The organism is Candidatus Enterococcus myersii, assembly GCF_017316025.1.
In the GTDB taxonomy this organism is placed as follows: Bacteria; Bacillota; Bacilli; order Lactobacillales; family Enterococcaceae; genus Enterococcus_C; species Enterococcus_C montenegrensis.
Map to the genome: position 1 here is coordinate 1 of NZ_JAFLVT010000006.1, position 57671 is coordinate 57671.

Consider the following 57671-nt stretch of genomic DNA (forward strand, 5'->3'; position numbering starts at 1 on the left):
TTGCAGTTGGTTGCTTTTTTGAAATGTTTCAGCAACTCTTATATCTTATCAACTGACTTAATTTCTGTCAACTGTTTTTTTCAAAAAGTTTTAAAAACTTTTTGAAATGATATTTCAGAAGTTCGCCGCTCATCAAGCAACTTCGTTAGTTTAACAGTCGTTGTAGCAACTGTCAACAACTTTTTTTAACTTTTTTCAAAGTTTGTTTTCTTAAGAATCTCGAAGAATCTCGTTCTCAAGGACAAGTAATAATATACCAACTTTGAAAGTTTAAGTCAACGAAAACTTATTGATTTAACAACATTTTTCACAACTCTAAACTATAGATTTGAAACGACGGAAAATCGTTCGTGATTTTTCTGAAATAGAACTTTTTAAAACTAGGTTAAATGAAATTTCGTTCGTTAATTTTTTGAAGCTGATTTTTAAGGAATCGTTAAAAAGGGGCTCTGAGTGTTTTCTTTAGCACTTTTTTGATACTATAGCTGTAGAAAGTACGGTAAATTTTTCTACTTAAATTTGTTTTACAAATCTTTTCTTCTATAGAAAGAACAAATTATTTTTAATACAGGAGGATTTTTTATGATGAAAATTTTAGTTGCTGATGATGACAAAGAGATTGTCGAGTTATTGAGCATTTATATTCACAATGAAGGTTACGAAGCGGTCAAAGCTTATGATGGTAAAGAAGCCCTGTCAAAAATCCGCACAAATCCCGATATTGAGTTAATGATTTTAGATATCATGATGCCCGAAAAAGACGGGATGCAAGTTGTCAAAGAGCTACGCAAGGAATCACAAATTCCGATTATTATGTTAACGGCTAAGACAACCGACATGGATAAAATTAAAGGATTAGTTGCAGGCGCTGACGATTACGTAACAAAACCATTCAATCCATTGGAAGTTATGGCCCGAGTAAAATCTCTTTTACGCCGAACAAAAATGCAAGTTACGCCAGATCAACCTGATATTCTAGAAGTAAATTCTTTAATCATTAATAAAGATTCCCATGAAGTGAAAACAATGGATGGTAAAGAGATACAACTAACAGCGTTGGAATTTGGTATTTTATATCTATTGGCTTCTCATCCAAATCGCGTCTTTAGTGCTGATGAAATCTTTGAACGCGTTTGGAAACAAGAAAGTGTTGTTTCAGCTAAAACCGTAATGGTCCACGTGAGTCACTTGCGAGATAAAATCGAAGAAGCCACTGGCGGCGAAAAAGTGATCCAAACAGTTTGGGGTGTTGGCTATAAGATCGATGCAAAATAAAAGCAGACAACGCAAAGTCGAAAAGAAAAAACGCATAACTTTGACATCAAAAGAAATCAGCGAACTTTTGGCTGAGGGAATTGTTACGATTATCTTACTACTATTAGTAAACGTAGCTGTTTTAGTAGTCTTAGCTTCGATTATTAAAAACTCCCCTTCTCTGGAAAACGCCATTTGGGATTCTAAAAATATTTTTGCCCACCGGCTTGATTCTGACTTTTTCTGGAATGGTCGAAATTTTATTTTGCCGCTATTTTTATTACTTGATGCTGGTGTCTTGTATTGGCGGCTGATTCGCCGTTATCGTCAGATGCAATTGCGGCATATTATCAGTGAACTTCACTATATCGCCAACGGAAATTACGATCATCGCATTCCCTTTGAATTAAGCGGCGATTTAAGTCGTGTCGTTTCCAGCATTAACGGTTTAGTCGATAGTACCGTTGCGGCTATTGAAGATGAGCGCAAAATTGAAAAGTCCAAAGACGAACTCATTACAAATGTCAGTCACGACATTCGCACGCCTTTAACTTCTATTATTGGGTATTTGGGGCTAATCGAAGATGGCCAATATCAATCAGAAGCTGATTTGCTAAAATACACCCACACAGCTTTTGTGAAAGCCAAACAGATGAAGTCTCTCGTAGATGATTTATTTGAGTACACAAAAGTACGTCAGCCTAGTGTGCCGATCAACGTTACTTCTTTTGATATGATTCAGCTGGTAGAACAATTGGCCGCAGATTTTGAATTGGAAGCCAAGAAAAAAAATATTACAATTGAAGTTTCTTCACCAAAAGAACAGCTGATTATGGATGGAGACACCGAAAAAATTGTGCGCGTTTTTAACAACTTGTTCACAAATGCTTTTAAATATGGCAAAGGTGCTACTAAAATCGTGATTGAAGTCGATCAAATTGGAACAGAAGCAGTTATTATTGTTAAAAATAATGGCGCGATGATTCCAAAACAAGCGTTAGACTCCTTGTTCGACCGTTTTTATCGTGTAGAAGAATCTCGTAATCAAGCTACTGGCGGAACTGGCTTGGGCCTTGCCATTACGCAAAGCATCGTTGCGCTACACGGCGGCTATATTTACGCTAAGAGTAATCCTAACTGGACTTCTTTTATTATTCACTTGCCGGTGAAAAGCAATGTCTCGCCAAAAGCGCGGAAATCTGATCACTATTTGTATCCAAAAGAGTAAGTTTATGCTGTTTTAACGTTTGACGGGTTAAACTTTTCTACGAAGATGCCAGTTGACGAAAATTCAAAAGTTGAGTATGCTAAAGCTAACTTGATAGAAAAACGAGAAAACCTAGTAAATGGTGTAACTTTAAAGAGAGCTGATGGTGGTGTGAATCAGCAGGCCAAACCGTTGAATCCAGTTTTTGTTTACGTACGCTTATGACAAATAAGCGCGGCTGACTGACGATACCAGTCAACAAGGGCAGCGTAAGCTGAACTTGGGTGGTACCGCGAACAAACTATTTCGTCCCAAGCAATTTGGGATGGAATAGTTTTTTTTATTTCTCCTGACGTGATAAAGTTCGCAGCTGTTATACGTTTAAAAAGTCTTATCGAAAAAAAATAAAGTGAGGGAAAATAATGTTAGATATCAAAATGATTCGCCAAAACATGACGATGGTAAAAGAAAAATTAGCAACAAGAGGTGTGCCCGCAGATGTCTTAGATGAATTTGTTAAATTAGATGAAGAACGCCGCACGCTTTTAGTCCAATCAGAAGAATTGAAAAAACAACGCAATGACGTTTCAGCAGAAATTGCCCAATTGAAACGCAATAAAGAAAATGCCGAAGAAAAAATCGCGGCCATGAAAACTGTCGGCGCAAAAATTAAAGAATACGATACTAAAATCGCGGCAATTGACGACGAATTAAAAACAATCGCGACAACCTTACCAAACTTGCCTAACGACTCTGTGCCAATCGGTAAAGATGAAGAAGATAACGTCGAAGTCCGTCGTTTTGGTACGCCACGAAACTTCGCTTTTGAACCAAAAGCCCACTGGGAAGTAGCCGAAGACTTAGAAATTTTAGATTTTGAACGGGGCGCAAAAGTTTCCGGTAGCCGTTTTGTTTACTATCGCGGTCTAGGCGCACGCTTAGAGCGGGCCTTGTATAACTTTATGCTGGATTTACACGTCTATGAACACGGCTATACTGAAATGATCCCACCTTACATCGTGAACAGCAATTCTATGTTTGGTACCGGTCAATTTCCGAAATTCAAAGAAGATGTCTTCCAGTTAGCGGACACTGACCTAACCTTGATTCCAACGGCTGAAGTGCCTTTAACAAACTATTATAATGGCGAAATTTTAGATGGTGCAGACTTGCCAATTTATTTCACTGCATTAAGCCCATCTTTTCGTTCTGAAGCTGGTAGTGCTGGTCGCGATACCCGCGGCTTAATCCGCCTGCACCAATTTAACAAAGTTGAAATGGTAAAATTCTCTGATGCCGAGCATTCTTATGAAGAATTGGAAAAAATGACCAATAACGCCGAAGAAATTTTACAAAAATTGGGCTTACCTTATCGCGTGGTGGCTTTATCTACGGGCGACATGGGCTTTTCTGCTGCTAAAACGTATGACTTAGAAGTCTGGATTCCAGCGCAAAATACGTATCGCGAAATCAGCTCATGTTCAAACTGTGAAGATTTCCAAGCTCGTCGCGCTATGATCCGCTATCGTGATGCAGAAGGCAAATTGCACTACGCCCACACTTTAAACGGATCTGGTTTAGCAGTTGGCCGCACTGTCGCTGCTATTTTGGAAAACTATCAAAATTCTGATGGCACCGTTACTATTCCCGAAGTTTTAGTCCCTTACATGGGTGGTTTACAAAAAATCGCCAAAGACTAATCCACTATTTAAAAGCACAGTTGGAAATTTTTCTTACCGAAAATTTTCAACTGTGCTTTTTTACTATCAGGAAAATATGAAATTTTTACATAAATAATTGCTTTGCAAACTAGCTTTAACACCCCTAGGTAAAAATGTTTTTGATTTGAGCAATAATTTCGAAATATTCTGGTCCCATTGCCCAAAAATTAAGGCAGACGGGCAGTTTTTTTACTTAAAATGCCAGGAGCGGTTTTTCTTTAAGAAATTTGAAAATGACGATAATGTAAGGCTTGCGCCAACCTTTTTGTGTTGAATGGATAGGCCAATAATGGTACAGTGAAAATAATCACGGACAATTAGGGAGTTACGCGTAAAATGGAAGAAAACAACAGTACCCGCAGCAGTCGGCACTCGCAAAAACCAAGTAACAACTTGGGTAAGAATATTTTTACCTTGCTTAGCATTTTATTAGTCGTCTTATTCGGCTTTTTCGCCTATACCTTTTATCAAATGAAACAAGCAGAGGCCAAAGCGCAAAAAGTTTTTGAAGAAAAAACGACTGCGCTCTTACAAGAAGTACAAGAAGAACGGAATCAAAGTGGGATTCCTAGCGAAAAAACAGAAAAAAAAGCGACTGATTTGGTGACGGTGACTTATCTACCTAAAGAAGACAAAGTTTTTTCTGCAGCAGATAGTAACAAAGAATTAACCGCCCTAACCATTAAAGCCAAAGAAAGTCTAAAAGATAAAAAAGGCCTGATTGTCGCAAAATTGGAAGTTAATCCTGTTAGCGATCAGTTAGATACTTACGAATTAGTCGCTGAGCCTTATGTGTGGCACAAGGATAAACAAAGTTTCACCAAAGGTAAACCAGTCAGCAACAAGCCCGCCTATATTGCCCATAAAACAGGCAAAGCTGTAACGGTTAAAGAGCTGATTCCAGAAGAAGGCGACCTACTTGGCATTCAACAAGTGATTCAACAAAAGATTTTCAATGAAGCAAAAGATAAAAAAGCGGTTATCGATAGTATTTTGGATTTACCCCGCGTTAATTATCAAAATAAAATTGAATTCACACCAGATGAATTAACCATCGACTTGGCAAAAAATAAAACCGGCGTTGATCAGGTTACGTTGGATTACAAAGATATTGCCGCCTATGTGAATACAGATTTTGTCAATCCAGAAAAAATCAAGGATGCCTTCCCGCAACTTGATCCAAAGAAAAAATACGTGGCCTTAACCTTTGACGATGGTCCTAATCCAGCCACAACGCCTAAAATATTAGATATTTTAAAAAATAAAAAAGCTAGCGCAACTTTCTTCATGCTGGGTAAAAATGTTAGTGACAACCAAGATATCGTCAAACGTGTTGTAGCCGATGGCCATGAAGTTGCCAGCCATTCTTACACCCATCCGGTCTTACCTAGTTTGTCAGATGCGGCTTTGAAAAAGGAAATTCGCGATACAGATAAAGCTATTTTTGAAGCTTGCGGTATCTTACCACGAAACCTGCGTCCGCCTTATGGTGCTGCAGATGAACGCGTGGCCCGCGTGGCTGGAAAACCCATCATCAACTGGGATGTTGACTCAGAAGATTGGAAATCCAAAAATGCCGGCATGATTCAAGGCCGCATCAAAGCCACTTTAACTGAAAATGCTATCGTCTTGATGCATGATATTCAACCCGCCACCGTTGAAGCATTACCTGGTGTAATCGACAACATGCGCCAACAAGGATTCGAGTTTGTGTCCGTTGATACACTCTTGAAAAAACAACAAAAACCAATGTACGTCTACTTCGGCGCCGAAGACTACCGCTTAGCTAAAGACCTATAGAAAAGTGGAACGAACGCGTCTAACTCTCAAGCAATAAGATGAAATTGTGATAAATTGTTTTTCAAATTTCTCACGATTTTAGCTTATTGCTGCCGAGAGTTCGTTCGTGAAACTAGACATGAAGAAAAGCTTTATGAACGCGCCCAGCTTCCAAGTATTAAGTCGGAAGTTTAATAAATTGCCATTACCAAAGAGCCAATTACTTCTCTCACCTTGCACTCTTCTTTCCATTAGGAAATGCCGAGTACTGCAAGGTGAGTTTTTTTGTATACATTGCGTGAACCAAATTATTAAGAAATTCTAAAGGGAGCAAAAAGAACTTACGAAGAAATTTTTCTCTTGATACGATAGCTAACGTTGCAATTGAAAAATAGCGTATTTACAGAAAATTTCTGTCATGCGCAAACTGAAAGGAAGTTTTGTATGCCCCAAACAAAAAAAGAAAGTTGGCTTTTCACCTGTAGTATGTGTCTATTCATGGTATTTGGCATGACGATTTATAATGTTGCTTTACATGGCGCATTATCTTTTGGTGCCGTTTTTGGCGGTTTCCCCTTTGCCTTTGTGATTGCTCTTATTTTAGATGTCTTTGTTGTAGCGAAACCGGCTAAAAAAATCGCCTTAAAATTACCTACTAATAAAGAAAAAATGTGGCAAGTCGGCATTTCCATTAGTGTCTGCATGATTTTAGGTATGGTTAGTTTTATGTCGTTATTTGGCATTGTCGTAGAATCTGGTTGGCACCAGCTAAGTTTGGCAACGTATCTGCATACCTGGTTATTTAATTTTGTGATGGCATTACCGTTACAACTATTAATTGTGCGTCCACTCGCTTTGACTATCTTAAGTGCCAGTCGCAAAATGACAGCCTCAGCTTAAGTCCTACCATTAATTTAAGTTATTATGAGCCACCCGTCTAAAAAATTTAGTCCCCAACAAGGCGACTAAAAATCAACTTTTTATCGCGATAAACGCTATTTTTTATCACGACAAAAAATACCCGAACCTGTTTTCTAGTTCGTCAAAAAGGTGACGACAAAAAACAGGTCCGGGTATTTTTAATATTTAATTTTAAAAGAAATTAGGATTCAACGGAGTAGTTTGGTGCTTCTTTTGTAATTTGAACATCATGTGGGTGAGATTCTTTCAAACCATTGCCACTCATTTGGACAAATTGTGCATCGTCACGGAGTTGTTTCAAATCAGCTGCGCCTACATACCCCATCCCTGATTTCAACCCACCAATCATTTGGAAGATGATATCAGACACGCTGCCTTTATAGGCCACACGACCTTCAATACCTTCTGGCACCAGTTTGTTGGCTTCATTGACACCGCTTTGGAAGTAGCGATCGCTAGAACCTTTTTCCATTGCGCCAAGCGAACCCATCCCACGATAAGTTTTGAAGCGACGACCTTGATAAATTTCAAATTCACCAGGAGATTCGTCCGTACCAGCTAACATGGAGCCGAGCATAACTGCATGACCGCCTGCGGCCAATGCTTTCACGATATCACCAGAATATTTGATCCCACCATCGGCAATAATTGCTTTGCCATATTGACGGGCAACAGAAGCAGCATCATAAATGGCTGTTAATTGGGGCACGCCAACACCGGCAACAACTCGTGTTGTACAAATTGAGCCTGGGCCAATCCCGACTTTTACAACATCGACGCCAGCATCATACAATGCTTTTGTTCCTTCAGCAGTTGCAACGTTACCGGCAATCAAAGTGGCTTGTGGAAATTTTGCCCGAATTTCAGCAATTTTACGTAGAACGCCGGCACTGTGGCCATGCGCTGTGTCGATTACAATGGCATCTGCTCCAGCGTCAAGTAACGCTTGCGCCCGTTCAAAAGTGTCGCTCGTTACGCCCACAGCAGCCGCAACTAACAGGCGACCGTGTTCGTCTTTTGCTGCATGAGGAAACTCGATTACTTTTTCAATGTCTTTGATGGTAATCAAGCCGCTTAAACGACCGTCTTCATCCACGATCGGTAATTTTTCAATTTTATGTTTTTGGAGGATATTTTCAGCATCTGCTAATTTGGTACCAACTGGGGCGGTAACAAGATTTTCTTTGGTCATCACATCGTCAATCTTAATGCTGTAATCTGTCACAAAACGCATATCGCGGTTGGTGATAATCCCAACTAATTTGCGATTTTCCATTGTTTCGACAATCGGCACACCACTAATGCGATATTTTGACATCAAATGTTCAGCATCTTGCACTAAATGATCAGGAGTTAAGAAAAATGGATCGATAATAACGCCAGATTCCGAACGTTTCACTTTGCGCACTTCATCAGCTTGCATCGCGATACTCATATTTTTATGAACAACACCTAAACCGCCTTGACGTGCCATGGCAATTGCCATTTTACTGTCGGTTACAGTATCCATGCTGGCAGAGATGATTGGAATATTTAAACGGATATTTTTCGCTAATTGAACATGCATATCCACTTCATTTGGTAGGACGTGACTTTCACCCGGAATTAATAAGACATCATCGAAAGTTAGACCTTTTTTAGCGAATTTCGTTTCCCAGTTAGACATTGTTAGTACCACTCCTCAGTTTTATTTTTATCTATGAAACTAACAGAAAATAAGCGACAAGTCAACAGCTGCAATTGTTTACGTAATATTCTGAAAATTCATCGTAACACCTTTAGGCAATGTTCGGAAATTACTTAAACAAAAAAACTGACCGGAATAATTTTTCCAGTCAGTTTTAGCGACGAATTAATTTTTGGGAATTGTAAGGGAACCTTCGATATTGTATTTTTTCTTCAAGTACCAGCGTAATGCAAAGACAGCGGCACCTAAAACCAATTGGATAAATGGATCCAACACAATATTGTATGGCAACATTGCGCTAACCGTAAAGACTAAAATCCATAAGAAGAATACAGGAACTAAAATTAACATTGTTTTCCATAATTTCGGCCGTTTGCTCTTATCTGCCCCTGGGCGTTCGTATTGGTAAATGTATTTATACATTAAGTAAAATGCATAACCCCCAAATAATGAGGCAATAATCAATGTCAATAAGCCGTAAGTTTGTTGTCCGCTATTTTTCGTGAACAGGCGCATTAAGCCTAACATTACCGCAAACAAACCAAAGATGAACATCGCATTATCTGCCCACATTAAAAGTGGTTTGGTTTCTTTTTTAGGTTCTGGCTTGGCCAAAATAGCTTCTGTCCGTTCTGAAACCGTCCCAAATAATTGGCGCGCGGTTTTCCCGCCTTTTTGTTCTTTGACTAAAACCGGCAGAATTTCATTTAAAGCTGTTGCCATTTCTGCTTCGGATAAATTCGCTGCTTCTAAAGATTTCTTCAAATCAAAAATATATTGTTGGTTACGTTTGGTCAATTGCGGTTCTAATTCGCGATTTTGTGCAACCATTGCGCGTAGTGCTTCTGCATCCATGAATGACTTCCTCCTGAACTTCTTTTACAAAGGGCATTTTAACATATTGCAGCCAAGATGACACCGTTTTTTTAAACGTTAAAACGGAATAACATGACATCGCCATCTTGTACGACGTAATCTTTGCCCTCCAAACGAACCCGACCAGCTTCTTTAGCCGCGTGCATATTGCCGTATTTATCCAAATCTTCAAACGAAACTGTTTCCGCCCGAATAAAGCCCCGTTCAAAATCGGTGTGGATAATTCCCGCTGCTTGTGGCGCTTTAATTCCTTTGCGGAAGGTCCACGCCCGCACTTCTTGTTCACCGGCAGTAAAGTAAGTTGCTAAACCTAATAAATCATACGCTGCACGAATCAATTGATCCAAACCAGATTCTTCAATTCCAAGCGCTTCTAAAAATTCAGCTTTATCTTCATCGTCCAATTCAGCAATTTCTTCTTCTGCACGGGCACAGACAACGATTACTTCTGCATTTTCTGTTGCCGCAAAATTCCGGACTTCTTGTACATAGTGGTTATCATCGGCATTGGCTACATCGTCTTCTGAAACATTGGCCACATATAAAACAGGTTTTGTTGTTAATAAGAATAAACTTTTCACGATTTTTTGTTCATCATCGGAAAATTCAATGCTACGAGCAGATTGGCCTTCTTCTAAAACTGGTTTGATTTTATCCAACACCGCTAATTCCGCTACGGCATCTTTGTCTTTTGTCTTCGCGATTTTAGCAATGCGAGTGTATCGTTTATTAATCGATTCTAAGTCGGCTAAAACAAGCTCTAAATTAATCGTGTCGATATCTTCTAATGGATCAACCCGACCTTCAACGTGGGTGATATTGTCATCGTCAAAACAACGCACAACGTGACAAATCGCATCTACTTGGCGAATGTGGCTTAAAAATTGATTCCCTAAACCTTCCCCTTTGCTGGCGCCTTTTACAATACCGGCAATATCAGTAAATTCAAAAGTTGTCGGCACCGTTTTTTTCGGATGCACAAGTTCTGTCAACCGTTGTAAGCGCCAATCTGGCACTTCAACCATTCCCACATTTGGATCAATTGTTGCAAAAGGATAGTTTGCAGCCTCTGCACCTGCTTTTGTGATTGCATTAAATAAAGTTGATTTCCCAACGTTGGGTAACCCAACGATTCCGGCAGTTAAAGCCATTTTCTTCACTCTTTCTTTTTTTAATTATAAAGTTGAATGAGCTTGTTTGAAAAAGGAGTAATAAGACAGAAAACGAAAAAGCTGTTCTCTAGCTTTGTAGTTTTCTTGCCTTGGTAAGCCTTGGAAACGAACTCGCTACGACAATAAGTTGAAATTTTGAGAAATTTGAAAAGCAATTTATCAAAATTCCACCTTATTGCTTGAGAGTTAAACACGTTTACAAAGCTCTCATGTCTTATTACCGACTTTTCTAGCTCATGAAACTGGATTATTTTTCGGGCGCTTTTTCCAGTATTTTTTTCATTTTCTTCTCAAAATCGCGGCGGGTCATCATGACGATGTGGCCACAATTGGTACACTTAATTTTAATGTCAGCACCCATCCGAATAATTTCCCAGCGGTTGGCTTGGCAAGCATGGGGCTTTTTCATTTCCACGATGTCACCTAAATCGTACATTTGAATCCTCCTCGTTTTAATAAAAATTTGGTTTTAACGATAGCTTAGGCCTCGTCAAAGCGAATATCTAAAATATCCAAAATACGGGTCAAATCTTTTTGCGATAAATATTCAATCTCGATTTTTCCTTTGCCGTCTTTTTCTAAAATTTCCACATTCGTACCGAATTTATCCATTAAACGGTCTTCGCCTTCTCGCAAGTAGTAAGGTTTTTCTTTGACCACGCGGGGCGGTGTTTTTTTCTCAACTTTTTTCTCGTTTAACGTATTTACCAACTGTTCTAACTGACGGACGGTCAAGTTTTCCTTCACACAGCGATTGGCTAATTTTAAAATTTGGCTTTTATCTTTTAGCCCCAATAACGTCCGCGCTTGCCCCATTGAGAGGCGGTCATCTTGTACCATTTCTTTAACCAGTTTCGGTAATGTCAACAATCGCAGATAATTGGCGATATACGGACGGCTTTTACCTAAACGTTCCGCTACTTCCGCTTGCGTTAATTTCAAGTTTTTCATTAGCATCTCATAGGCTTCCGCTTCTTCCAGCGGATTTAAATCTTCCCGTTGCAAGTTTTCCAAAACGGCCACTTGCATCATGGATTCTTCGTCAAAATCTCGAATAATTGCGGGAATTGTTTCTCTTTGCGCTAATTTTGAAGCGCGAAAACGACGCTCACCGGCAATAATTTCATAGCCTTTTACTGCCGATTTGCGGACAATAATCGGTTGGAACACACCGGAACGTTCGATAGACGCGGCTAATTCTTGTAAAGAAGACTCATCAAATGTTTTGCGCGGTTGGTAAGGATTTGGGCGCAATTCACTTAAAGGAATATCGACAACTTCCTCGGTTTTTACATCTACTTCTTCTAAATCTTGCAAGTCCTGAAACAAAGCGTCAATGCCCCGACCTAAACCTTTTCCTTTATTTTTCACGGGTCAACACTTCCTTTGCTAGTGCTTGATAAACTTCGGCACCTTTTGAACTTGGATCGTAGTCAATAATCGATAAACCATGACTTGGTGCTTCTGAAAGCCGCACATTGCGGGGGATAATTGTGTCATAAACTTTTTCTTGGAAATAGCGGCGCACTTCTTCCACTACCTCAGCTCCAAGATTGGTTCTGGCGTCATACATCGTTAATAAGACCCCTTCGATTTCCAAACCAGGATTGAAATGTTTTTGCACCAAACGCACGGTGTTTAGTAATTGGCTCAAGCCTTCTAAAGCGTAATATTCGCACTGCACCGGAATCAAAATCGAATCACTCGCCGTAAAGGCGTTGATCGTCAAATGTCCCAATGACGGCGGACAATCGATGAAAATAAAATCGTAATCATCTTTGATTTCTTCTAGTGCTGATTTTAGCCGTGATTCACGGGCCATCATGGAAGTTAATTCAATTTCAGCACCTGCCAACTGAATCGTTGCTGGCACAATGTCCATATTTTCCCGTGAACTTGGTAAAATTGCTTCTTTAATCGGTTCTTCATTCACTAAAACATCGTAAATATCTTTGGCTACATCTGGCTTGCGAATGCCCATACCGCTGGTGGCATTACCTTGGGCATCAATATCGACTAACAATACTTTTTTACCAATAAAAGCCAAACAAGCTCCTAAATTGACGGTTGTGGTCGTCTTGCCGACGCCACCTTTTTGATTTGCCACAGAAATAATTCGTGCCATTCTCTTGTCTCCTTTAATAAAAGTTGAAACGGCTTGTTAAAAAAAGAAGGAATAAGTCGGAAAAATTAGAAAGTCGCTTTCTGACTTTTTCATTTTTTTGCTTATTACCGGCTTTTTTGGCCGTTGAAACTAGATACAATAAATGTTGAATGAGCTTGATCGGAAAATGAGGGACAAGAACAAAATAGACGGCTGACGTTTTTTGTCAGTTGGTTATTTTTGCTTGTCTCCGATTTTTCCAGCTCATGAAACTAGATACCATAAATGTTGAAACGGCTTGTTAAAAAAGAAGGAATAAGTCGGAAAAATTAGAAAGTCGCTTTCTGACTTTTTCATTTTTTTGCTTATTACCTGATTTTTTAGCCGTTGAAACTAGATACAATAAAAGTTGAATGAGCTTGATCGGAAAATGAGGGACAAGAACAAAATAGACGGCTGACGCTTTTTGTCAGTTGGTTATTTTTGCTTGTCTCCGATTTTTCCAGCTCATGAAACTAGATACAATAAAAGTTGAAACGGCTTGTTAAAAAAGAAGGAATAAGTCGGAAAAATTGGAAAGTCGCTTTCTGACTTTTTCATTTTTTTGCTTATTACCGGCTTTTTTAGCCGTTTAAAGATAAAAAGCTATCCAAAATAAAACAATTTTGTTATCGTTTTACCGCTATTTTAACGGCTGCTTATTGGGCGTGCCGGGTTTGCGGGGGTATTTTTTGGGCGTTTCTTTTTTCTTTTGGATCACCAAAATGTGTCGCGTATCACCATTGGGCAAAGCAAGCTCTTTATCTTCAATGAACTTGCCACCAAGTGTCGCAATCGCGTTTTTAGCTTCTGCTAATTCTTCCTCTGATTTTGCCGCTTTTAAAGCAAAGAAAAAGCCGTCTTTTTTCACCAAAGGCAGACACAATTCCGCTAAAACATTCAGACGTGCCACTGCTCGAGCCGTGACATAATCAAATTGGGCACGAAATTGTGGGTTTTGCGCGAAAGTTTCGGCGCGATCGTGATAAAAATCAACCCCCGTCAAATTCAAACTTTGTGCTAAATGATTTAAAAAGGTAATTCGTTTATTGAGAGAATCGACGATAGCGACTTTTAACCCAGGAAAAGCAATCTTCAGCGGAATGCTGGGAAATCCCGCTCCTGCGCCAACATCACAAATAGCAGCCTCTGCTTTTAAATCCACTGCCACACCAAGTAAAATCGAATCGTAAAAATGCTTCAAGTAAACTTCTTTTTTTTCAGTAATCGCCGTTAAATTCATTTTTTCATTCCACTCGACTAACAGCTCGTAATATTTTTCAAACTGTTGCATTTGAGTAGAACTTAATTCAATGCCTTTTTGGGCCAACTGCTGCTGAAATTCTTCTGGTAACATGGCCTTTTCCTTTCTTTTTTGTGAAACAAATTTTTGTTTCACGCTTTCTCTACTTTAACGCAAATGGAGGTTTTTCGCAATGGGAGGAATTGAATTTTAAAGGCTTGTTTAAGGTAAAAAAAGAACCTAGGGTAAAAAGTCGCAATCACTTTTGCCCTAGGTTCTTTGCTTCATAGATTCAGGATGAAAAAACATTTGCAGCTACAAATGCAATTTTCATTCTTTATTCCCCACTAATAAATTTATTGCATTTATTACACGGAACTTTCTATTCACTTTTTTACATTTCCAGCTTTTTTGCGCTCAATAGTTTCTTTAAACCAATAAAATGAATCTTTTTTATATCTGTCCATCTTTCCATTGCCAGCATCATCCAAATCAACATAGATAAACCCGTAACGTTTACTCATTTCACCCGTTGAAGCACTTACTAGATCAATTGGTCCCCAGACTAAGTAACCAAAACATTCTACGTTGTCTTCTTTCATTGCCTTTTCAACAGCATCTATATGTTTAGTGAGGTAATCCATTCTATATTGATCATGAATTGTCTTATCTTCACCAAGCGTATCAATAGCCCCAAGTCCATTTTCAGTGATAATGAGCGGGAGTGAATACTTACGGTATAGATAGTTCATGGTATAGCGAATACCGACTGAATCAATTCCCCAGCCCCATTTTGACTGCGCAAGATATGGATTTGGCATGCCACCAAAAATTGATTTTCCTTCACCAGCTTCTAATTTTGGAGCCGAAACACTAGACATATAGTAATTTAAGCCGATAAAGTCAATTCTACCCATTTTAAAATCTTGTTTATCTTCTTCTGAGATAAATATTTCTATTCCTTTTTTCTTATATTCTTGGAGTTTATATCTTGGAAATGCTCCATTACACATTGCATCAATTTGATAGTAGTCCTCTTCATTTTCTAAATATGCTTTCAACACATTTTCGGGATCACAATTCACAGGATAGATAGGGTTTAATCCAAAAACGCAGCCAACAACATTATCCACGTTTATTTCATGTGCTAGTCTAACTGCCTTTACACTTGCTAAACACATGTGATAGCCGATCATTGCAAGTTCTTCATCAGGATTTTGCATTTCACTGTACTTCAAACCTGCCACAAGATACGTAAAAATATCCGCCTCTTGTGTTTCTGGCACAAGGTGGTTTGTTTCATTAAAGGTTACCCAATATTTTACCTTTCCATCAAAATGTCGCATAACTGTTTCACAATAATGTAAGTAGAACTCCACTAGTTGACGATTCGCCCAAGATCCATAAGCGTGAACTAAATGAATCGGCATCTCAAAATGATACAACGTTACAATGGGTTCGATTTTATTTTCAATAAGCGTATCAATTACCCGCTCATAATAGTCTAAACCAGTTTGATTAGGTAACGTTTCGTCTCCTTTTGGAAAAATACGAGACCAATCAATTGAAATCCGTAACGCAGTAAATCCCATTTCTTTAAACAAAGCAATATCTTCTTGATAGCGGTTATAAAAATCAATCCCTTTATGAGATGGATATTCTTTATCACTCAGAATAGTTGAAGTAATTTCTCGGGCGCTTTGTTTTGAACCTTTCGTAACAAAATCCATAATTGCAGGCCCTTTGTCGCCTGCTTGCCATGATCCTTCACATTGATGGGCGGCAATACTACCTCCCCACAAAAAATTAGTCGCCATTTTTTCCCCTCTTTACATAATAATATTTAATAAAACGCCATCTTCAAATTGACTTGATTTAGAGGCGGGGATAACATCTAGATAATCATGTGAATTAGTAATCACGACAATAACTGTTGGATCAAAACCGGCAGCTACTATTTTATCTACATCAAAACTGCCTAACAGTTGCCCTTTTTTAACCGAGTCGCCTTGTGCTACATTACTTTCAAAATATTTACCATCTAAATTGACAGTATCAATACCGATATGAATTAATATTTCCATTCCATCTTTTCCTTTGATACCATAAGCATGTTTTGTTGGAAATAAAACTGTAATCTCTCCGTCGACTGGTGAAAACACATCAACTTTTCCGCTTGCTGGTTCAATTCCAATACCTTTACCTAAAGCCCCAGAAGCAAATGCTTGATCATTTACTTCATTCAATGGAATAACTGTTCCCTCTGCAATCCGGGAAATAGACATCTGTTTAAGCGATGCTGGATTACTCACTGCAACTTCATTATTTTCAATATTTTTTTCCGTTAATTCTGATTCTTGAGGAATTCCAACACCATAAGCAACCGCAGTAGCTACACCAAAGGACACAATAACGCTAATCATCATCCAGACAAAATTGTGCATGCCACCAGCAAGATAAGTTGGTAATGAAGTCAGTCCCCAAACCATTCCCATCGTTTTTACACCCGCTAATCCTGCAATCGTCCCTCCAATGCCACCACCAATAACTACGGCTAAAAATGGTCGACGATATTTCATAAATACACCAAAAACAGCTGGTTCGGTTACACCCATCAAAGCACTAAAGCCAACTGTGCCAAAAGTTTGTTTTTCTTTACTTCCTTTTACTGCTCTTAAAAAGTACCCTACCATAGCCCCACAAACAGCAATATCTGAAATGGTTGAAGCAACACTGAAAATTGGATCATAACCTAATTGCGCTAAGAAATTTAAAACAACTGGATAAACAAAATTTGCGGCGCCTAACACAATCAAAAACGGTTGTGCTGCAGAATAAAGTGCTACAACACTCCAATTGCCAATTGTATTCATTAAAAGATTAAAGAATGCGTTCAATCCATCTCCAATCCATGTTCCAATCGGACCGAATACTACTAAAACAACCGGTAGTGTAATTACTAAAGAAAGTGCAGGTACAAGAAAATATTGCAAACTTTTAGGAATAAGTTTTCCCAAATACTTAATTACCAGGCCTAAAAACCACACACCTAACATGATTGGAATAAACGTATTTGCATAACCAATAGCTGGTAAATTGTAACCAAAAATCGCCAAATTTTCTGCGCCATCAATATTTGATGATAATAATGTTACAGCTAAAACAATGGCCAAATAAGGATTGATTTTCGCTCGTTTAGCTGCTGAAGCCGCGATTAGTACCGGTAAAAAATGAAAGACCGATCCTCTTAATGTATCAAATATCATGTAAGTCGGACTTTCAGCAGAAACTACACCTGTCAATGATAAAATTGCCATAAACCCAGCAATAATACCAGCAGCCATTAGGACCTCCAAAATTGATGTCATTGTTTCAGAAATTGCTGCTAAAATTGACTGCACAAATCCCTTAAGATTTTTAGGATGAGCTGAAGCTACCATCGTTGTTTTATCTTCACCTATCATTTCCATCAATTCGTTATAAACTTCGGTTACGTGGGTCCCAATAATAATTTGATAAGCGACTTCGTTAGATACAACATCTACGACTCCGTCAATATTTTTAATTTCCTCTGTTTTCGCAATATCGCGATTATTTAAGTTAAAACGCAAACGCGTCATACAGTGCGCTACAGATTTAATATTCTCCTTACCACCTATTAATTCTAAAATTTGTGTATTTAGATCTTGATAACTCATTTTTCTTCCTCCAATCGTTCCGTTACTCGCCTTATATGCAAAATTAAATACGTTTCCTCATCGATGCTTATCTGAGAATCAAACTGGGACTGAATGTATACTTTTATCTTTTGAACTGCTTTAAAAGCTGCTGGATACAATTGACTTACTTGTTGATAAAGTCCAAGCGTATCTTTTCCTTCGTTATGCAATTCTCCTTTCATCACACGTTGGATAAAATATTGTAAATGATTTGTGAACCTCAAAAAGTTTGTTGAATTTTCGTCTAATTTAACGTGGAAATTTTTCTCAATAATCGAAATAATATCGCCCAAAATTTGCATTTCACTAACTTTGTCTTGTTTTGCAATTTTACTTTCTTCCATGTTTACAAAATGTAAACTGATCGATACCGCTTCGTCATCGGGTAACTGAATCCCTTTTTGTTCTTCAATCATGCGTAACGCCCTAATTCCTACTTGAAAATGTTTGGGGTAAAATCTTTTTACATCCCAAATTAATGGGCTTTTGATATATTGTTTCTTTTCTACACGCTTAATTAAAAATTCCAAATGATCCAAAAGAGTTAGGCTAAGATAATCACTCGCCTGAAATTGTAATTCTTTTTCTGCATAGGAAATAATGTTATTGATCAAAATAATGTCGTTAGGATCTGAGTGTGATAATAAATAGCTAAAATGATCTAACATATCAAAGGAATCAAGAATATACATTTTCTCAACTTCTTCATCACGCACTAGCTGTCCTTTTTGCTTTTTAAATCCGATGCCTTTAGAAACTACAAAAATTTCATGTCCCCCTCTTTTAACTAAAGCAACATTGTTGTTTAAAATTTGTTTGATTCTCATTTTTTCCTCCTTTCCAGAAAAAAGAACCCAAGAATTACAAAATACATAAAGTATCTCGTAATTCTTGAGTTCTGCCTGATTATATTCAGTAACATACTCATAACTATAACTACAGCGCTATAGTTTGATTCTCTTTTCTATTTCTACAATAACAATATACTTTATCAAAAAGCACTTGTCAACGTTTTCATCAGTATTTCAATACAGTTTACTCTTTAAAATCTCTTTTATAAAAAAACAAACAATACATATATTATAGTTATTTTATATAGTTTGTGCCAGTTTTTCATCCACTGCTAAAATAATTTTCCCCTTGGCGCGCCCAGAAGCTAAATTATCGACGGCTTTTTGAATTTCGGCTAGGGAAATAACGCTGTCGATGATTGGTTGTAATTGTTTTGCTTCAATTAGTTTGGTTAATGCAGCTAGTTGGTTGCCGTCTGGCCGCATAAATAAAAAGTCATAGGACACATCAGTTTTTTTGGCTAATTTGGTAATGGGATAACTGGCAATCCCTAAAGCCATTTGCTTCCATAAGGGGAGATTATAATTTTTAGCAAAAGCATAATTAGGCGTACCCGACAAGGTCACGACTTTACCGCCAGGCTTCACGATTTTAAAAGCATCCTTTAAAATATCGCCCCCCATGGTATCGAAAACAAAATCGTAGTCTTTTAATTTTTCGGCAAAGTTTTCACTACGATAATCAATTACCTCATCTGCACCAAGACTTTTTACGAGAGTTCGATTTTTTTCACTCGTTGTTGTAGCAACGTATGCGCCGGCAAGCTTTGCCAATTGAATGGCAAGTGTTCCAATCCCGCCAGAACCTGCTTGAATTAAAATTTTGTCTTGCGGTTTAATTTTCATCACTTCATGTAGGGCTTGATAGCTGGTTAAAGCAACTAAAGGAATACTGCTGGCTTTGGCAAATGTCAGATTTTTGGGTTTTAAGGCGACATCTTTCACATCTACAGCTATATACTCCGCAAAAGTTCCGATGCGATTTTTTTGCACCCGACCATAAACAGCATCGCCAACCTGAAATTTTTTTACTTGTTCCCCTCGCGCCACCACAATACCAGCAAAGTCGCTGCCTAAAGTTAACGGCATTTTATAATGAAGGAGCAACTTCATTTTGCCGTCTTTTGTTTTTAAATCAATCGGATTAATACTAGCGGCAATGACTTTTACAAGTAAGTCCTTCTTGCCAATTCTAGGTACTGGCTGCTTTTTTAAACCAATTTTTTCACCGTAATTTTCAATTTGTGCTGCAATCATTGTATCTTTCATCATTTATCCTCACACGTCGTTTATTAGTTTAAACTTTTAAACCATTTAAAACTGACAATAGCCTAACGCAGAAATTTTTTATCGTCAAGAATTTGAAACGCACCTAAAATTCACCGAGCAGTTTTTGGCAGATACCCCTTAATCTGCGTTATTTTCTCCCTTTTCCTAAGTTAAAAAAATTGACTTTTTTTTAAGCCTTTGGTTTAATGGTTTAAAAATATCGACCAAAGGAGTTTGCTCATGTCCCCTGATTTAACAAATTTGAAACAAGAATTTACCGAAGTCAGCGATTTTTTAATCGCATTGGGCGATGAAAAACGCCAAGCAATTATTATTGCTTTGCTGCAAGATAAAGCTTGTGAGGGATTGCGGGTGAATGATTTGACTACGGCCACTAATTTATCACGACCGGCAGTCTCCCATCACTTAAAAATTTTAAAGCAAGCTAACTTAATTGATTATCGCCAAGAAGGAACCAAAAATTACTATTACTTATCCCACGACACAACGGAAATTGATAAATTACAAGCATTGCTAAGTCACGTCAGTCAAATTATTGAAAAGGCGGGAAGAAAATGAAAGTATTGATTGTATTAACGAACACAACCCATTATGGTGACACAGAAGATGCCACTGGCTTATGGTTAGGTGAGGCCACTGAATTTGCAGCCGAATTGCAAAAACACGGCATTTCTTATGATTACGTCAGTCCCAATGGCGGATATGTCCCCATTGATCCCCGCAGCATGAAATATACGAATGAAGAAATCATGGACTTTTATAATACAACCGACTTTAAACAGCGGGCGCTAGCAAATTCCCTGCCACTGGAAGTTGTCGACCCCAAAAATTATGATGCGATTTATTTCACCGGTGGTCATGGTGTGATGTGGGATTTTCCTAACAATGATACCCTGCACAAACTTGCCTTAGATATTTACAAACAAGGTGGTTATATAACTTCTGTCTGCCATGGTGTCGCCGGACTTTTGAATTTACAAGATGATGCAGGCAACTATTTAATTACAGACAAAAAAATCACCGGTTTTACCACCAGTGAAGAAATTTTAGCCGGCAAAAAAAGCGTCGTGCCCTTTTTAAATGAACACGTCGCCAAAGAACGCGGGGCGCATTTTCAAAAGAGGCGGCCCTATAGCGAATTTGCCCTCCAAGATGGACAATTTATTACCGGACAAAATCCTTTTTCTGTTAAAGCCGTGGCGAAACTTTTGCTTGAAAATTTTAAGAATTAAAGAGTTAAAATTACCTCACCAAAAAAATGAGTCCCTATTGTAGCAACCGCAAAATTAGCTTTCGGCTAATTTATCAGGTCTGCTCAAATAGCGGACTCACTTTTTTTAATCTTTTCCTGCTGCTAAAATACTTTCCAGTAAGGATAAAACACGGCGAACTTCACTGTTTTTTACAATTGGGGCGGCATTATGCACAACAACATCGTAAAAATTCGCATAAAAACTTGGATAAGGGGATTCTACTTTAGGAAAAGCCAATTTTTCTGTGGCCTCCTCTTGTGGTGGTGCCATCGTTTTGGTTAAGCCCACACCGGCTTGAATGGGTTTTGGCGCAGCGATTTCCTGTTGTGTACGCCTTATAATCTCACCATTTAACGCCCAGTCAGAGATTTTCGCGGTTCCATTTAAACCTTTGACATACCAGCGCGGCAAGGTGACATAGTTTGTCGTTCCGACTTCAATGATCACTTTAACGCCATTTTCAAACGTCAAATAACTATGAAACCCGTCATCCACCTCATCGCCTAAAATGTAACTTAAGTCGGTGTGAATATATTTAATTGGACTGTCAATTAAAAAAAGTAGTTGATCAAATAAATGAACGCCCCAATCTAAGAGCATACCACCACCATGTTTTTTCAAATGACGCCAGTCGCCGGGAATACCGTTTGCTCCTTGAACCCTTGATTCAATTTGGAATAAATCTCCCAGTGGTTTTTCTTGATAGAGTTTGCGAATTAATAAAAAATCTGGGTCCCAGCGTCTGTTTTGGTGGACCATGAAGACTTTTTCGACACTTTCTGCCACCGCTAAAATTTCATCTAATTCTGCTGTATTCATCGCCACTGGCTTTTCACAAACGACGTGTTTTCCTGCCTTTAAAGCCGCAATCGCCAAGTCTTTGTGACTGTCGTTAGGCGTTGCGATTAAAACTGCCTCGATTTTTTCATCTGCTAAGAGCTCCTGTAAACTCCCATAAGCAAAAAAACCGTCTGCTTTTGCTGCTTCATTGCGTTCGGGTAATAGATCGTAAACACCTTTTATCGCCACAAGTTCTTGTGATTGCGGCATGATGGTCGTGGCGTGGTAAGAACCCATTCCGCCATACCCAATAATGGCAAATTGTAATTGTTTCATTTTTGCACTCACTTTCTTTTGACGTCTTTTTACCACAACAACGTCTTATTTTGTCCGCCTTTTTTTCCTAGTAATCCGCATTGTAATTTACGCCCACCACATATCAGTTGGTGTATCGCAAATCATGACCGAGCGTAAATTCGTGACTGCCCGTTGTAAGCCCTCATCAATTGACATCAACGGATCTTCATGCTCAATGCTCAATACGTAGTCATAACCTTGCAAACGCAAAGCAGAAACAATATCAGACCAAACTTTCAAGTCGTGACCACAACCAACAGAACGGAAATTCCACGAACGAGTTTTAACATTGCCGTATGGCTGCATATCCGTTAAGCCGTACATATTAATATTATCTTGATCTAAAAATGTATCTTTGGCATGGAAATGGTGAATAGCACCCGCGTTGCCTAAAATTTTGATTGCCGCGACTGGATCAATGCCTTGCCACCATAAATGGCTGGGATCTAAATTACAGCCGATTGCTTTGCCCGTTGCTTCCCGCAAACGCAACATCGTGTAAGGGGTATGGGCTAAGAAACCACCGTGTAATTCAATCCCAATTTTCACGCCAGCACTTTCAGCGACAGTATTAATTTCTTGCCAGTAAGGAATTAACTTTTGCTCCCATTGATAGTTATAGCTGTCGCTATATTCTGTTGGCCACGGTAAAACCGGCCAGTTTACTTGCGTATCCGTTGCATTCCCGCCGGCAACACCAGAAAAACCATTGACCACTGGTACGTTCATTAACTGAGCTAATTTAATGGTTTTTTGTAAAAGTTCGTCCGCTTCTTTTGCCACTTGCGCCACTGGTGAAATTGGATTGTGGTGGCAGCTTAAAGCCGAAATGCTCAGTCCTTTATCGGCTAATTTAGCCAAATATTCTTTGCGACTATCTGAGGAGGCTAATAATTGCTCAATATCTAAATGGGCAGAGCCCGGTGATCCCCCGGTGCCGATTTCCACTGTTTCCAAGCCATAGCTGGCGACTTTTTCAATCATTTCGTCAAAGTTTAAATTATTAAATAAGGGGGTAAAAACGCCTAATTTCATTGTGATCATCCTTTCGGTTTGTATTCTTTTAATTTGGTAAAGTTATAAATTATTGTTCAAAATAAACAGGTTCTCCTGTCGCCGAAGATTCATACATTGCTTCTAAAATTTCAGTGACGACTAAAGCCTGTTCAGGTTTTACTAAAGGTGCTGTGTCATTTAAAATGGCATCGATCCACGCTCTTGCTTCGTTATATGCGGGATCATCTGCGGCACCATCGTAAAAATCAACGCCACCTGGCTCCAATTCAATTTTCTTTTCATACAACGTGCTGTGATCCTCACCATTAATGGTTAGCCCATCATTCATATCTGCGCCAGCTTTTGTGCCACACAATGTTGTCTTTGCCTCTTTAACATCCAAAGAATTTAACGCCCAGCTTGCTTCTAAGAAAATGGTGGCCCCATTTTTCATGGTGATAAAACCAAATGCGCTGTCTTCCACTTTATATTTTTGTGGATCCCAAGCGCCCCACGCATTTGCCGCATTTTCAAGCTCCGCTAATTTGCGATAGGCCGTACCCACGACAAATTTTGGTTCATAATTATCCATCATCCACAAAGTCAAATCCAAAGCATGGGTTCCAATATCAATTAAAGGTCCGCCACCTTGCGCTTTTTCATCTAGAAAAACACCCCAAGTCGGGACAGCCCGCCGGCGAATTGCATGAGCTTTCCCAAAATAAATTTCTCCCAATTCTCCTTCTGTACAAATTTCTTGCAAATATTGGGCATCCTTACGAAAGCGATTTTGATAGCCAATCGTCAACTTTTTCCCAGTCTTTTTTGCCGCTGCCACCATTTCCTTTGCCTGTGCGGCAGTTTTAGCCATCGGTTTTTCACACATTACATGACACCCGGCTTCCATCGCCGCTACTGAAATAGGGGCATGAGAATTATTTGGCGTCAAAACGTGCACTAAATCCAAATCAGAAAAAGCCAACATCTCGTTATAATCCGTAAAGACTTGGGCCGTTTCACTCCCATATTTTTCACAGTTTTTTTCTGCGCGCTCTTTTATCAAATCACAAAAAGCAACTAGCTCAACTTCCTGAATTTTAGCTAAAGCGGGTAAATGCTTACCCTCAGCAATCCCACCACAGCCAATAATGCCAACCTTTAAACTCATAATTATTTCTCCTTTGTTGGAAACGTTTTATTTTCTTCATTATAAAAAACAACCACACAAAATTCTTCCCGCATCCGTAACTAAAAATTCCCACATTTTATCTTTTAAAAAAAATAAATAAAGTATACTAAAATAAAAAGCTTCAAAAACGCGTTTAGCTCACAAGCAATAAGATAGAATTTTGATAAATTGCTTCTCAAATTTCTCGAAATTTTAGCTTATTGTCGTAGAGAGCTCGTTTTTGCAGCTAGACAAAATAAAAAGCAGAGCAAACTTGCCAGTCTTTAAAAAATAAGCGCGGAATTTGCGAAAATTGTTTTTCAAATTTTTGAAAAGTTCGCCTTATTTCTTGAAAGACTAGTTTGCGTAGCTAGATTAAAAAGAAAAGCTTCAAAAACGCGTTTAGCTCACAAGCAATAAGATGGAATTTTGATAAATTGCCCCTCAAATTTCTCGAAATTCTAGCTTATTGTATTAGAGAGCTCGTTTTTGTAGCTGAATCTAGAAAAACGAAAGGTAGCCTTTAGCTCTTTTTCAAAAATATCAGAAATTCGGATAGTCAAAATTTTAAAAAAGTGAGAGAAAATTATGAGTTTGTATCTTGAAATACCAGAATTACATAGTGCTTTTCCTTTTCGGACGTTTATTAATGATGGTTGGGAAATTGTCTATCCTCATTGGCACAAAGAAATTGAAGTGATTTATTGTTTGACGGGGAGAGTGAAATTGGGGGCTTTTGGGGAAATTTTTGAATTGGCAGAAGGGGAGATTTTTTTCTTTCCCAGTGGCGAGCCCCACTTTTTCCTCGCTTCCCCGGATAGTAAGCGTATTGTTTTTCAGTTTGATCTGCGTTTTTTTTATGAACAAAATAACCGCGTCGCTTCCGATCGCACGTTACTCCAGCTTTTTGATGAGACTCCCAATTACAGTCAGCAGTGGCCCCTTACTGCACAAAAAAATCTGAATCGGCTGTTACGGGAAATTTTTAACTGTCACGAAGAAAAAAACGAGGGGTGGCAATACGGTGTGACGGGGCTTTTGACGCAATTTATTTATGCCTTATATCAACTGCCGAAAAAACCGAATGTAAAACAAAATACTGCTAAAGAAAATCTGAAAAGTCGTGAAACTCTCGAATTATTGGATCAAATTTTTGAATATGTTGAAGCCAATTTTGACTCTCCTATCACGTTAGCGGCTGCAGCTAAACAGGTGGGCTTTAGTCAAACATACTTTTCCCGCTTTTTTAAACAAAAGGTGGGACTGCCCTTTTCTCAGTATTTGAAAGAATATCGCATCGAGCAGGCCAAGTTTTTACTAGCTACAGAACAGTTGCCCATGAGTGATGTCGCGGCTAAAGCTGGCTTTGCCAACGTCAAAACCTTCCATCATGTTTTCAAAAAAACCGTTGGCTGTGCTCCTTTGCAGTATCAAAAGCAATTAACCTAGGGAACAAATCCATAACTTAATTGGTTATAAAACACTTTGTATTCAAATTTTCAAAATTTTTATTTTTTTATAATAACAACATACTTATATAACCATTATGTTTTTATAAGGAAATATTTTTAATTTATGACATCTTTTTTAATCTAATTGTTCTAAAATAAGGAACGCCAATTGTAATTAATAAATTTTTATTATTGTTTTACTTATTAAAGTGCTTTGGCAATATTAATAAACAAAAGGATGGTATTTCATGTTTAAAAAAATCTTGGCACTCACTGCTATCACTTCTTTAACACTTTTCATGCTAGCTGGTTGTGCCAGTGGTCAAAATAACAAAAAAAGCGATTCTACAATTTCTATGAGTTCAACAAAAAATAACGATAGCTCCGAAAGTTCCCAAGTAGTAACTTCTTCTTCAACGAAAACACAAACGCAATCTTCAACACAGCAAACAGCTGTCGCTAGTACAAATACTAGCTCGAGTGAGACAGTTGAAGCTAACGAAAATGCCGCGAGTTATGGCGTGGATGTTACACAATTTGCGACACCAGTTACCTTTAATTTAAAAGGTATGAATGTGCCACCTGCTATTACTATTGCGACAAATAAAACGACGACCACCGTTACCTTTGATGCTACTAAAAATCAATATGAAGCAAACGTCACAACAATTCCAACAAAAGAAATCCGTGTTTTTTCCCATGCTGATAATTCAATCCGAACCGTTAAAGTAAATACACAAATAACTTTGGCCAAAGGTTCAGGACAGTATTTAAATAATACCTTGTATTTGATTGCCAATAATCAAGGCGGCCTCTCACTACTTACGCCAAACTATGCTGGTAATGTAGCAAACGAACAACAAGACGTCATGCTAGAAGCTATAAATTAAAAAATATCCTATCAGATTTGAGGTAATATCGTGCCAATTTTTGACTCTCCCATCATAGTTGGAGCCTATTTATTTAGTGTCTGCCTAGCAGTACTTTTAATTTTCATCGAAAGATTACTGACCTCTTCTGCGACAAAACGAAAAAATAAAATTGTAAAAGAGACCTATCCTGACTTATCAAAAAAAGATTTAGCCTTTCGCAGAGCGAACCTGCTCAGTTATTATCGCATCTATTCTGCTAGTTCGCTTAATAGCAAAATCATAGTTGCTTTGTACCTGGTGCTGTTTCTGGTTTTTGGTATAACCTGCGTCATTGCATTCACCCCTTCTACTTCAGGGTTTTATTTTAGGATAGGCCTGGTGCTATTTTTAATGGCAATAATCACACTTATTTTACCTGATCGCAGGAAATCACAGACATTTTGGGAAAATTATTTACAAGAACACCCCGATAATCCTTTAATGGTTATTATTTTCCCTACAAAAAACGATCGTAACATCTTGGTATTTGCAAAAATAAGTGCCGTTTTCCGGTTATTTTGTAGCTTTTTTTCCTTTTATCTGGCCTACTGTTTGTTCCAATTCAATCTTTAAAAGAAAACCTTGCTAACTAATGGGAACTGGGCACCATTTTGCTAGCAAGGTTTTTTTATTTTTTATCTTCTTTCGTAATTTGTGCTTGTAATTTTTTGGGTAATTTACAGACGACCAGCTGGTAAGAAGCGGCAATCATATTGCAAATCTCATCCTCAGTTAAGAGCGGACTTGCCAAATAAATAGAATTCCAATGTTTTTTATTAGCATAATAGCCAGGAATGATCACGTCGGGATAAAGCTCCCGTAACTCTTCATTTTTAGCAGGATCATTCTTTAACGTGATAATGGCTTTTTCTGTTTGTTCAGGACTCATCATGCCAAACATTTTCCCCATAATATCAAAATAATAAACGCCCCAATCTTGGCGAAAATAGACTTTGGCTTGTGGCAGGCTTTCGCCATACTGTTTGAATTTTTCCATTCGATTTTTTACAGACATCATCTGACCTCCCTGCCCTTTTTCTCCAGTATACCAAAAGATACGCAAACTGCCCTCAGCTCGCAAAAATGAGCGGGAGATTTTTTTAATTGTATCGCAAGTTTTGGGTAATTTTCCCTTATTTTTTGGAAGGTTCATTTGTAAAATTGATTTTACCAACCTGTAATAAAACAATTTATTCTGGTGAAATTTTTTTGCTTTGCCGACAATTAAAAAAACACCCTCTTCTTTAAGAAGGTGTTTTTTTACTTGATTTCACTCTTCATCCAAAGAAAGTTCAGGTGCCAAAAGCGGTGTTGCTGCTTTTTTAGTGCCAAAGAATTGGCGGGTTTCGTTGACGACCACCGGGCTTAAAAAAATCAGCGCGATGATATTTGGAAAAGCCATCAAGCCGTTACAAATATCTGCCAGTGTCCACACCGCTGAAACGGTCAAATAGGGGCCAATAAAAACAGCTGCCACGTATAAAACTTTAAAAGGATTAGCAAATTTATTCGTATTAAAGAGATATGCCAAACAACGCTCTGAATAATAATTCCAGCCCAAAATCGTCGTAAAAGCAAAGAACATTAAACAAATCATCAACAAGAAAGAAACAACCGCCTCAGAAATCGGCAACGCTTGGCTAAAGGCGTAAATGGTGACTGCCGCGCCATCTTTTCCTATTTTCCATGCATCTGTTAAAATAATCGCCATGCCCGTCATATTACAAACAATAATCGTATCGATAAATGTACCGGTCATAGAAACCAAGCCTTGTCGCACAGGTTCTTTGGTCCGCGCGGCAGCTGCGGCAATCGGCGCACTGCCTAGACCAGATTCATTGGAAAATATTCCCCGGGCAATTCCTTTTTGCATAGCGATCATCATCGCCCCTAATGCTCCGCCGGCAGCTGCCTCAAAACCAAAGGCGCTGCGGAAGATCAAAATAATCACACCAGGTAATTTGTCCGCATTTAAAATAATCAGCCACAGACATAAACTCACATATAAAACGATCATTGCCGGGACAATAATTTCTGAAACTTTGGCAATGCGCTTGACCCCACCAATTAAAACACCGGCGACACAAATTGTGACCAATAACCCCGAAATAATCACCGCCCAAGAATAATTGTTGCCAAATAATTGTAAGCTGTGATTTTTATCAGGATCAAAAAAAGTTTCAGCAGCAGAAGTAATACCGTTAATTTGCGTTAAAGTACCAATACCTAACAGCCCCGCTAAAATACCAAATAAGGCAAAGGCCTTGCCAAGTGGCCGCCATTTTTTTCCTAACCCTTTTTCGATGTAGTAAAAAGGGCCGCCTAATGCTTTTTCGTCCGTATCAAAAGAGCGGTACTTCACGGCTAGTAATCCTTCTGCGTATTTCGTTGCCATTCCCAAAAGCCCTGCTAATTCCAACCAAAACAACGCCCCAGGACCGCCGGCAACAATCGCAGTTGCCACTCCGACGATATTTCCTGTACCAATAGTAGCAGATAGCGCTGTACACAACGCTTGGAAACTCGAAACATCCCCTTTGCCGTCCTCTTCATCTTGCACCATGAATTTCAACGCCAAGGGCAATTTTTTTAGCTGAATAAAACGGCAACCAACCGTCAAAATCAGCCCAATCCCCAAAATCAATAAAATCATGGGCGCTCCCCAAATAATATCGTTAATTTTTACTAACACCTTATCCATTTCATTCCCCCTTTTAACGATAAACCCTCAAACTTTCCACTAACTTGTGACGATTTTACTTTTTCACCGACGAAAACAACAACCTTTTTATTTTTTCAATAATCTGAATATTTTGCCATTTTAACAGGTTTTCAGCTGACTTTCCACCCATTGATGATTTTTTTTGTCAAAATGTAGCGGAAATGTTCGGGGTTTTACGGGGTAAACACAAATAAAAAAACTGTCGAACCTGCTTTTTTAGCGGAACCTTCGACAGTTTAAAAATATTATTGGCGCAATTTTTGCTTTTTGCTTATGTATTCGCTTATTTCTTCCTCCGATAAAGCATAAAACCGATCACCGCAACTGCGATAATTACAGCAACTATGACGGGCACAATAAAATTTGACCCCGGCACTAAAATATCTGTTGGTCCATCATTTTGTCCAATAATTTCACTGGTAGTATTTTTCATTTTTTCTCCCCTACGATCAATTTCTTTTTAATATAGCAGATATTCTAGTGCTAAATATAGCTAAAATGAGCTGTCTGCTAATTAATGAAGCTGATGACAACGAAACAACCTGCCAGCCTTAAATAACCCTAAGGCAGCTAATTATCCCTGCTTTTTTATTGTTTTTCTTGTTTAAATCGCTTTACAAAAGGCTTATTGGTCCTACAATACGGGCAGCGGAAATGATTTCACTGATTTTTTCTGGTGTTTCTTGCATGCCTTTTTCCATCCAGTACAAAATGATTTCAGCAGATGTATCAAAGAGAATAATGGCTAAATAATCATCTGGTACATTGGGAAACTTACTTTTTAGCTGCGGGTAATAATCTTGCAGAAAATACGACAGCAGATCACGAATGGCATTTTTTAACTCGGTAGCAAAATGCGGATCGCCATGTTTGCCTAAGAGCATCATCACAACTTCTTTTTCATTTTCGGCATGTTTGATTGTTTCGACGAGATCTTTATAATCGATAAAAACAGTTTGATTACCAGATAAATCGATTGTACTTGGAGAAAGTTTCTTATCTTTGACACTTTCGACGAAAAAGTGAATATTGCCTTCCCCTAACTCCAAAATCAGATCATCAATATCTTGATAATGTAAATAAAAAGTTGAGCGATTGATTGCAGCTGTGCGACACAACTCTGAAACCGTCACATCTCGAATAAATTTTGTTTTAGACAATTTAATCAATGCTTGATAAATTTTTTTCTTTGTTTGCTTTTTTTTTAAATTTTGTTCTGCCATCGTATTCTTCCTCTCAAATCGACAAAAGCTAAAAATCTGTTGGTTGACTATCTTTCTACTCGATTATATAATTTCCAAGTTCACAAATCAACACGTTGTTGTTTTGCTTTTATTGTGAGCAGAATTAAATCGGGAAGAAGGCAAAATTATGATAAAACAAGAATGGCGCGCGTTAATCAAAAATAAATTTCTTTTAATCGTCTTGGGGATAATTGGCTTGATCCCAGCATTATACAACCTCATCTTTTTAGGTGGACTGTGGAATCCTTACGGAAATCTTGATCATTTGCCCGTTGCGGTGGTTAATCAAGATCAACCAATTGTCTATCAAGGCAAACAACTCGCCATTGGTAAAAATTTAACCACTAAATTAAAACAAACACACGCATTAGACTTTCATTTTGTCTCCAAAGAACAGGGACAAAAGGGAATTGAAAAAGGAAAATATTATATGATCGTGACGATTCCGGCAAACTTTTCCAAAAATGCAACGACAATCTTAACTAAGCAGCCAAAGGATATGGAAATTACGTATCAAACCTCTCAGGGTACTAATTTGACTGGGGCTAAAATGTCAGATTCCGCGATGGCCCAAATAAAAAATCAAGTATCCAGTCAAGTAACCCAAATGTATAGCGAAACATTGCTTTCACAATTTGGCAAAGCCGGCACTGGTATGCAAAGCGCAGCAGCAGGCGGCAAAAAATTAGCAGCAGGAACCGACAAATTAAATACTGCCAGCCAGACACTTTCAGATAATTTAACAAAACTAGCTGCTAGTTCACTAAAATTTTCTGATGGAAGCCACACATTAAATAAAAGTCTGCAACAATATGTCACCGGCGCTAAAAAAGTTGATACCGGCGCTAAAAAACTTAATCTCGGCATTGCGACTTTAGCGGGTAAAGTGCCGGAGCTAACCGGTGGGATCAGTCAACTGACCGATGGTTCTAAAAAACTTGCCACCGGCGTTTTACAATATACAAATGGTGTCGGCACTGTTACAAAGGGATCTAAAAAGCTAACCCGCGGAATCAATCAATTTGCTACAAATATTCCCAGTTTAACGACAGGTGTGGGGCAATTAGGCGCTGGATCGCAAACGTTGCAAAACGGATTAGGTCAATACACAAATGGCGTACAATCCGTCAGCGACGGCACACAGCAAATTTCAGCGGGACTGCAGAGTTTAGCTTCAAAAACGAAACAACTGCCTCAACAAGTAAAAGCTTTAAACGAAGGAACTAAAAAAATATCAGCTAGCTTAAGTGCTGTGCAAATGTCAGTGGCAGAAAAAAATCAGCTTTTAAATTATACCGATAGCGTGAAAAGCTATCTTGCGCAAGTTGCTCAAACATTGGCCACAACTGATTTAAGCGGTCTAGAAAATATTGCACAGGTCACAGACCTTGTAGCAGAACTTTCTAATCAGTTAAATAGCGTATCAGAAAATGTTGCTGGAATTAATCAGCAAATCGAAACTGCAAAACAGAATCTTAGCGCCAACTACCAAACAGATTTAACAACCAATGCAAATGCCATCGTTGCTGCCTTAGCCACAAGCGGTGTGACTTTATCCCAAGAACAAAAGGACTTGGTCTTAACAACGATGCAACAACAAGATAGCCAAACTTTGCAGGCCGCAAATCAGCTTTCAATCGATACGACACCACTTTTTGCTTCACTAACAGTTCAAAAACAAGCTTTAGAAAAACTAACAAGTGGCCTTGCCGCCGTCCAACAAATTCCTGTTACGCAAATAGCTGACTTGAAAACTGGTGCAAATCAATTGACCCAAGTCAGCGCTACTGCTAGTAACGGAATTAATAAATCTGTGCAGGGACTTTACGATATTGCCAATCAAGTTGTTCCAGGCATCCAAGCAATTGACCAAGGTACAGCAGCATTAAATAAAAATATGCCAACTCTCACGAAAAGTATTCAGCAATTAGCAACTGGCAGTGAACAGCTCACACAAGGTGCCACAAAATTAGCAGCACAAGGACAAACAATTAATCAGGGTGCTGGAAATCTAACAAACGGGCTCGCTAATTTACAACAAAAAGTTCCTGTTCTAAGTGGCGGGGTCAATCAATTAGCCCAAGGCGCAAAACAATTGGCTAGTGGAACTGAGCGCTTGCAGCAACAATCAGCCACGCTTACCCATGGTTCAAACCAACTAACAGCTGGCTTAAATCAAGTACAGCAAAAGCTGCCTACTTTGCGTAGTGGCGTGTCTGCTTTACAAAATGGTTCCTTACAATTAGTGAATGGAACTGGACAACTAGCAGCAAATGGCGGCAGCATAATTTCAGGTGCGCAAAAATTAGACAGTGGCGCACAACAAATTTCAACAGGCAGTTTCCAACTTGCTACAGGTGAAAAACAAGTACAGCAATCTTTAGGAAAAGTCGGAAGTGGGCTAAAGGAAGTGAGCAATCAATTGGCTAGTGGTGCTGATAAAATAAAAGAAATCAACACGAAGAAAGTTTCAGCTGATGCCATGGCCAAGCCTGTAAGCACTATTCACCAAGATTTTGACTCAGTAGCAAATAATGGGACGGCAATGGCGCCTTACATGATGTCTGTCGCCTTATTCATTGGAACCATTACATTTAACTTGCTGTTTGATACTTTTACACCAAAGAAAAAACCGACAAGTGGTTTCGCATGGTGGGCAAGTAAAGCCTCGATTTTAGGCGCTGTCGGAATTTTTCAAGCTTTAATGGTGTATTTCGTCTTGACCGTCTTTTTAGGTATGACTGTCTTACAGCCAGTCAAAGTGATTTTGTTTAGCATCCTCGTTTCCCTGACCTTTATGTCGATCGTCACGTTGTTCAATTTATTATTAGGAAAACTTGGTTCATTTTTAATGCTTATCTTTATGATCATTCAATTGGCAAGTTCTGGTGGAACGTATCCAATCGAATTAAGTGGCGCATTTTATCGGGTTATAAATCCGTTTTTACCAATGACTTATTCCATTCGCGCATTACGCGAAGGCATCTCCATCGGAGGCTCACTGTTAGTTGAAACCGGCCTGTTTATCGGGTTATTCCTAATCAGCAATCTCTTGATGATCGCCTTTTTTACCAAAAAGAAAAAAGATCCCCGCACTTTTGATGAAGAAATGTCCGAAGTTTAAAAAGCGGGCGTGTGAATCTATGAAAATGGTCTAGCGGATAAATTTAAGTTATTGCTACCACTTTTTTACAGTGAAACCAGCTAAAAGGCTAATAAAAAGACAGAAGGATTTTTCCTTCTGTCTTTTAAAATTTATAAATTGTAAACTGAAATTTTATTTTACTTTGTTAGCAAAATCTAGCAACTGTTGCTTATCGTAAAGTTGATGATTGCATTTGTTGCTGTCGACGCAAATATAGTTACCACGTTTGGTATACGTACCGTCGCCGCCTTTTTTAGTCGTGGCTAAAAATAGCGCCACTTCACTAGTTTTATGACAAATGGAACAAACATTTTTCAAAATATTACTAGAAAAATTGCCTTTTAACCCTTTTAGGGCACCATTTTCATAATACAGCATAAATTTTTGCTGCTGTCCCGGATCGTTCCAGCCAATATAGGTGTGCTCTTTTAAATCCATCGCGTCAAAATTTGGTAAACGCAATTTTTTCGTCTTGCGAAAGACTTTTTCCACTTGTTTAGCACTTGGCGCAACAAAAGGCGTCACTTGTTCTTTTAATTCGTTTAAATAACGTTCAGCTGCGGCTTTTGTCAAATGTGGATTTAAAATAAATTGCACCAATGCTGCTTTTTTTGCAGAATCTTCCGGCAAAATGGTATTAATTTTTTCAGTTGTTAAAGCCTGTACGGCGTTGACTGTTTGTTTGTCATTGACGGATTGATAGACATTAATCAAATCGTCGATGTCTTTTGCTAAAGCAAAAAATTGATAAGGTTCTAAATTCATAAGATTTTCCTTTCTCCAAACCGCTGATGCGCAGAAGAAAGTCACAACTGCGCCATCAGTCTAACTGCCAGCCAATTGTGCGTACAGAAGATACAAATCGTATCATGTGACCACCACCTTGTTCTAATCTTCGTTATCATACCCGCATTTTCTAAAAAAAGCAACGGCCCTACGCCGGTAGTCAAAAAAGAAAAAAATTGATAGAGTAGAAATAGAAAAGCTTTAGGAACTTGGTCAGCTCTCAAGCAATAAGATGAACTCTTGATAAATTGTTCTTCAAATTTCTCAAGAGTTTGGCTTATTGTTGCCGAGAGTTAGTTCATAAAGCTAGACAATTAGAAAAGCTTTAGAAACTCGTTTAACTTCCAAGCAATAAGACGGAATTTTAATAAATTGCACTGTATAAGGAGGAAGCCCATGAAAGTTTTATTTATTTTTGATGACGGTATTTTTTCAACTTTTTTTGTTTATGATTTGCAGGATAAGGGTTCTTTATGGCGCGTTAGTCCTGAAATCATGCTCCACAACATTACCTTGGGAGAATTGTATGTTAAAAATTCGATCACTGATTTTTTAAAATACTTCTCGGTTGCATTTTCTCAGTCGGTAACAAAATACTTCATCTTGAAAAAAGAAGAGGGATTAGCCGCGATTAAAGAAGCCGGTCTGGATACAGATGGCACCTTAACGATTACAGTTGAAAAAGATTTTACCGCTTTAAAAAACGGCCAAAAATTTTTATTAGGTCCGCAAAAGTTGTCTTTGACAGAAATTGATGCCTATATTAGCTATCAAATTGACGAAGATAAGTCTTTTGACGTTTTTAGCCGCCAGGAAGATTTGATTGGTTTTATGAAATGGAAGACCGTCACGCCCAGTCTTAGCGCTATTACGCAAAACTTTGGTACAGTCAAAGAGCACACCAAAAGCAATCTCGGCTTACGAGATATGTTAAAACTTGGTACAGGTTATTTGGCCAAAGGCAACGCCCGCATGCAAAAAATAAATGTTCCCACCCCAGGAAGTTACACCGTATCCGGTGATTTTCCTTATCGCTTAGACAAAATAAATTGGGCCAAAAATACCATTCAGCTCCATCGGGATTTACAAGCTTAAATAAGTGTGAGACAAAAAAAGTGATGATACCCAGACGTATCATCACTTTTTTGCTTTATTTTTTATCGGTTGCGTCCCAAACTTGTTTAATGGCTGGAATATTGCCGATTTCCGTTAAGTTACTTGGTAGGATAACCGTATTGTGATTATTTTCCACCACGTGTTTAAAGGCTTCAATGCCTAAATAAGATAACATTTTTTCATCCAATTCACTCTCTTGGATGGCTTGGTTGATCTCTTTAATACGTTGTTTTTCAGCTTCTGTTACGACACGAATGCGTTCGGCTTCAGCAGCGGCATCGATTTTAATGCGCTCCGCTCTGGCAGTGGCATCAATTTTGGTTTGCTTGGCCCGCGCGGCGGCATCAATTTCCATCTCAGAGGCTTTGGCTTCAGAGTCCAAAATGACAGATTGTTTTTTACCTTCTGAAATTGTGATCAAGGATTCTTTGTCGCGGCTAGCTGTGATGAGCTTGTTCATGGAATTCACGATTTCATCGGAAACTGAAATTTCCCCAATATTAATGCGGTCAATGGACAAGCCGTAGCCCGCCGTAATATCTTTGACACTTTCAAATAGCGCCACATTGATTTCTTCGGTCCCATTTAAGACTTCGTTTAAATCCATTTTCCCAATGATACCCCGTAAATTAGACTGACAATCTTGGATCATGGAAACTACAGAATTTTGGTTATCGTATACAAAAGCACGGACGTCGGTTACGTGATATTTAATCGCTTCATCAATTTCAACGATAACATTGTCTTTTGTGATTACGCTTTGCGGATCAATTTGAATCGGAATTTGTTTTAAAGAAACCCGCTGCTTGACGTTGTACAAAACGGGGATCAAAAAATGTAAACCCGGATCAAGCGATTTCACATACTTCCCAAAGCTTTCAACTACTTTAACTTCCCCTTGCTCGACGATAATAATCATTTGCGACAAAATTAAAATAATTAAACCAATCAATAAGATAACAAAAAAGATACTAAAAATTGCCAATGTAATTCACATCACTTTCGTATAATGTATTGTTCACTTTTACCAATAGTGCATTAGGGGTGTAGTCGATAACTTCTAACATATCCCCAACTGCCGGCAAACCTGCAACCACTCTATAATCATACCAGCTGCCAAAAATCCTGACACTGCCAGTAAAACTTTCTTTCGTTGTCCGAAAGCATTTGCCTAACGTTTTTTCCATTTGATAATCTGCCAACGAATTTGCCCACCTCCTGTTACCAGCCAAACCTAAAACCCCAACGTGATTGCAATCATTATACCACTTGCAAAATGCTCTTAGTGAATCATTTGTTAATTAACAGCTTTTTCGTCTAAAATAGAAGCATCATAAAAAATCAGACAAGGAGGTAAGCCCATGGCTTTTTTTAAAAAAGAACCCACGCAAGCAGAATTATTAAAACAAACGCTAACCTCTTGGCTTATTCAAAATGCAGGCAACGAGATTTTGTTAGCTGATTTAAATGAATGCCTTTACCAAAATAACTTTTTTTCCCTGCATTATTTTGCCCAGGTTGGTTTTCAAGCGGAAAATAAACAAGCCGTCTTAACGGCACGGGTAAAAAAAGACGCCGTAAAAAAATTAAATCAGCTAAAAGAAGCGGATTTTAACGCCGAATTTACTAGTACCAAAATACAAAAATCAATTTTAGACGGTATTCTTACCAGTGAGAGCTCCTATTTTCGCCTGTATGTCGCACCTTCTGCTTTAAAATGTGGCACCGACTTATTAAAAACATTCGCTGAAACCAAAATTTATCAAGCGGATAAAAAAACTGGGGCTTTTGTTGCCAGCAGCATCCAAGAATTGCTTTATTTATGCTACCGTTTTGATTTAGCGCAAAATCCGCAACTAGCGGTTAAAAATCTTTCTTTAACTAAACTTGTGCCAGCTTCTGTTACCGCACCAATTTTAACGACTTTGACTGCCATTTACAATAACACGATTTCAGAAGTTGATTTACAGTATTTATTCACGTGGGTGCTACAATACAGCGCTACGATTACGGCTACCAGCACACTGTTTGCCTCTTATTCCGCCAGCGCTTTGCCGCCAGAAGTCTTGGCTAAAACACAGGCGATCGTTCGTGAGCTGTCCAAAAATTTTGCCGCCAGCACCACTGTCTTAACGCCTCATGCAACGCAAGATGCACTGGGTGTCACTAGCCAATTACTTAAGCAAATTCCCGCCTTATTTGAAGAAGCCAACGAAAAAATGACCACTTTAAGGCAAAAGCTGCAAGCAGCCGCTGAAGATGAAAATAAGCCATAACCTGACTGTTACGCCTTAAGCTTTTTTTCATGTCTACTGCTGTAAAATCAACTTTTTATTGTAACAAAAAATGTGACAAAAAAGTTTCATGTGAAACATTTGCTTGCTTACCTCTTTTTTGCAGCGTAAAAAAACACCTGAAAGCAAAAATTCGCTTTTTATTTGTCTTTGGAGTACCCTTATGAAAAATAAGCGAGGTGTATTATGAAAACTGTACTTCAGAACGTCAGAATTGAAACAGATTATCTAAAAAACGCTGGTTTCACTTATGGAACCAAGACCAAAAAAGTAGCGATTACTTTTGAAGATGGTGTGATTACTGCTGTTAGTGATTCAGAGGAATCTTTTGATCCTAAAAGCGCCATAATTGATGGTAAAAATGCTTTAGTCCTACCGCAGTTACGCGAAATGCATGTGCATTTTGATAAAAGTAAATTAGGGATTCCTTGGTATCCCGTTGAACCAGCTGATAGCTTGGTGCAGCGTTTTACCAAAGAATTTGAATATTTAGAAAGTGCGCCTTTATCTTTTGAAGAGCGCATGAAAAACTTAATTGAATTAGAGCTGGCTCATGGTGTAACTCATTTTCGCTCCCACATCGACATTCATCCCAAGGTTGGCCAACGCTACTTGGAATCTGCGCAAAAAGTTTTAAGTGCGTATACTGATAAATTGGATTATGAATTGGTTGCTTTTCCGCAGCATGGTCTGCTTTTATCTGATGCCTATGATGAGATGAAAACAGCGCTGCGCAATGGTGCTACTTTAGTTGGCGGGGTCGATCCGGTCTCCCTTGACCAAAACTTAGCTCTTTCTTTAAATCAAACTTTTGAATTAGCCACTCAATTTAATGTGCCCATGGATTTACACATTCACGAACGCGGTGATAATGCGCGGGCATTCTTTTCTAAATTGTTGGAGCTGACCAAAGAAGCAAACTGGCAAAATAAAGTAACGATTAGTCACGCTTATGGTTTAAGAGACTTAGCTGGTACAGAACAAGATGAACTTTTTAGTGCCTTAGCAGAAAATGGGATTACGATTATTTCCAGCATTCCTTTAAATTTTGTTATTCCACCATTAACCAAACTAAAAGCTGCCGGTGTCAAAACCTTTATTGGCTGCGATAACATCTATGATTGCTGGTCACCTTTTGGCAATGGTGATGTGATGGATAAATTAAATCGCTATGCTGAAATTTTTGACCAACTATCACAAGAAGAATTAACCGAAAGTTTGGAACTTGTAACCGGCCAAAAAGCGCTGGCTTTAGATGGCTGGCTTAAAGTGGGGATGGCAGCTAATTTCACTTTAGTAAACGCTGACTCTACGGCAGAATTTGTCGCCCGTAAAATTCCGGTTTCGGCCAGTTACTTCAACGGAAAACAAGTAAAATAGTAAAAAGACCTGGCAGAAATGGTGAAAGTAGCAAAAAGTTAGACGACAAAACTAACTTTTTTTGCTACCGCCTTTCATTTTGCCGGTCTTTTTTTTCTAAAAAATGGTAGCGGTGCTGACTTGTCAACACCGCTACCACTTTAAAAGATATTTTTAGCTATTTAATTCTTTGATGGCCTTAGCTTGCGGGCGGCGGGATTTTAGTAAAACACCACTTACTAAAACTAATAACGCTGCCAACGCACCGACTAGCCCATACAGCCATGGCGGTGTCTGAGAACTAGCTGCCACCGGAATAATCGCACTGTTAACTTCTTTGGCGTTTTTACTGCTCACTGTAAAAGACTCGTTTACTTGCCAGACATTGCCTTTGCCGTCGGTTACTTGCAAGTGAAGCTGATAGGCGCCTGGTTTAATTTCTTGATCGTTCATTGCAAAGACCAAATCAAAATTCGAGTTAGGTGCCATGGAACGATTTTCCCAGTTTATTTTTTGCAGCGCTGTTTTTTTACCCGCTTTTGTAATTTTACCGGTGTAGGTCATCTTGCCAATCGCGTCCAAGGTCATATTTTCCACGTTCACACTAAAAGCTGTCTCGCCAAAGGAAATAGCGGCTTTAGGATTGGTAATTTTCAGCTCTCGCTTCACTTGTGTTAAGGTATTGCGCAGCTGCAACCCCAGAATATAGCCAAATTGGCTCGTGACAGACGCCCCATCTTCTTCAATCAATTTTAAAACTTGAATCCCCGCCATAATTCGACCAGCGAATTTTTCTGTTGGCATGGTTACAGAAAGTGGCACTTGTATTTCACTTTGTGGTGGTACGGTTACGGTTTTGGGAGCTTGAACGACATCTTCAATTGAATATATCGTTGCAGCAGATGGCGCCTTTTTACTGCTGTAATCAATTTGACCACTGCTATTGGTGGTGGCTTGATTAATATTTACCACAAATTTTTGAGCTACAGCAGCATCGTTTTTTATTGCGATTTTGATTTCTTGTTTTGCACCAGGCTTTAATAACAAATCAAAATAAGTTTGCTCTTTATCAATTTGATTTTCCGGTAAGATACCACGAATGCTAAATTCTACATTGCCACTCGCCTGCGCTGTTGGCCCTAAAAATAAGAAAACAAAAGTTAAACATACCAAAATCCAGCCACTTTTTTTCATTATTGCCTCCTAAATTACTCCGCAACTTCCGGCAAAGCCGTTAGCGTGAAGAGTACCAAATTTTCTACGTCAATTTTATCCCCTTGTTTTAATTGGAAATCATGATCTTTGAATTCCATTGCGCCGCTTTCAAATTTTTTCATTAGGAAACCGGCTTTTTCTGTCACATCTTGACTAGAAAAAATAATGTCGCCATCCGCACCGGCACCATAAATCTTTTTGCCTTCGACTGTAAATTTGGTAATCGTCACCGCTTTATTGCCAGTCGCAATATTGGTTTTACCAGCTTCATCAACTTTATCTTTGTTTAAAGAAGCTTTTAAATTCCATGAAACACTTGGCGTATCATTAAAAACAACGTAATTATTTTTGAAAACTTTCTTGATTTCGCTATCGCTGTCATCTTTAATATTTTGATCGGTAAAGTCTACTGTGTAATTCCCGGTAGCATTAAGGGTGGTTGTTTGTTCAAAACGGTCGGGAACATTGATTAATTTTAGTTGTTGCAATTCCGGATTTTCATTGGCTAAAACGGTAATATTCAAATCGGTACTACCTTTTGTATCGCTTTCCACCTTGGCAAATGCCGAATTCCCACAACTTAATAGTGTCATTGTCATTAAACCTGCTGCTAAAAATTTTTTCATCTTTATTTCGCTCCTTTTTATATGGTTGGTACATTTTGTAAGACAATAATTTGAGTGGCCTTGTATAAACCGGCGGCAGCGTCAGGAGAAATTGTTAGCTGAATGTCTTCTTTTTTGACCCGATATTCATAAGAAATCGCTCCTTGATCTGTTTCGCCAGTCTTTTTCACAATTGTATTTCCTGCTTGTTGCTGCTTTGTTTTAAAGGGTTGGCTTTGAAACTGTGAACTAACTTGCCACTGTTGTTGATTTTTTTTTCGTAATTTGCCTGTCCCTAACTGATAGTAGACGTCTTTTGCTAGATACTGTGCTTCTTTTTTGAAAGGTTGGAATTGATAAAGCAGCTGCCAACCTGCTTGTTTGCTGTAACGACTATCTGTAATTTGAATCACTAAATCCGTCTTGGAAGTGATCGTAAAGCGCTCCGTGCGTATTTTATGCCGGCCAAAATCTGGCGGCTTTACCATTTGTAATTGCAAGTCTTGCTCCATTACTTCAATAATCAAATTACTTGCGGCCAATCCTGTCGGCGGCCGGATAAAGAGGCTGCCAAACACGAGCAAGCCAACTAAATAAAGCCAGCATTTACGCATCTTTACGCCTCCTTTGATAAAATAAAATTGTGCCGCCAACTAGTAGCGTCCCCACAAAAGATAGCCCCATTTGTAAAACTTCTCCTGTTTTTGGCATAAAAATTAGCGGATTGTCTTTTTTTGAAGTTAAATCATTTGTATTTGCGTTTGTTTTTTCTTGATATAATTCCAAGGGTATCGTTTTTTGATCTTGATCATAGGTTATTTCTGCCCCTAAAGCACGCACTGGAAATAGGCCGCAGACTAGCACTAAAAAGCAAATTCTTTTCACCATTTTCCTCCTACTCCACTATCGGGACATCATGTAGCTGCCACTGGACTTTTATTTGATTAAGCTCTGGTTTTACTTGCATTTGAAGGGGATTGGTTTTGAGCAGTAGCCCTTCTTCTTTGGCATATTCCCGTTGACTCAAATAATTGTCTTCCTTTTGAAAATTTGCCGCATTTATCTGAATCGGCGCATTAGGGCGATTTAGTTCTTGTTCATCGTCGTCTCTCCAAATGAAACTGTACTGACCAATAAAATCTTCTGCTGGCAACAGCTGCAAAGTAAGATACCAATTGCTCCTTTTATTTTGCGGGCGTGTATCTAAAATTTCGATGCGTAAATTTTCTTTACTTTGGTGCGGCAAAATTTCAGCCTGAGCTTTTAACGGGACCTGCCAATGAAGCTGATCACTGACATAAGTAAAGCGTAGCTCTGGTGTATATTTTGTTTGCAAATAAATCTTGTTGGAAACAAGGGGGAGCGTTTTACCGCTGGCATCACATTCAATAACTTGTAGACTATACTCACTATCTGATTGCACATGTTCAACAAGCTCTGTGGCAAGTAAGGTCTGCTGTTTTATTTCGCTGTTGTTGGCGATCATTTTGGTCCAAATGACCGACTCTTCTTTCCCCTCTTTTTTAGCCAACTGGACTTTTAGCATCTCATTTTTTTTCACTTCATCTTTTAAATAAAAATTCAGCGGGGTCTTTAAGTTGGGACTAGTAAAATCAAACTGACGAATTTTGGTGAACTGATTTAATTTTTCATCCCAAGCAATCACCGGTGGCGTATCTTCTGTCACGGTATATTGCAATGCTTCTGTCGTAAACTGTACCTGCATCGTGTTGCCTTCTACTTGATAGCTTCCTTTTAATTTCGGAATTTTAGTGATCGTAGTTCCCTCAGGTACTGCCTTGATTTTTGTGTCATAACGTAATGTCAGTTTTTCTTTGGGTTGTACAACAATTTTTTGTTGCGGATAAAACTGGCCATTCTGGTATGTGCCGGCAATTTCCACTCCATTTTTTTCAAAGGTAATTTTTGTATCATTTACAACTTCTTCTGCCTCTTTACCATTGCGATACGTGATGGCAATGCCATGCTGCCCTTGGTTATTTTGATGAATTTCAAAGGGCAGATTACCGCTGGTATGCTTGAAAGTGACCTCTTGTTGTAAAACATCTTCTTTTTTTACCAATTTGTTTGCCAGCGAGGTAGTTAAATCCGTTTTTAAAAATGCATCTTGCTGCAAAATTCCGGTCATGGTGTGATCAGGATTTTTAAAATCGGAAAAGAAAATCATGTTTTTGTTTAAAAACTGCTTGTTAGTATTTTGTAGTGAAGTATCCATCGTCGCAGTAAAACCCCAAACTAATTGGGGCGGCTGCTGTTCATTGTAGCCATCAATATAATGGCGTAAATCAACATCAAAACTAGCCAGATTTTCTTCTGTCGTCGCCGTAATCAATTGAATATTAATCGTAGCGTAATGGGCTCTAATATTGGCTAAACTGAATTTAAACCATTTTTTATTAAAGTAACCATTTCCGGCATAAACTGCCCAACGTTGGGCGGCACCATTGCGGTTTTCATTGGCTAATTCCGGTTTAAAAACATGGGGTTTATTGCTGTTATAAACCGATAAATGGGATTTCCCCTTCGTTTCACTATTGGCTAAAGATGAATCCGATCCCAAGTGCGTGTGTCCATCATTGGACCAGTTATCAAAAGCAACTAGCATAGCATCTTGAATACCAGTAACGCGATTTTTTTGTTCCGGATTTTCTTTTGAACCATGATAATAGGCACCTAACCCTTGCACTTCATACTTTGTCGAATCTGCGCCTTGATAATCGTAATAATCAGCTGAGGAAATTTGACGTTGTGGCCGCATAAAAAAGGTCAAACCTTCTGTATATTCCGCCATATACAGATACGCATTAAAAACTGTGCCACTATTTCCCTGACTAAAATCCACCGTATTCTGGGATTGTGCCATACCTGCGCGATAGTGATTGAAATAGGTTTGTTTACGAAATCGCGTTAAATTAAGCGTGTCACTAACTGTATCCGCCGCTTCAAAAGGTGTGGCAAGCGCACTTTCAATTTCCCTTTCATTTTCTTTACTTCCACCAAGAGCCGCAGCATTAAAAACACGTCGCCCCTCTACTTTTTCCTCGTCCAAGTATCGCTTTACTTGTAAAGGAATCGCAGCCTGCTGCGCGCCGACACCAACGCCAGTGCCCTGATCAATTCCCCGACGATTCAAAAAAGCATCCTTCACTTGAAGCGGTGCATATGACAAAATCGACTCCTGATTATTTTCTTCTTTAATTTTTGGTTCATTTGTTTTTGTACTTTGCAACAAAGAACCCGCTTCATTATTCCCATTCAAAACATGAGAGTCTCTAGAATTTCCCTGTTGGTTAATGAATTCTTGATTAGAATTTGTCGACGCAAACGTTCCCGTCTTTTTTCGGTCTTGTTTTGCTGATACTGCTTGAGCAAAATCAGATTTATTTACGCTGACAACGGATAATAACAAACAAATCATCATACCAAAATGAAACGTTCGTCTTTTTAAATTCTTCATTTTCTACACCTTAATTCATTTTATTATCACTTCTTTTTAACTATATCATTATTTTATCATCATTTTCAAATTAAAATTATTCCAATCGCACTAAAATGGCTCGTTATTTTATTTCATAATAAAAAAACAAATTTAACAAAACGCGTCCTAATCGAAATTTAGGCAAAAAAAAACAGCCCGAAAAAAATTTCAGACTGTTTAAAAAATTTTTAAAATTTATATAAGCAAACTAATTCGCAACTTTAGCAATTCTACCTTGTTCAATGTAAACCATTAAAATACTCAAGTCAGCAGGATTAACACCACTAATGCGGCTCGCTTGGGCAATGGTTTCGGGTTGAATCTTGGTTAATTTTTGACGCGCTTCTGTCGCAAGACCATTAATGACCGCATAATCAATGTTGGTTGGAATTTTTTTGGCTTCCATCCGTTTTAATTTTTCAACTTTTTCTAAGGCTTTTTTGATATAGCCTTCGTATTTGATTTGAATTTCAACTTGTTCGATCTCTTTTGGGGAAAGATTCTCGTCAGCAGGGATAAATTGTAATAATTCAGCGTAGCTAATTTCCGGACGGCGTAAAAATTCATTGGCTAAAACACCATCTTTCAATTGTGCTGCACCCTTTGTTTCTAAAAAGGCTTGAACTTCAGCCGTCGGTTTAATCCGGATTTTCATTAAACGGGCAATTTCATTTTCAACCGCTTCTTTTTTGGCTAAGTAAGCTTGGTATTGTGCTTCTTTTACTAACCCAATTTCATGACCCATTTGTGTTAGACGCAAATCGGCATTGTCATGGCGCAAAATCAAACGATATTCCGCGCGGCTGGTTAATAAGCGGTAGGGTTCTTGGGTGCCTTTTGTAACTAAGTCGTCAATCATCACACCGATATAACCATCGCTGCGTTTTAAAATCAATGGTTCTTTACCTTGAACCTTTAAGCCTGCGTTAATTCCGGCAATCAAGCCTTGGCCGGCAGCTTCTTCATAGCCAGAAGTACCATTGGTTTGTCCTGCCGTATAAAGATTTTCAATTAATTTTGTTTCCAAAGTTGGACGCAATTGATGTGGCACGACCACATCGTATTCAATCGCATAACCTGTCCGCATCATTTCGACATTTTGCAGTCCCGCAATCGAACGCAACATTAAAACTTGCACATCTTCTGGCATTGAAGTAGATAAGCCCTGCACGTAAACTTCTTCTGTATTTAAGCCTTCTGGTTCCAAGAAAAGTTGGTGACGTTCTTTGTCTGCAAAACGCACAATCTTATCTTCAATTGACGGACAATATCTCGCCCCCACACCTTCTACAATCCCGGTAAACATTGGCGCGCGATGTAAATTATCGCGAATAATTTCGTGGGTTTTAGGACTTGTGTAAGTCAACCAACAAGGTTCTTGATCTTGTTTATAGGCACTATCCGGCGTTGAATAACTAAAGTGATTGGCTTCTTTGTCTCCAGGTTGGATTTCTGTTTGCGTATAATCAATTGATCCAGATTTGACCCGTGGTGGTGTCCCTGTTTTAAATCGGGCAATTTCAAAACCTAATTCTTTTAAGCTATTGGCAAGTCCAACTGATGGTTGTGAATTATTCGGACCAGAAGAATATTTTAATTCCCCAATAATAATTTCACCTCTTAAAGCTGTACCGGCTGTAATAATAACCGCTTTTGCGCTGTAACGTGCACCTGTATTGGTAATTACGCCTTTACAAACACCATCTTCAACGATCAATTTTTCTGCCATTCCTTGACGCAGGGTTAAATTTTCTGCTTGCTCAATTGTATGCTTCATTTCTTGTGCATAAGCATGTTTATCTGCTTGTGCCCGTAATGCACGTACTGCCGGACCTTTACCTGTATTTAGCATCCGCATTTGAATATATGTTTTATCGATGTTCTTGCCCATTTCGCCGCCCAGCGCGTCAATTTCCCGCACCACAACACCTTTTGCTGGACCACCGACTGAAGGATTACATGGCATAAAGGCCACCATATCCAAATTAATCGTCAAAAGCAGCGTCTTATTGCCCATACGCGCATTGGCTAACGCCGCTTCACTACCCGCATGACCCGCGCCAACAACAATAACATCATAACTCTCCGCTTGATATTCCATGAAATAAATCCGCTCCTCTTAGCTGCTGTATAGACTGGGCTGACAGTGAGTAATAAGTCTGTCTTCGTTTCACTACGCCTACAGTTCAACTAAATAGAAGACATTAAGTTGAACTTGCATATTGTCGAACTGTTAAGTCTATTACAGCGCGATTTAATTTAGCTGCTGAATTTTATTATTTTAAAATTTTTAACCGTTTTTATTTGCCTAGACAGAATTGGCTGAATAGTTGGGTGATAAGTTCGTCTTGTACGCTATCGCCGACGATTTCGCCTAAGAAATCCCAGCAGCGGGTCATGTCGATTTGAACCAAATCGACTGGCATACCAGCTTCTATTCCTGTTACCACATCTCCTAGCGCTTGATTGGCTTTTTCCAACAAGGCGATGTGACGGGTATTGGAAATGTACGAGGCATCTTTTTCACCAGTTTGCCCAGCGAAGAATAATTCTGCGATTGCCTGTTCCAATTGATCCAGACCTTCATTTTGCAAAACAGAAACAGCAAAAATTGGGGCATCATCTGCGAGTTTCTGTAATTTTTCTTGTTCCAATTTAGCTGGTAGGTCAGTTTTATTTAGCAAAATAATTCGTTTGGTATCTTGGGTTAATTCCAATAATTCCAAGTCGGCTTTGGTTAAGGCTTCACTTTGATTTAATACCAGTAAAATCAAGTCTGCTTCTTCTAACGCTTTGCGGCTGCGTTGCACGCCGATTTTTTCAACAATATCTTCTGTGTCGCGAATTCCGGCGGTATCGATTAATTTTAATGGCACCCCTCGCACATTCACGTATTCTTCAATGACATCTCGCGTTGTGCCGGCAACGTCTGTTACAATTGCTTTTTCCTCGGCTAATAAATGATTCAAAAGACTAGATTTGCCGACATTTGGTCGCCCGATAATCGCCGTACTTAGACCTTCCCGCAAAATTTTCCCTTGTTGGGCGGTTAAAAGTAATTGTTCGATTTGCCCTTGCACTTGATTGGCTTTTTCCAGCAACAAGCGCGTCGTTAGTTCCTCTACATCGTCGTATTCTGGGTAGTCAATGTTGACCTCCACTTGCGCCAATGTTTCCAAAATTTCTTGGCGTAGGGAACGAATTAAGCTGGATAAATTTCCATCTAATTGATTCAGCGCCAAATTCATCGCCTTATCGGTTTTCGCCCGAATTAAATCCATCACGGCTTCTGCTTGGGATAAATCCACCCGCCCATTTAAGAAGGCCCGCTTGGTGAATTCGCCTGGTTCTGCTAGCCGGGCGCCTTGTCGCAGCAATAATTGCAAAATTTGATTCACCACGACGATTCCGCCGTGACAATTAATTTCAATCACATCTTCTCTGGTAAATGTTTTTGGGGCCCGCATCACGGAAACCATTACTTCATCTACCATCTGCGCTGTCGCTGGATCAAAAATATGCCCGTAGTGAATGGTATGGCTTGCAACATCTGCCAGACATTTGCTACCGCTGCGATAGACTTCATCTGCAATTTTCACTGCATCATCCCCACTTAAACGGACAATACTGATCGCCCCTTCGCCAGGCGGCGTGGAAATTGCGGCAATCGTATCAAATTCTTGGGTAATATTTGCCATTAGTTAAACTCCTTTTTTTAACTGTATCGCCTGCAGTTAGTGATTAAAACTATTTTTGTTAAAATAAATTTTAAAATAAAAATTTGCGATAATCCGCGGTCTAAAAGGATTCTGCCACGATTTATTGCAATAAAAAAAGTGCTTCATCTTTTGCAAATAGGAAAAAAACTTCTACTTAGAGAAGCTTCCAACAATTTACAAAAGACAGCGCACTTTGACTGCAAGTCCTTAAATTCTGGTCATAGACTAGCATAAAATTAGCCGTCTTGCAAGATTTCATGCCAGAATTTGTGAGAGGTTTTAGCTTTACTTAAAGGTTCTTATCACGGTAAAATTAAATTACAGTTAATTTCAGCTCTTTTGGGGCTGTTTGCAACAATAAATTTGGTTTCTGCTGGTGAATTATTATTTCGCAATTTTGACAAAATAATCATTTCAGCACCAAACCTACAAGGAGTGAGCGATATGACATTTGACAAACAAAAAGAAGACGACATGCGCATTCACGAAGTTATTATCTCCACTGGTAACGTCAACCGTAGCTACGCTGTGCGGGACGTAATTTTCGTTGCCGAAAAATTTGAAACAGATTTATTTGATGAAACTGTCGACCCCAACGAATCACTGCAAGATATTATGTTGATGTTAAAGAAAAAGGCCTTTTCTTATGGCGCCAATGCTGTCATCAACTGCCATTTTGATCACGATCACGTGCAAGTTGACGGCAAAACGTATTTGGAAATTTTCGCTTACGGCACCGTCGTCCAATTTATTGAAACAACCGTTGGCGGCTAAGTACAAACAGCTAAAAACTTATTGTAAGTCTGTGCTACAACAAATTAGCTTTAATTTGTTTAGTTCAGACTTTTTTTTCAGATACATTACATTAATAAAGCAGAAGAATTTTTAGACAGTTAAAAAAACAAGTGGTAAAATTCAGCCCACTTTTTAACTAAGGGCTTTTTTTCTTCTCATCCAGAAAGGAAAACAATTATGAATCAATCCATTCGTGCCAGTACCAAAGAGTTTTTTCACCACTGGGGCAGTTATGTTTTATTAGTTTTGACAATGAGTTTGGCTTTGGAGTGGCTCGTTATCCCTTTAGCCCGTTTTCTAACAGAATACGTGTTAAAAGTTGGTCGCATTCCTTATCTAACCATTACCAATCTGCCCACTATATTGATTAGCCATCCTTTTGTCACCTTGGGGCTTTTAGCTGTCGTCTTTTTAATTTTAATCGCCTTATTTTGGCAATTTTCTTTTTTGCTCTACGGCATCAGCCTCATTCAAAAAGAAGGCAGTTTAAAACCAATGGCGCTCATTCGTTACTCGGTGAAAGAAATTTTTCACTTGCCTAAGAGTACCTTCTTTTATTTTTTGATTTACGGCTTTCTAATTTTACCCTTTGCAAATTTCTTTTTCCAAAGCGTGCTTTTAAGTAAAATTAAAATTCCCGATTTTGTTTTAACCTTTTTAATTGCCAAACCGCTTTTTGCCGTTTTAATTTTCTTGTTCTTTTTGGCGATGGGCTATCTCGGGTTGCGTTCTCTGTATTTTTTACCTAATTTAATCTTGCAAAAACAACCGGCGCGCCAAGCCTTCTTCAATAGTTGGCAAAAAAGCAAGGGGCATCTAATCAAAGTCTTTTTCCGTTTGTTTTGGCTTAACTTATTAACAGCTATCTTAACGATCGTCGTTATTTTCTGCTTGTATCTACTTCAATTGGGACTAGATCAGTTACCGAGCTATTGGCCATTAGCAGGTGCGACTGTGAATTTAGGCATCATGGAAATTGCCACACAGCTGATTACATTGTGGGCTATGGTTGTCTTTTTCCAAATGATTTTACCCCCAAAAATTTTGTTACCACAATTAGGTACAACAACCAAAAAGCACCGTTTTCCTACGCGTGTTTTGGCTGGAGGCGTCATATTTTTCATCACCATTGCCGTCATGATTTATAATGCCCTCTTTCTAACCGGCGCTATGACTACTTTACCGCTAACGATTTCTCACCGCGGTGTCAATGGCGCAAATGGCGTTCAAAATACCATTCCCGCGATGGCAGACACGTTAAAAGAAAAACCCGACTATATCGAAATGGATATTCACGAAACCGCAGATCAACAATTTGTCGTGATGCACGATGAGAATTTATCTGCATTGGCCGGAGTAAATAAAACGCCCCACGAATTGACCTTGGCACAGCTCACAGCGCTAACAGTCCGGGAAAATGGCCACAAAGCCAAAATTGCTAGCTTTGATGATTACCTGTCTTATGCCAATCAACACAAGCAAAAATTATTAATTGAAATTAAAACAACACCCCACGACTCACCAGTAATGCTAAAAAACTTTATAAAAAAATACCAAGCAACGATTTTAAAAAATCAGCATCGCATTCATTCACTGGATTATCGCGTCATTACCGGCTTAAAAGCCCAAGCGCCCAACCTATTTGTTAGCTTTATTTTGCCTTATAACTTTGTCTATCCCAATACCAAAGCCAATGCGTATACCATGGAGCAGACAACGTTAGATAACAACTTCATCATGCACGCCCAAGCTTTGAGAAAACAAGTTTACATTTGGACTGTCAATAACAGCACTGAAATGGATAGCCTCTTTTTCATGGATGTCGACGGGATTATCACAGATGATCTTTCCACTCTAAATGCAGAAATCCGTTCCTTTAAAGACAGCCCATCTTATGCCGATCGCTTGCTTTTATATGTCACGCAGCTTGCAAGTTGGAACAATCAAGAAAACTAAAAAACAAGCCAAATTCTACTGCCAAAAAATTGCCGCAATTCTGACAAAAACTAGCGATAGTCTGGGATTTTCTAATAATTTTATCCTTTTTTGATAGTGCAAAAGACCTGCCAAATATTAGCAATGACACTAATATTTAGCAGGTCTTTATTTTATTGCCTGTAAATGAAATAAGGTTTTGGGGTATTACCTTGTTCTAAAGCTTTTCTCGTCGCGCTTTTTCCATTTTACGTAATTTGTGATGCGCTTTTTTGGAACCCCGTGTTAAATCTCGTTTGAATTTTTCTTCGTGAAAATCGTGAAACAAACTTTCAACGTCATAATCATGAGGATATAGTTTTTCCGCTGCCATTTCCAGATGCAAGCGCCGCAGCGGGACTGAAAAAAATTCGTTATTCGAATACAAAATTCCCTCTTCACCATCTGCTTCATAAAACAATGCGGTCACATTTTCTGGTGCAACGACCCGATCACCTTTTTGAAATTGTGGCAATTTCGGCCGTGATGCATTGCCTTGGCTAATATTTTTGAATTCTCGCTTTTTCCCTCCATATTCTTTTTGCTGCAATAATTGACGACTGCGATCAATCACGTCTTTTTGCAGCTGCATTTTTTCTGCAATCCAAAAGGCGTTACTGCTGCCCACAGCATTCATCAAAAGTTGATATTTAGGCGTTAAGGTTTTCGCATCAAAAGCCATTGCCGCTGTTTTAAAATCTTCATGGGCTAAGGCAAAATCTTTAATTTCGCCATAATGGGTGGTCGCCACTACCAGTGCGCCATTTTGATACATCTGCTCCATAATCGCAATGCCTAGCGCTGCACCTTCATTGGGCTCTGTCCCGCTACCAATTTCATCGAGTAAAACCAAAGTCTGACGTTTGGTGTGGCGTAAAATTTCGGCGATATTTTGCATATGACCCGAAAATGTACTCAAAGCGTTCTCCATATCTTGTTGATCGCCAATATCAATTAAGATCTCTTTGAAAATCGCGATGTTGCTATTGCCATCATGATGAACCAACACGCCAAAAGCTGTTAGTAGACACGTTAATGCCAGCGTTTTTAACACCACCGTTTTTCCCCCTGCATTGGGACCGGTAATAATCAGCCCTCTGGCATCTTTGCCTAATGAAACCGATAATGGTACGGCGTTTTTGCCTAATAAAGGATGGGTGACATTTGATACATGTAAAATTTCTTCATCGTTGACGGCAATTTTCACGCCATCAATACTGCGGGAATATTTGGCCCGGGCAAAAATAATATCTAGTTCCACCACAATTTCTAAACTATAAGAAATTTTATCTTGGGACGCTGCCAATAAGCCGGTCAAATACGCCAAAAGCTGATAAACTTCTGCGACTTCTTCTGCTTGTGCCAAAATTAATTTTTCATTCAGACGGGCAATATTACTAGGTTCCACAAAAACCGTCGTCCCTTTATTGGAGCGTTCAATAATCGTACCGGCAATTTTATTTTGAAACTCTGCTTTGACTGGTAATGTGTACCGCTCGCCTTTTTTCAAAATTAAGCGTTCTTGTAAATATTTTTGCGTGGTACCATTGCGCAAATATTTTTGTAAGGCCGTCTCGATTTCTCCTTCAATTTTTTGCACTTGATTGCGGGCTTTGCGTAATTGGCGGCTACTGTCGCTATTTAAGCGCGTACCGTTGACCATTCCCGTAATTTCTCTGGTAATTTCGGTAAAATCCCCCAGCTGCTGACTGTAAGCAAACAGATTCGGCACTTGATAGGAATTTTTTTGTAATAATTTTTGAATCAGTTGAAAGGAGCGTAAAAAGTCGCTGTATTCTGTTAACTCACTCGGCTCTAAAATTTGCCCCTTTGAAACTTTTTGCGTTAATTGACCGATTTGCGTCAAACCCATCAAAGGAATATGCTGACCAGAAGCTAGAATTGTCATAGCCTCTTGTGTTTCCTCTAACCAATTGCGCACAGTGTGGATTTGTGTGGCAGGATCTCTTTTTAAAATGGTTTCTTTCCCTTTATCACTAATCGCCGTCTGGCTGATTAAAGTTCGAATTTTGGTAAATTCCGTTTCAGTTAATACGTTTTTCATTTGAATTCCTTTCTTGCTTAGACCCTATTCTAAACGCAAAAAAGCCTCGTTAGAATGATGATAGAAAAGCTGTACAAACGCGTTTAACTTCCAAGCAATAAGACAGAATTTCATTAAATTGTTTCCCAAATTTCTTGAAATTTAGCTTATTGCCGTAGGAAGTTCGTGCGTAAAGCTAGACACATAGAAAAGCTGAACAAACTTGCTCAGGCTGCAAAAAATAAGAACGGGATTTTTGAAAATTGCTCTTCAAATTTCTCAAGATTTTGACTTATTGTCACTGCGAGTTCGTGCGTAAAGCTAGACACAAAAAAAGACGATAGTTTCCCTATCGTCTTTAAAATCTTGCGCTTACGAATAGGCATCTAGAGCATCACAAATAAACCTTTTGTTTACTTGTTTTTAAATTGCTGATTAGATACCTGTTACACTCACAAATAGCCCTCTTTTTCTTCTAACGAGTTATTGATTACTATTTCAGTATAAAAGAGACCGCCAAAAGTTGCAAGGTGGAAGATAAAAGTTGTCCTTGCTACGATTCAAATAAAAGCCCAGGCAAAAAGTGAAGGCAACTTCAGAATTGCCTTTGTTCATAATCGATTATGTTAGTGCCTGTAAAAAGAAAAACCCACCAAAACAAATAACTGCTAATAGGAAAAAACTCAGTAGACCTTTTGTCTTTTTTGAAATGAGCATCTGAATAATTTTAATCACAACACTGATTCCCATAACTAAACAGGAAATAGTAGGTATAATTAACCAATCCGCCACATGAATCCTTCTTTCTTGCGTAATACATATTACGAATTGCGTATATATGACAGCTGTAATAAAAACCATTATAACTCATAAATTAAGGAATTATCTTCCCACATTTACTTTTATAGGCAACAAAAAAACGTCTGTTAATGGCGTAACAGACGTTTTTCAGACCAAAGTAATGACTACGGCATCGTATCTTACTTCGATAAGAATGATTTCTAGTAAAATATACTTGGTTTTTTTCGGGATGTCAATGAAATGCGGGTGAGTTTATGCTGAGAAAAGCCCATAAGATCGGGATTTCTTACTCCTTTTCGATTATTTTTTCTAGGATAAAAAACAACGTTAAAAAAGTTTATTAAACTAAAAAGAAGCCTATTTAGCTTGCCTAGTCCTCTTTAACTGCCAAAAAATTCCGACTAATTTTCTTTAAAAGAACTGAAAATAAAAGACTGGCAAAAATAAAAAAAGAAATAGGCAGACATAAAAGAGTTCCATTACAAAAAATTATCTTTTTAGGAGAAAAAGAGATGGAAAACACAGTTTTGTTATTGTAGAAAAACTTTTGTTCCATTAATTCCCTGCTGATCAAAAATAGAGGGGAGAATCAGTTTTCACTGGCTCTCCCCTCTATTTTTAAATCTTTTTTAATCCCGCTTTTGGGGGCTTAATAATACTTTTTATTTGGTTCCACTACTAAATAGCGGTAAGGTTCGTCCCCTTCAGAGTGAGTCTTTACGCTGTCGTCATGACTTAAAGCAGAGTGAATTTGTTTACGTTCAAAAGCTGGCATCGGCTCTAAGAAAACCGGCCGTCCTGTTCGTTTCACTTTTTCTGCCGTCCGTTGTGCTAGCCGTTCTAAAATAGCCTGACGTTTTTGGCGATAATCGCCGACATTGACTACAACCGAAAGTTTATTTTTCGCAACGCGGTGAATGAAAACTTGAGCCAAATACTGTAAAGCATTTAACATTTTACCGTGTTTACCAATTAGAATCCCTTGTTTTTTCGTGTCCAAATGGAAGATAACCAACCCATTTTCCCGCTCTGTTTTGACCAAGGCAGGTGCATTTAATTCGTTGGTAATATTGGTTAGATAAAGCGCAAGTTGTGTTAAAGCTGCTTCGTCGTCTAAGTCAGATAAAATTTCTGCAGTTGTTGGCGTGATCTCTACAATTGTTTCTTCTGCAGCTGGTACTTCAGCTGTAACGACTGGTGTTTTGTCAGCGGCAACGAGTACGTCTTCAACGGTTTGGCTGACAGCTTCACTAATTTCTTCTGTCACCGAAGGCTCAATTGAAACGCGGGCATTTTTTTTCCCCATTCCCAAAAAGCCTTTTTTGCCTTCATCTAAAATCTCAATTACAGCTTCGTCTTTTGAAATTCCTAATGCAGTTAAACCGGCTACTACTGCTTCACCACTGGTTGCTCCTTCATAAATCGGCATCAAGGTAACCCCCTTTTATTTTTTACGTTTTTTCTTATTCGGATTCATCGCACGTTCCAAAGCACGCTCCCGCGCTTTTTCTTGACGAAGTGCTTCTTCACGTTCTTTTCTAATCTTAAATGGATTGTTGATTAATAATGTTTGCACCACTTGGAATGCATTGGAAATTACCCAGTATAATGACAAACCACTGGCAAGTCCTAGCCCCATCATTAAAATCATCAATGGCATTGCAAAGTTCATAATTTTTAAGCTGGCATTTGCTTCTACTTGGCTCATACTTGAAAGATATGTGCTGGCAAAAGTAAATACCGCCGCTAAAATCGGTAAAATCAGATAGGGATCTTTTTCCCCTAAGTTCAACCATAAGAAATGACCTTGAGATAATTCTGGTACCCGTTGAATCGCTTGCCATAACGCCATCAAAATCGGCATTTGCACTAACAGCGGTAAACACCCCGCATAAGGATTGACGTTATTTTCAGCGTAAAGCTTTTGCGTTTCTTCTTTTAATTTTTGCTGCGTTTCCATATCTTTAGCAGCGTATTGAGCTTGCAGCGCTTTGATTTTTGGTTGTAATTCTTGGGTTTTCCGCATACTTTTTGTTTGGAAATGCATCAATGGCATTAAAATAATCCGCACGACTAAAGTAAATAAAATAATCCCAATTCCGGCATTACCAAACGATAATGCTTTAATAGCGCGGGCAAAGTTCCAAACGATGTAACGATCCCAAATTCCAGTACTGTTGGCACTTACTTCTCCGGTTGCACCACAGGCTGACAAGAATACTACCAGTGCCAGCATGCCGCTTAAAAGCAGTGCTTTTTTGACATGTTTCTTTTTCACGAGGCATGATCCCTTCTAACGATTATTTAAATAATTTTTGCGAGTTTTAGTACATGTTTCAAATTTTGCAGCAATTCTTCACTATCTAATTCACTCACAGTTGGTCGAGCGATGATAATAAAATCAAGATTCGGATCAATCTGATCTTTTAGAGTATACAAACTAGCACGGATTTTCCGTTTCACACTATTGCGCATCACAGCATTGCCGACTTTTTTCCCCACCGAAATACCAACACGAAAATGGTCTTGTTCTTTCGGGAGTTTATAGACAACAAAACGGCGATTCGCACAAGAGCTGCCTTGCTCAAATACCCGCTGAAAATCTCGTTCTTTTTTGACACGATAGGCTTTTTTCATGACGTTTCCTTCACTTCTTCTAAAATCATTTGCTCATACCTTTCAATAATACCATAATTCCCCCCTAAACTTTACCCTAAAAAGAAAAGTTACGGGGACTCTTTTAGCTCGCAAGCAATAAAATAAAATCTTGCTAAATTGTTCTTCAAATTTAGCAAGATTTTGGTTTATTGTCGCCGCGAGTTTGTCACTGTAACTGGATCAAAGAAAAGCTTTTCGAACTCGTTTTACTCGTCAGCAATAAGGCAGAATTTCAATAAATTGTTTTTCAAATTTCTTGAAATTTTGACTTATTGTCGTAGCGAGTTAGTTCGCAAAGCTGGATCTAAAGAAAAGCGAAACAAACTTGTTCAGTACGCTAAAAATAAGCGCAGAATTTTCAGAAATTGTTTCTCAAATTTTTGGAAATTTTGACTTATTTCTTAGCGTGCTAGTTTGTGCAGCTGGATCAAAGAAAAGCTGAAAGCGCTGGGTAACTCTTTGGAAAAATGTCGGAAATTTGGATGCTGATGTTCTTTATCAGAATCAAATTTTTGAATTTTTCCCGAAGAGTTGGTGCTTGAAGCTGGATCAAAGAAAAGCTTTTCGAACTCGTTTTACTCGTCAGCAATAAGGCAGAATTTCAATAAATTGTTTTTCAAATTTCTTGAAATTTTGACTTATTGTCGCCGCGAGTTAGTTCGCAAAGCTGGATCTAAAGAAAAGTTACGGGGACTCTTTTAGCTCGCAAGCAATAAAATAAAATCTTGCTAAATTGTTTTCCAAATTTCGCAAGATTTTGACTTATTGTCGCCGCGAGTTTGTCACTGGGGTCAAATCTAAAACAAAAAAAAGCCACTCCAATTTCACCTGCCAAAACCTCTACCATGATGAGATTTTTTTACGTGATCTTGAAGTGACAACTTTATTTACTATGTTAGCCAACATAAAAAAAATA

At 38.6% G+C, this 57671-nt stretch carries 49 protein-coding genes; 17 read left to right on the forward strand and 32 right to left on the reverse strand.

Translation table 11 applies throughout. The annotated features are described in order from the left end of the window. Positions 1-585 precede the first annotated feature (585 nt). The 6 genes from JZO76_RS03950 (at position 586) to JZO76_RS03975 (ending at position 6861) form a co-directional block, all read left to right on the forward strand. Positions 586-1275: a response regulator transcription factor gene (locus JZO76_RS03950; protein WP_206903056.1), complete on the forward strand. Its 690-nt coding sequence runs from the start codon at positions 586-588 to the stop codon at positions 1273-1275. After that, positions 1265-2482, forward strand: a complete 1218-nt coding sequence (locus JZO76_RS03955) for a sensor histidine kinase (protein WP_206902888.1) — start codon at positions 1265-1267, stop codon at positions 2480-2482. Before JZO76_RS03950 ends, JZO76_RS03955 begins: the two co-directional genes overlap by 11 nt. Before the next feature lie 45 nt (positions 2483-2527). Then, positions 2528-2686: a hypothetical protein gene (locus JZO76_RS03960; protein WP_206902889.1), complete on the forward strand. Its 159-nt coding sequence runs from the start codon at positions 2528-2530 to the stop codon at positions 2684-2686. A 197-nt stretch (positions 2687-2883) separates the two neighbouring features. After that, positions 2884-4161, forward strand: a complete 1278-nt coding sequence (serS, locus tag JZO76_RS03965; protein WP_206902890.1) for a serine--tRNA ligase — start codon at positions 2884-2886, stop codon at positions 4159-4161. A 357-nt stretch (positions 4162-4518) separates the two neighbouring features. Continuing rightward, the gene (locus tag JZO76_RS03970) at positions 4519-5982 is read left to right on the forward strand and encodes a polysaccharide deacetylase family protein (RefSeq protein WP_206902891.1); all 1464 of its coding nucleotides are present in this window, start codon (positions 4519-4521) and stop codon (positions 5980-5982) included. A 423-nt stretch (positions 5983-6405) separates the two neighbouring features. Continuing rightward, complete coding sequence (locus JZO76_RS03975; protein ID WP_206902892.1) at positions 6406-6861, forward strand: DUF2798 domain-containing protein; 456 nt, start codon at positions 6406-6408, stop codon at positions 6859-6861. Positions 6862-7063: 202 nt separating this feature from the next. On the opposite strand, the gene guaB is transcribed toward JZO76_RS03975, so the two are convergent. The 11 genes from guaB to JZO76_RS04030 all read right to left on the reverse strand — a co-directional run bounded on the left by guaB (position 7064) and on the right by JZO76_RS04030 (position 19830). After that, positions 7064-8548, reverse strand: coding sequence for an IMP dehydrogenase (guaB, locus tag JZO76_RS03980; protein WP_206902893.1), 1485 nt, complete (start codon positions 8546-8548; stop codon positions 7064-7066). A 186-nt stretch (positions 8549-8734) separates the two neighbouring features. Next, positions 8735-9424 carry a DUF1129 domain-containing protein gene (locus JZO76_RS03985; RefSeq protein ID WP_206902894.1) on the reverse strand — a complete coding sequence of 230 codons (690 nt, stop codon included), beginning with the start codon at positions 9422-9424 and terminating at the stop codon, positions 8735-8737. A 71-nt stretch (positions 9425-9495) separates the two neighbouring features. Beyond that, positions 9496-10596, reverse strand: coding sequence for a redox-regulated ATPase YchF (ychF, locus tag JZO76_RS03990; RefSeq protein WP_206903057.1), 1101 nt, complete (start codon positions 10594-10596; stop codon positions 9496-9498). A gap of 268 nt (positions 10597-10864) precedes the next feature. Beyond that, positions 10865-11053, reverse strand: a complete 189-nt coding sequence (locus tag JZO76_RS03995) for a DUF951 domain-containing protein (RefSeq protein ID WP_071865595.1) — start codon at positions 11051-11053, stop codon at positions 10865-10867. 44 nt (positions 11054-11097) lie between these two features. Beyond that, complete coding sequence (locus tag JZO76_RS04000) at positions 11098-11988, reverse strand: ParB/RepB/Spo0J family partition protein (protein WP_206902895.1); 891 nt, start codon at positions 11986-11988, stop codon at positions 11098-11100. Next, positions 11978-12742: a ParA family protein gene (locus JZO76_RS04005; RefSeq protein WP_206902896.1), complete on the reverse strand. Its 765-nt coding sequence runs from the start codon at positions 12740-12742 to the stop codon at positions 11978-11980. The genes JZO76_RS04000 and JZO76_RS04005 overlap by 11 nt, the downstream gene beginning before the upstream one ends. A gap of 661 nt (positions 12743-13403) precedes the next feature. Then, a complete protein-coding gene (gene rsmG / locus JZO76_RS04010) occupies positions 13404-14117 on the reverse strand; it encodes a 16S rRNA (guanine(527)-N(7))-methyltransferase RsmG (RefSeq protein ID WP_206903058.1) in 714 nt (237 codons plus the stop codon). A gap of 272 nt (positions 14118-14389) precedes the next feature. Further along, positions 14390-15820 (reverse strand): glycoside hydrolase family 1 protein, encoded by a 1431-nt coding sequence (locus JZO76_RS04015; RefSeq protein ID WP_206902897.1) that lies wholly within the window; start codon positions 15818-15820, stop codon positions 14390-14392. Between the two features lie 12 nt (positions 15821-15832). Beyond that, positions 15833-17701: a beta-glucoside-specific PTS transporter subunit IIABC gene (locus JZO76_RS04020; RefSeq protein WP_206902898.1), complete on the reverse strand. Its 1869-nt coding sequence runs from the start codon at positions 17699-17701 to the stop codon at positions 15833-15835. Beyond that, a complete protein-coding gene (locus JZO76_RS04025; protein WP_206902899.1) occupies positions 17698-18549 on the reverse strand; it encodes a PRD domain-containing protein in 852 nt (283 codons plus the stop codon). Before JZO76_RS04025 ends, JZO76_RS04020 begins: the two co-directional genes overlap by 4 nt. Before the next feature lie 264 nt (positions 18550-18813). Then, complete coding sequence (locus JZO76_RS04030) at positions 18814-19830, reverse strand: NADP-dependent oxidoreductase (protein WP_206903059.1); 1017 nt, start codon at positions 19828-19830, stop codon at positions 18814-18816. 252 nt (positions 19831-20082) lie between these two features. Here JZO76_RS04030 and JZO76_RS04035 point away from each other — a divergent pair, with 252 nt between their 5' ends. After that, a complete protein-coding gene (locus tag JZO76_RS04035) occupies positions 20083-20421 on the forward strand; it encodes an ArsR/SmtB family transcription factor (protein WP_206902900.1) in 339 nt (112 codons plus the stop codon). Beyond that, complete coding sequence (locus JZO76_RS04040) at positions 20418-21095, forward strand: type 1 glutamine amidotransferase domain-containing protein (protein ID WP_206902901.1); 678 nt, start codon at positions 20418-20420, stop codon at positions 21093-21095. Before JZO76_RS04035 ends, JZO76_RS04040 begins: the two co-directional genes overlap by 4 nt. Before the next feature lie 105 nt (positions 21096-21200). On the opposite strand, the gene JZO76_RS04045 is transcribed toward JZO76_RS04040, so the two are convergent. The 3 genes from JZO76_RS04045 to JZO76_RS04055 form a co-directional block, all read right to left on the reverse strand. Next, positions 21201-22232 carry a Gfo/Idh/MocA family protein gene (locus JZO76_RS04045; RefSeq protein WP_206902902.1) on the reverse strand — a complete coding sequence of 344 codons (1032 nt, stop codon included), beginning with the start codon at positions 22230-22232 and terminating at the stop codon, positions 21201-21203. A gap of 87 nt (positions 22233-22319) precedes the next feature. Then, positions 22320-23288 (reverse strand): sugar phosphate isomerase/epimerase family protein, encoded by a 969-nt coding sequence (locus JZO76_RS04050; protein WP_206902903.1) that lies wholly within the window; start codon positions 23286-23288, stop codon positions 22320-22322. A 49-nt stretch (positions 23289-23337) separates the two neighbouring features. Further along, positions 23338-24417, reverse strand: a complete 1080-nt coding sequence (locus JZO76_RS04055) for a Gfo/Idh/MocA family protein (RefSeq protein WP_206902904.1) — start codon at positions 24415-24417, stop codon at positions 23338-23340. A 588-nt stretch (positions 24418-25005) separates the two neighbouring features. On the opposite strand from JZO76_RS04055, the gene JZO76_RS04060 reads away from it, so the two are divergent. From JZO76_RS04060 to JZO76_RS04070, 3 genes are all read left to right on the forward strand, one after another. Further along, the gene (locus JZO76_RS04060; RefSeq protein ID WP_206902905.1) at positions 25006-25866 is read left to right on the forward strand and encodes an AraC family transcriptional regulator; all 861 of its coding nucleotides are present in this window, start codon (positions 25006-25008) and stop codon (positions 25864-25866) included. A 250-nt stretch (positions 25867-26116) separates the two neighbouring features. Next, positions 26117-26758: a hypothetical protein gene (locus tag JZO76_RS04065; RefSeq protein WP_206902906.1), complete on the forward strand. Its 642-nt coding sequence runs from the start codon at positions 26117-26119 to the stop codon at positions 26756-26758. 30 nt (positions 26759-26788) lie between these two features. After that, the gene (locus tag JZO76_RS04070) at positions 26789-27352 is read left to right on the forward strand and encodes a hypothetical protein (RefSeq protein ID WP_206902907.1); all 564 of its coding nucleotides are present in this window, start codon (positions 26789-26791) and stop codon (positions 27350-27352) included. A gap of 55 nt (positions 27353-27407) precedes the next feature. On the opposite strand, the gene JZO76_RS04075 is transcribed toward JZO76_RS04070, so the two are convergent. The 4 genes from JZO76_RS04075 to JZO76_RS04090 form a co-directional block, all read right to left on the reverse strand. Then, the gene (locus JZO76_RS04075) at positions 27408-27794 is read right to left on the reverse strand and encodes an MmcQ/YjbR family DNA-binding protein (RefSeq protein WP_242595775.1); all 387 of its coding nucleotides are present in this window, start codon (positions 27792-27794) and stop codon (positions 27408-27410) included. Between the two features lie 255 nt (positions 27795-28049). Then, positions 28050-29480, reverse strand: a complete 1431-nt coding sequence (locus JZO76_RS04080; RefSeq protein ID WP_206902908.1) for an alanine/glycine:cation symporter family protein — start codon at positions 29478-29480, stop codon at positions 28050-28052. 304 nt (positions 29481-29784) lie between these two features. Continuing rightward, positions 29785-29934 (reverse strand): hypothetical protein, encoded by a 150-nt coding sequence (locus JZO76_RS04085; RefSeq protein WP_206902909.1) that lies wholly within the window; start codon positions 29932-29934, stop codon positions 29785-29787. A 181-nt stretch (positions 29935-30115) separates the two neighbouring features. Beyond that, positions 30116-30724, reverse strand: coding sequence for a TetR/AcrR family transcriptional regulator (locus tag JZO76_RS04090; protein WP_206902910.1), 609 nt, complete (start codon positions 30722-30724; stop codon positions 30116-30118). Between the two features lie 148 nt (positions 30725-30872). On the opposite strand from JZO76_RS04090, the gene JZO76_RS04095 reads away from it, so the two are divergent. After that, positions 30873-33869: a YhgE/Pip domain-containing protein gene (locus JZO76_RS04095; protein WP_206902911.1), complete on the forward strand. Its 2997-nt coding sequence runs from the start codon at positions 30873-30875 to the stop codon at positions 33867-33869. Positions 33870-34022: 153 nt separating this feature from the next. Here the strand turns inward: JZO76_RS04095 and JZO76_RS04100 are convergent, their stop codons facing one another. Continuing rightward, positions 34023-34655, reverse strand: coding sequence for a FusB/FusC family EF-G-binding protein (locus JZO76_RS04100; protein ID WP_206902912.1), 633 nt, complete (start codon positions 34653-34655; stop codon positions 34023-34025). Between the two features lie 417 nt (positions 34656-35072). On the opposite strand from JZO76_RS04100, the gene JZO76_RS04105 reads away from it, so the two are divergent. After that, the gene (locus JZO76_RS04105; protein WP_206902913.1) at positions 35073-35771 is read left to right on the forward strand and encodes a hypothetical protein; all 699 of its coding nucleotides are present in this window, start codon (positions 35073-35075) and stop codon (positions 35769-35771) included. A 55-nt stretch (positions 35772-35826) separates the two neighbouring features. On the opposite strand, the gene JZO76_RS04110 is transcribed toward JZO76_RS04105, so the two are convergent. Both JZO76_RS04110 and JZO76_RS04115 read right to left on the reverse strand, forming a co-directional pair. After that, entirely contained in the window at positions 35827-36711 is an 885-nt protein-coding gene (locus JZO76_RS04110; RefSeq protein ID WP_242595786.1) for an SPFH domain-containing protein, read from the reverse strand. A gap of 52 nt (positions 36712-36763) precedes the next feature. Next, on the reverse strand, positions 36764-36979 hold the full coding sequence (locus JZO76_RS04115) for a hypothetical protein (RefSeq protein WP_206903061.1): 216 nt from the start codon (positions 36977-36979) through the stop codon (positions 36764-36766). Positions 36980-37153: 174 nt separating this feature from the next. On the opposite strand from JZO76_RS04115, the gene JZO76_RS04120 reads away from it, so the two are divergent. Continuing rightward, on the forward strand, positions 37154-38068 hold the full coding sequence (locus tag JZO76_RS04120) for a hypothetical protein (RefSeq protein WP_206902915.1): 915 nt from the start codon (positions 37154-37156) through the stop codon (positions 38066-38068). A 204-nt stretch (positions 38069-38272) separates the two neighbouring features. Continuing rightward, positions 38273-39466, forward strand: coding sequence for an amidohydrolase family protein (locus JZO76_RS04125; protein WP_206902916.1), 1194 nt, complete (start codon positions 38273-38275; stop codon positions 39464-39466). A gap of 153 nt (positions 39467-39619) precedes the next feature. Here JZO76_RS04125 and JZO76_RS04130 read toward each other — a convergent pair whose 3' ends face one another. The 7 genes from JZO76_RS04130 to mnmE form a co-directional block, all read right to left on the reverse strand. Beyond that, positions 39620-40639 (reverse strand): DUF916 and DUF3324 domain-containing protein, encoded by a 1020-nt coding sequence (locus tag JZO76_RS04130; RefSeq protein WP_206902917.1) that lies wholly within the window; start codon positions 40637-40639, stop codon positions 39620-39622. Between the two features lie 14 nt (positions 40640-40653). Beyond that, positions 40654-41286, reverse strand: a complete 633-nt coding sequence (locus JZO76_RS04135; RefSeq protein ID WP_206902918.1) for a hypothetical protein — start codon at positions 41284-41286, stop codon at positions 40654-40656. A gap of 17 nt (positions 41287-41303) precedes the next feature. Beyond that, entirely contained in the window at positions 41304-41879 is a 576-nt protein-coding gene (locus JZO76_RS04140) for a WxL domain-containing protein (protein WP_206902919.1), read from the reverse strand. Then, positions 41872-42150 carry an LPXTG cell wall anchor domain-containing protein gene (locus JZO76_RS14235; protein ID WP_206902920.1) on the reverse strand — a complete coding sequence of 93 codons (279 nt, stop codon included), beginning with the start codon at positions 42148-42150 and terminating at the stop codon, positions 41872-41874. The genes JZO76_RS04140 and JZO76_RS14235 overlap by 8 nt, the downstream gene beginning before the upstream one ends. 10 nt (positions 42151-42160) lie before the next feature. Next, positions 42161-44743 carry a hypothetical protein gene (locus JZO76_RS04150; RefSeq protein ID WP_206902921.1) on the reverse strand — a complete coding sequence of 861 codons (2583 nt, stop codon included), beginning with the start codon at positions 44741-44743 and terminating at the stop codon, positions 42161-42163. A 229-nt stretch (positions 44744-44972) separates the two neighbouring features. Beyond that, entirely contained in the window at positions 44973-46865 is a 1893-nt protein-coding gene (gene mnmG / locus JZO76_RS04155) for a tRNA uridine-5-carboxymethylaminomethyl(34) synthesis enzyme MnmG (RefSeq protein ID WP_206902922.1), read from the reverse strand. A gap of 199 nt (positions 46866-47064) precedes the next feature. Next, the gene (mnmE, locus tag JZO76_RS04160) at positions 47065-48462 is read right to left on the reverse strand and encodes a tRNA uridine-5-carboxymethylaminomethyl(34) synthesis GTPase MnmE (RefSeq protein ID WP_206902923.1); all 1398 of its coding nucleotides are present in this window, start codon (positions 48460-48462) and stop codon (positions 47065-47067) included. Between the two features lie 465 nt (positions 48463-48927). Here mnmE and JZO76_RS04165 point away from each other — a divergent pair, with 465 nt between their 5' ends. Beyond that, the gene (locus JZO76_RS04165; protein WP_206902924.1) at positions 48928-49257 is read left to right on the forward strand and encodes a heavy metal-binding domain-containing protein; all 330 of its coding nucleotides are present in this window, start codon (positions 48928-48930) and stop codon (positions 49255-49257) included. A gap of 198 nt (positions 49258-49455) precedes the next feature. Beyond that, positions 49456-51234: a glycerophosphoryl diester phosphodiesterase membrane domain-containing protein gene (locus JZO76_RS04170; RefSeq protein WP_206902925.1), complete on the forward strand. Its 1779-nt coding sequence runs from the start codon at positions 49456-49458 to the stop codon at positions 51232-51234. 196 nt (positions 51235-51430) lie between these two features. On the opposite strand, the gene JZO76_RS04175 is transcribed toward JZO76_RS04170, so the two are convergent. From JZO76_RS04175 to rnpA, 4 genes are all read right to left on the reverse strand, one after another. Continuing rightward, positions 51431-53317: an endonuclease MutS2 gene (locus JZO76_RS04175; RefSeq protein ID WP_206902926.1), complete on the reverse strand. Its 1887-nt coding sequence runs from the start codon at positions 53315-53317 to the stop codon at positions 51431-51433. A gap of 1429 nt (positions 53318-54746) precedes the next feature. Further along, positions 54747-55526 carry an RNA-binding cell elongation regulator Jag/EloR gene (gene jag / locus JZO76_RS04180; RefSeq protein WP_206902927.1) on the reverse strand — a complete coding sequence of 260 codons (780 nt, stop codon included), beginning with the start codon at positions 55524-55526 and terminating at the stop codon, positions 54747-54749. Positions 55527-55541: 15 nt separating this feature from the next. Further along, positions 55542-56333, reverse strand: a complete 792-nt coding sequence (locus JZO76_RS04185) for a YidC/Oxa1 family membrane protein insertase (RefSeq protein WP_206903062.1) — start codon at positions 56331-56333, stop codon at positions 55542-55544. A 68-nt stretch (positions 56334-56401) separates the two neighbouring features. Further along, positions 56402-56734: a ribonuclease P protein component gene (gene rnpA, locus JZO76_RS04190; RefSeq protein WP_206902928.1), complete on the reverse strand. Its 333-nt coding sequence runs from the start codon at positions 56732-56734 to the stop codon at positions 56402-56404. Between the last annotated feature and the right edge of the window lie 937 nt (positions 56735-57671).

What these genes read in the sequence shown, in the direction of transcription:
- JZO76_RS03950 (WP_206903056.1), top strand. Translation starts at nt 586, where the DNA reads ATGAAAATTTTAGTTGCTGATGATGACAAAGAGATTGTCGAGTTATTG.
- JZO76_RS03955 (WP_206902888.1), top strand. Translation starts at nt 1,265, where the DNA reads ATGCAAAATAAAAGCAGACAACGCAAAGTCGAAAAGAAAAAACGCATA.
- JZO76_RS03960 (WP_206902889.1), top strand. Translation starts at nt 2,528, where the DNA reads ATGCCAGTTGACGAAAATTCAAAAGTTGAGTATGCTAAAGCTAACTTG.
- serS (WP_206902890.1), top strand. Translation starts at nt 2,884, where the DNA reads ATGTTAGATATCAAAATGATTCGCCAAAACATGACGATGGTAAAAGAA.
- JZO76_RS03970 (WP_206902891.1), top strand. Translation starts at nt 4,519, where the DNA reads ATGGAAGAAAACAACAGTACCCGCAGCAGTCGGCACTCGCAAAAACCA.
- JZO76_RS03975 (WP_206902892.1), top strand. Translation starts at nt 6,406, where the DNA reads ATGCCCCAAACAAAAAAAGAAAGTTGGCTTTTCACCTGTAGTATGTGT.
- guaB (WP_206902893.1), bottom strand. Translation starts at nt 8,548, where the DNA reads ATGTCTAACTGGGAAACGAAATTCGCTAAAAAAGGTCTAACTTTCGAT.
- JZO76_RS03985 (WP_206902894.1), bottom strand. Translation starts at nt 9,424, where the DNA reads ATGGATGCAGAAGCACTACGCGCAATGGTTGCACAAAATCGCGAATTA.
- ychF (WP_206903057.1), bottom strand. Translation starts at nt 10,596, where the DNA reads ATGGCTTTAACTGCCGGAATCGTTGGGTTACCCAACGTTGGGAAATCA.
- JZO76_RS03995 (WP_071865595.1), bottom strand. Translation starts at nt 11,053, where the DNA reads ATGTACGATTTAGGTGACATCGTGGAAATGAAAAAGCCCCATGCTTGC.
- JZO76_RS04005 (WP_206902896.1), bottom strand. Translation starts at nt 12,742, where the DNA reads ATGGCACGAATTATTTCTGTGGCAAATCAAAAAGGTGGCGTCGGCAAG.
- rsmG (WP_206903058.1), bottom strand. Translation starts at nt 14,117, where the DNA reads ATGTTACCAGAAGAATTTCAGCAGCAGTTGGCCCAAAAAGGCATTGAA.
- JZO76_RS04015 (WP_206902897.1), bottom strand. Translation starts at nt 15,820, where the DNA reads ATGGCGACTAATTTTTTGTGGGGAGGTAGTATTGCCGCCCATCAATGT.
- JZO76_RS04020 (WP_206902898.1), bottom strand. Translation starts at nt 17,701, where the DNA reads ATGAGTTATCAAGATCTAAATACACAAATTTTAGAATTAATAGGTGGT.
- JZO76_RS04025 (WP_206902899.1), bottom strand. Translation starts at nt 18,549, where the DNA reads ATGAGAATCAAACAAATTTTAAACAACAATGTTGCTTTAGTTAAAAGA.
- JZO76_RS04030 (WP_206903059.1), bottom strand. Translation starts at nt 19,830, where the DNA reads ATGATTGCAGCACAAATTGAAAATTACGGTGAAAAAATTGGTTTAAAA.
- JZO76_RS04035 (WP_206902900.1), top strand. Translation starts at nt 20,083, where the DNA reads ATGTCCCCTGATTTAACAAATTTGAAACAAGAATTTACCGAAGTCAGC.
- JZO76_RS04040 (WP_206902901.1), top strand. Translation starts at nt 20,418, where the DNA reads ATGAAAGTATTGATTGTATTAACGAACACAACCCATTATGGTGACACA.
- JZO76_RS04045 (WP_206902902.1), bottom strand. Translation starts at nt 22,232, where the DNA reads ATGAAACAATTACAATTTGCCATTATTGGGTATGGCGGAATGGGTTCT.
- JZO76_RS04050 (WP_206902903.1), bottom strand. Translation starts at nt 23,288, where the DNA reads ATGAAATTAGGCGTTTTTACCCCCTTATTTAATAATTTAAACTTTGAC.
- JZO76_RS04055 (WP_206902904.1), bottom strand. Translation starts at nt 24,417, where the DNA reads ATGAGTTTAAAGGTTGGCATTATTGGCTGTGGTGGGATTGCTGAGGGT.
- JZO76_RS04060 (WP_206902905.1), top strand. Translation starts at nt 25,006, where the DNA reads ATGAGTTTGTATCTTGAAATACCAGAATTACATAGTGCTTTTCCTTTT.
- JZO76_RS04065 (WP_206902906.1), top strand. Translation starts at nt 26,117, where the DNA reads ATGTTTAAAAAAATCTTGGCACTCACTGCTATCACTTCTTTAACACTT.
- JZO76_RS04075 (WP_242595775.1), bottom strand. Translation starts at nt 27,794, where the DNA reads ATGTCTGTAAAAAATCGAATGGAAAAATTCAAACAGTATGGCGAAAGC.
- JZO76_RS04080 (WP_206902908.1), bottom strand. Translation starts at nt 29,480, where the DNA reads ATGGATAAGGTGTTAGTAAAAATTAACGATATTATTTGGGGAGCGCCC.
- JZO76_RS04085 (WP_206902909.1), bottom strand. Translation starts at nt 29,934, where the DNA reads ATGAAAAATACTACCAGTGAAATTATTGGACAAAATGATGGACCAACA.
- JZO76_RS04090 (WP_206902910.1), bottom strand. Translation starts at nt 30,724, where the DNA reads ATGGCAGAACAAAATTTAAAAAAAAAGCAAACAAAGAAAAAAATTTAT.
- JZO76_RS04095 (WP_206902911.1), top strand. Translation starts at nt 30,873, where the DNA reads ATGATAAAACAAGAATGGCGCGCGTTAATCAAAAATAAATTTCTTTTA.
- JZO76_RS04100 (WP_206902912.1), bottom strand. Translation starts at nt 34,655, where the DNA reads ATGAATTTAGAACCTTATCAATTTTTTGCTTTAGCAAAAGACATCGAC.
- JZO76_RS04105 (WP_206902913.1), top strand. Translation starts at nt 35,073, where the DNA reads ATGAAAGTTTTATTTATTTTTGATGACGGTATTTTTTCAACTTTTTTT.
- JZO76_RS04110 (WP_242595786.1), bottom strand. Translation starts at nt 36,711, where the DNA reads ATGATTATTATCGTCGAGCAAGGGGAAGTTAAAGTAGTTGAAAGCTTT.
- JZO76_RS04115 (WP_206903061.1), bottom strand. Translation starts at nt 36,979, where the DNA reads ATGGAAAAAACGTTAGGCAAATGCTTTCGGACAACGAAAGAAAGTTTT.
- JZO76_RS04120 (WP_206902915.1), top strand. Translation starts at nt 37,154, where the DNA reads ATGGCTTTTTTTAAAAAAGAACCCACGCAAGCAGAATTATTAAAACAA.
- JZO76_RS04125 (WP_206902916.1), top strand. Translation starts at nt 38,273, where the DNA reads ATGAAAACTGTACTTCAGAACGTCAGAATTGAAACAGATTATCTAAAA.
- JZO76_RS04130 (WP_206902917.1), bottom strand. Translation starts at nt 40,639, where the DNA reads ATGAAAAAAAGTGGCTGGATTTTGGTATGTTTAACTTTTGTTTTCTTA.
- JZO76_RS04135 (WP_206902918.1), bottom strand. Translation starts at nt 41,286, where the DNA reads ATGAAAAAATTTTTAGCAGCAGGTTTAATGACAATGACACTATTAAGT.
- JZO76_RS04140 (WP_206902919.1), bottom strand. Translation starts at nt 41,879, where the DNA reads ATGCGTAAATGCTGGCTTTATTTAGTTGGCTTGCTCGTGTTTGGCAGC.
- JZO76_RS04150 (WP_206902921.1), bottom strand. Translation starts at nt 44,743, where the DNA reads ATGAAGAATTTAAAAAGACGAACGTTTCATTTTGGTATGATGATTTGT.
- mnmG (WP_206902922.1), bottom strand. Translation starts at nt 46,865, where the DNA reads ATGGAATATCAAGCGGAGAGTTATGATGTTATTGTTGTTGGCGCGGGT.
- mnmE (WP_206902923.1), bottom strand. Translation starts at nt 48,462, where the DNA reads ATGGCAAATATTACCCAAGAATTTGATACGATTGCCGCAATTTCCACG.
- JZO76_RS04165 (WP_206902924.1), top strand. Translation starts at nt 48,928, where the DNA reads ATGACATTTGACAAACAAAAAGAAGACGACATGCGCATTCACGAAGTT.
- JZO76_RS04170 (WP_206902925.1), top strand. Translation starts at nt 49,456, where the DNA reads ATGAATCAATCCATTCGTGCCAGTACCAAAGAGTTTTTTCACCACTGG.
- JZO76_RS04175 (WP_206902926.1), bottom strand. Translation starts at nt 53,317, where the DNA reads ATGAAAAACGTATTAACTGAAACGGAATTTACCAAAATTCGAACTTTA.
- jag (WP_206902927.1), bottom strand. Translation starts at nt 55,526, where the DNA reads ATGCCGATTTATGAAGGAGCAACCAGTGGTGAAGCAGTAGTAGCCGGT.
- JZO76_RS04185 (WP_206903062.1), bottom strand. Translation starts at nt 56,333, where the DNA reads ATGCTGGCACTGGTAGTATTCTTGTCAGCCTGTGGTGCAACCGGAGAA.
- rnpA (WP_206902928.1), bottom strand. Translation starts at nt 56,734, where the DNA reads ATGAAAAAAGCCTATCGTGTCAAAAAAGAACGAGATTTTCAGCGGGTA.